Genomic DNA, 47,753 nt, shown 5'->3' on the forward strand with positions numbered 1-47,753 from the left:
GCCGATCTTCTGCGTCCCCGTGGGCAGAATGAGGTTTTGCTGGTTGAGCTGATTGGTGACGTCCTGGGGCGAAAGCGCGTTCGCCTGCATCTCCTGCGGGTTGAGATCGGCGATCACCATGCGGTATTTGCCGCCATAGGGCGTCAGAATCGCGGTGCCTTGCACCGAGGAGAGCGCCGGGCGGATGACATTATTGGCATAGTCAAACAGGATCGTCTCCGGCACCGTCGTGCTGGAGGCGGTCATCGAGATGACCGGGATCGACGCGGCGTTGTAAAACAAGACGAAAGGCGGCACCGAGCCACGCGGGAAGAATTTCAATACCACCTGCGCCGTCGCCGTCACCTCCGACAACGCCGCCGAGATATTGACGTGGTTGTCGAAAAAGATCTTCACGATGCCGTAATCGATCATCGAATTGGATTCGATATGCTCGATATCGACCGTGGTCGCCATCACCGTGCGTTCGAAGAAGTAGACGAAGCGGCCGGAAATGTCGTTCGGCAGCATCCCGTTGTACTGGAACACGACCGCGACGACCGGAATGTCGATCGAGGGGAAGACGTCCTTCGGCGTGCGGATGGCCGAAAGGGTGCCGAATAACAGAATCAGAATCGCGAGAACGACGAAGGTATAGGGTCGTCGCAAAGCGACTTGAACAATCCACATCGACCGTGCTCGCCTTTATTTGCCTATCCGAAATCGTGCCGCCAGAGGGGTTAGCACAGCCGCTCCGGCCGCGCCAAACCCTCCGCCTCCGGAGGCTTGCCCGGACCGGTAGCGGACTTATAACGTGCCCCATTGATAGTCGAAATTATGTCCTTTTTTAAGATGCGCGCCAAAATGTGATCGGCGCTGGCCGAACAGGGCGGTGAGAGGGGAATTTTCCGCGCCGGGCCTTTCCCAAACGGCGTCGGTCAGCCATGATGGCGCGCATGGGGAAGGCGATGTCTCTCCTCCCGTAAGGAAACTGGTCCACGGCCTATCCTCTGTGACCCGATTTCCGGGCATGATCCGATTGCCGATATTCTGGAGTTGCGCATGACCAAGGCCACCCTCCTCGTCACCCGCCGCCTGCCCGCCGCCGTCGAAGACCGTGCCGCACGTCTGTTCGCGGCGCGGTTCAACCCGGAGGATCGGATCTATACGAGCGCCGAACTCGTGCGGCATGCCGAGGGCGCCGATGCCATCCTCACCGCGCCCGGTGATCGGCTGGATGCCGCGACCATTGCCGCCTTGCCGGCGAGCGTCAAAGCCATCGGCACGTTCAGCGTCGGCTTCGATCACATCGACATCACCGCCGCCCGCGCCCGCAGAATTTCGGTCTGCAACACCCCGGACGTTCTCTCGGTCGCGACCGCCGAGATCGCCATGCTGCTGATCCTCGCCTCCGCGCGCCGCGCCGGCGAGGGGGAGCGGATGCTGCGGGCCGGGAAGTGGCATGGCTGGGCGCCGACCCAGCTCCTCGGCACCCAGGTCTCGGGCCGGCGGCTCGGTATTTTCGGCATGGGCCGCATCGGCCGCGAGGTCGCCCGCATGGCGGCCGCGTTCGGCATGGAAATCCATTACCGCGACCAGGCGCGGCTGCCCCCGGATCTCGAAAAAGGCGCGATCTTTCATGACAATGACGCGACGTTTCTCGCCCAGTGCCAGGTTTTGTCGCTGAATGCGCCGGGCGGCGAAGGCACGCGCCATTGGCTGAACGCCGCACGCATCGCGCAATTGCCCCGCGGCGCGGTGGTGGTCAATGCCGCGCGTGGGACATTGATCGACGATGCCGCCCTCATCGCCGCGCTCAAAAGCGGCCACGTCGCCTTCGCCGGGCTCGATGTCTATAATAATGAACCGGCGCTCGATCCTGGCTATCTCGCCCTCGAAAATGTCGTCCTTTTGCCTCATCTCGGCAGCGCGACGGTTGAGACCCGCGATGCCATGGGGGCGCTTGCGCTCGATGGCATCGCCGCCATCCTCGCCGGCCAGCGGCCAAAGAATTTGGTAGAGTAAGGTTTAAGAAAGCGGTTCTTTTTTGCAAAAAAAGAACCAAAAAAACTTTATCCATTTCTTTATGTAGGCAGTGCCGCAGGCACTACCCAACAGGTAAAAGTCTTTTTGCTTCTTTTTCTTCAGAAAAAGAAGTTATTTTTCCGTGTTTACTTGACGGAACGACGCCAGCGATGGGTGCTGGCGCCAAAGGCGAGCAGCTCACCCGATTCCTCGTGTCGGACCTCGGAGCGGCTGAAATAGATGTTGCGCCCGGCGCTCACCACCTCGCCGGTTGCGATCATCACCCCGTTTGCTGCGCGGCCGGTGAACTGGCAATTGAGCGAGACCGTCACCGAATGGCGGCGCGCGGCGCGTTCGGCGGCATAGACGCCGGCGGCGGCGCCGGCCTCATCGAGGAGCGACATCAAAACGCCGCCATGGACGATATCAGCGCGGTTGAGGTGATGGGGGTGGATCGCGCAGCGCACGCGGGCGAAGCCTTCCCGCCATTCGAGCAGGGTGAAGCCAAGCAGGTCGCCGAGATGGGAGGCAAAGCCGCGCAATTCGTTCATATCTTCTCCTGCCGGGAAAACCGCGCCATGGTCAAGCCGCTTATGGACAAGCGGCTGTCGCGCGGATAGAGGCGCGCGACAGCGAGGGGCGCAGGAGATATGGATTTTTCCGGGGTTGCGGTGCTTTGCGTCGGCGATGTCATGCTCGACCGCTTCATCGAAGGCGATGTCGAGCGCATCTCGCCCGAGGCGCCGGTGCCGGTCATCCGCGTGCGGCGCAGCCGTGTTGCGCTGGGTGGCGCCGGCAATGTCGCCGCCAATATCGCCGCCCTCGGCGGCCGCGCCGTGCTGGTCGGCATGATCGGTGAGGACGAGGCCGGGCGGGCGCTGCGGAGCGAACTTGCGGCCCATCCCGGCATCGTCCCGGCCCTGGTCGTGAGCGCCTCGCGCCCCACCATCACCAAGACCCGCTTTGTTGCCTCCCGCCAGCAGATCGTGCGCACCGACGAGGAAAGCAGCCTTCCCCTGCAACCCGAGGAGGAAGCGGCGCTGATCGCCGCCATCACCGGCGCGATCGCGGATGCGCGCGCGGTGGTGCTTTCGGACTACGGCAAGGGGGTTTTGAGCCCGGCGGTCCTCGCGGGCGCGATCAAAGGCGCGCGGGGGCGCGGCGTCGCGGTCTTCGTCGATCCCAAGGGCGACGATTTTTCCCGCTACCGCGGCGCGACCGCCATCACCCCCAATCTGAAGGAACTCGCCGCCGCCGCGCGCCTGCCGGTTGGCGATGAGGCGGCGGCGGTGGCGGCAGCGCGGCACGTGATGGCAGCGGCCGGGGGCGCGGCGATCCTGGTCACCCGCTCGGAAAAAGGGATGATATTGGTCGAGCCCGCCGGCGCCATCCACAGCGTTCCCGCCCATGCCCGTGAGGTCTTCGATGTCTCCGGCGCCGGCGACACCGTGATCGCGACCTTGGCGCTCGCCGCGGGGGCGGGATTCGCTTTGCCGCAAGCCATGCGGATCGCGAACGCGGCGGCCGCCGTCGCGGTGAGCAAGGTCGGCACGGCGACGGTCTCGATTGCGGAATTGCGCCGCGAGATCGACGCGACCGAAGCCGAAGACATGGCGCCGGCAGTGGCGCCCCGCCCGCTGGCGGAGATGCTGGCGCTGGTTGCGCGCTGGAAGCGCCAGGGGCTCAGCGTCGGCTTCACCAATGGCTGCTTTGATATCTTGCATGCTGGCCATGTCGCGCTGCTCACCGCCGCCCGGGCGCAATGCGACCGGCTGATCGTCGCCCTGAACGATGATGCCAGCGTCAGACGGCTCAAGGGGGAGACGCGCCCGGTCAATCCGCTCGCGGCGCGGGCCACGGTCATCGCGGCGTTGCGCCCGGTGGATGGTGTGGTCGCCTTCGCCGAGGACACGCCCTTGGCGCTGATTCGCGAGATTCTGCCCGATATCCTGTTCAAGGGTGGGGATTATCGCGTCGAGACGGTGGTCGGCGCCGATCTGGTGATGGCCGCGGGCGGGCGGGTGGTGATTTGCGAGACGCTCCCCGGCCATTCGACGACGGCGACGATCGCGCGCTTGCGGGCGGGCGGCGGCGCCTGAGGCTCACTTCCCGGTGCCGCGCCGGCCCGCCAAGCGCGGGATCAGCATCGGTACCGCGGCGCGGTAGGCATCATAGGTGGCGCCATAGAGGCGCCGCAGCTTCCTCTCCTCGAAATGGATGCCGACCAAGACGTAGGCGGTCGCGAACAGAGCGGTCGCCAGGGTCAAGGGGGCGTGAACGTCGCCCCAGACGAGAAGAAGTAGCCCGAGATAGAGCGGGTGGCGGACACGGCCGTTGAGCCCGCCAGTGACCAGCGCCTCGGCCGGCAAAACCCGCTCGGGCGCCCCGGCGCGGAGCTGCGCGAGCCCGAAAAACCGCGCCGGATCATAGGATCGCCCGGCGATCAGCAGAATGGCAATCCCCGCGAGGATCGCCGCCGCGCGCAGGATGTTAAACGGCCAGGGAAACGCAAAGCCTGGCCGGCCGCCGAGTTCAATCCAGCCGCCGATGAGCACCAGCGCCAAGTGGAGGATGGCGATCACGTTATAAAGCAGCCGATCACCCCGCCCGGCGAGACGCTCCAGCACGCGCCGTCCACCGACCGAAGCGAAAGCGCTATGGCCGAGCGCAAAACTCAGCCACAACCCGGCATAGAGGAGGAGCCCATGATCCATCATCGCGATGGACTATGGGGCATGACGCGGCCAGGCGGAAAGGGATCAGCGGAACACAAAGCGGCGGGCGGAGAAAAAATTGAGCCCCATCCCGGCGATCGCCCCCGCCGCCACCGCCAGCACCGGATAGGCGTGAACGAGGGGGGAGAACGCGATCAACGCCGCATAGACCCCACGATTGACGACGAACCCGCCGGCGTTGGTCACGAGAAACCGTGCCCATTGCCACAAGGCGTGACCACGGCCGCGGCCGCGAAAGGTCCAGACGCGGTTTAGGGCCCAATTCGTGCTCGCCGCGACGAGATAGGCGATCACGCCGGCGCCATAGAGGCCGAGCGCGCCGGCGAGGGCATAGACCGTCGCGGTATCGACCAGAAACCCGAGCGCGCCGACAGAGCCGAAGCGAAAAAATTCGGCGATGACGGTCTGATGGCCGCGGTCATCGCGAGCGCGGAAGGGCGGCATGTCCATGCCTCTCCGCATAGCCGCCTTGCGCCGGGCTCGGCAACTCTGGTCCGCGTCTTGCAGAGCATCTTGCCGGGTGAGGCTTCGGCTGCCATCGTCCTGGTCAAGGCTACGGGACGGACCGGCGCGATGCTGCCGGTGGAGGCAGAAATAGGGGAATGACGATGAAACGACGGGCGTTTTTGCAAGCGACGACGGCCGCGGCGCTGATGCCGCTGGCGGCGCCGCGCCTTGGCGGCGCGGCCGAGGCGCGGCTGCTGAAATTCATCCCGCAAGCCGATCTCGCCATCCTCGACCCGATCTGGACCACCGCCTACGTCACCCGCAATCATGGTTTTTTGGTCTTCGACACGCTTTTTGGCATCGATGCCCAGTTCCGCCCGCAATTGCAGATGCTGGAGAGCGCCGGCACCGAGGCCGATGGCAAGATCTGGCGGTTGCGGCTTCGCGAAGGCCTGAAATTCCATGACGGCGAGCCGGTTCTCGCGCGCGATTGCGTCGCCTCGATCAAGCGCTGGGGGGCACGCGACGCCTTCGGCTCAGCACTGCTCACAGCGAGCGACGACATTGCCGCCGCCGATGACCGCACCATCGTCTTTCGTCTCAAACGCCCCTTCCCGCTGCTTCCCGATGCTCTCGGCAAAGCGGCGAGCAGCATGCCGGCGATGATGCCCGAGCGGCTGGCGAAAACCGACCCCTTCACCGCCATCACCGACATGGTCGGAAGCGGCCCCTACCGCTTCAAGACCAGCGAACGGGTGCCGGGATCGCTCGTCGTCTATGAGCGCTTCAACGACTATAAGCCGCGCGAAAGCGGCACGCCGGAATGGACCGCGGGGCCGAAAATTACCCATTTCGATCGCATCGAATGGCATGTCGTTCCCGACTCCGCGACCGCCGCCGGCGCCTTGCAAAGCGGCGAAGTCGATTGGTGGGAACAGCCGACCTTCGATCTGCTCTCTCTGCTCAAGAGCGATGACACTATCGTCGTCGAGCAGATCGACCCGACCGGATTTCCCTCGATGGCGCGCTTTAATCAGCTCTGGCCGCCGTTCGACAACCCCGCCATCCGCCAGGCACTCCTCGGCGCGGTCAGTGAAGCCGACGAAATGACCGCCGTCGCCGGCAACGACACCACGCTTTGGCGCGCCGATCTCGGCTATTTTCCCCCAGCATCGCCGATGGCGAGTGACGCGGGGATGGAAGTGCTCCGCGCACCGCGCGATTACGAGAAGGTCAAGCGCGATCTCGCCGCCGCCGGCTATAAAGGCGAACGCGTGGTCGCGATGATCGCAACCGATTTTCCCGTTCTCAACGCGATGGGGGTAGTCGGCGCCGATATGCTCAAGCGCGCCGGCATGAATGTCGATGTGCAGGCGACCGATTGGGGCACGGTGGTGCAGCGCCGCGCGAAAAAGGACTCGCCCGAAAAAGGCGGCTGGAGCGTGTTTTTTACCTCTTTTTCGGGCCTCGATCAGTTCACACCGGCGGGCTATATCGCGCTCCGCGGCAATGGCGAGAAAGCCTGGTTCGGCTGGCCGATGGCGCCAAAACTGGAGGCCCTGCGTGAGCAATGGTTCGCTGCCCCCGATTTGGCGGCGCAGAAAAAAATCTGCGAGGACATCCAACGCCAGGCCTTCATCGATGTCCCGTTCCTGCCGCTCGGGCTCTATTATCAGCCAACCGCGCATCGCCGCGACCTGACGGATCTTCTCAAAGGTCTGCCGCTCTTCTGGAATGTCAAAAAAGCATAGGGAAAACGCTGATGCACCGTCGTGATTTCCTGACAAGCTCGCTTGCCGCCGCAACATCGCTTGCCGCGCCCGCGATCGCACGCGGGGCGGAGGCGAGGGTGTTGCGCTTCGTCCCGCAAGCCAATCTCCCCAATCTCGATCCCGTCTGGGGCACGCAATACGTGGTACGCAATGCGAGCCTGCTGGTGTTCGACACGCTGTTCGGCCTCGATGCGTCGCTGACGCCGCGCCCGCAGATGTGCGAGAGTTTCGAGACCTCATCGGACGGCTTGACATGGCGCTTTCGCTTGCGCCCAGGCCTCACATTCCACGATGGCACGCGGGTATTGGCGCGCGATGCCACAGCAAGCCTCGGGCGCTGGATGGCGCGCGACACCATGGGGCAATTGATTCGCGTGCGCCTCGATGCGATGGCGGCAAGCGATGATCGCACCTTCGAAATCCGCCTTAAAACACCGTTCCCGAAGCTTCTCTTCGCACTGGCCAAGGGCAATCCTAATCTCCCGGCGATCATGCCAGAGCGCATCGCGCAAACCGATCCCTTCAAGCAGATTGGCGAATTTATTGGCTCCGGCCCGATGACATTCCAAAAAGACGAGTGGGTGCCGGGCTCGCGCGCGGTTTTCGCGCGTTTTGATGGCTATGCCGCGCGCGATGAACCGGGGAATTGGATGGCCGGCGGCAAGCGCATCTATTTCGACCGCGTGGAATGGCAGATCATTCCCGATGCCGCGACGGCGGCGGCGGCGCTGCAAAGCGGCGAGGTCGATTGGTGGGAGACGCCGCTCCCCGATCTCGTGCCCTTGCTTCGCCAGAATGAAGACGTGCGCGTCGATATCGCTGATCCGCTCGGCAATGTCGGCATTCTGCGCATGAACCATCTCTATCCGCCGTTCAATGATGTGCGGCTGCGCCGCGCCTTGCAGATGGTGGTCAACCAGCCCGATTACATGCGCGCGATCGTCGGCAATGACGATGCGCTGTGGAAACCGATGCCGAGTTTCATCACGCCGGGCACACCGCTTTATACCGAGGCCGGCGGCGAGGCGCTGAGCGGGCCGCGCGATTTCGCCGGGGCCAAGAAATTGCTCGCCGAGGCTGGTTACGGCGGCGAAAAAGTGGTGATGCTGGTGGCAACCGATCTCATCATCACCAAGGGTCAGGGCGACGTCTCAGCCGATGTCATGGCAAAAGCCGGCTTTAATGTCGATTACGTCGCAACCGATTGGGGCACGGTCGGCGCGCGACGGGCGAAAAAGGATCCGCCGAGCCAGGGCGGATGGAACATGTTCCACACCTGGCTCGCTGGCGTCGATTGCATCAATCCCGCGCCCAATATCGCGATCCACACCACCGGACCGAAAGCTTGGTTCGGCTGGCCGGATAACCCGGCGATCGAGGCGATGATCGGCGATTGGTACGCCGCCCCCGATCTCGCCTCCGAAAAACAGCAGATCGAAAAAATCAACCGTGCTTCCATGGAGTTCGTCACCTTCATTCCGACCGGCTTCTTCTATGGCTATCAGGCCTGGCGGCGCGGCGTCGAGGGCATCGTCAAGGCGCCGTTCCCGGTGTTCTGGGATGTGAAAAAAGCCTGATGGGGACTTATTTTCTACGTCGAGTGTTGGCGACGATTCCGGTGATGGCGATCGTCGCGTTGTTCGTGTTTTCGCTGCTCTATATCGCCCCCGGCGATCCGGCGGCGGTGATCGCGGGCGATCAGGCCTCGCCCGAGCAGATTGCCCATATCCGTGCCTCCCTCGGCCTTGATCGCCCCTTCATTGTCCGCTTTGGTGACTGGCTGTGGCATGTCGTGCATGGTGATCTCGGCACGTCGATTTTCACCAATCTGCCGGTTTCGCACATGATCGCCCAACGCATCGAGCCGACATTGAGCCTGATGATTGTGACCCTCATCCTCTCCTTGGTGATCGCCATTCCGATGGGGGTCATTGCCGCCTGGACGCAGGGAAAGTGGCAGGACCGGCTGATCATGGTGTTCGCGGTGCTCGGCTTCTCGACCCCGGTTTTTGTCATCGGCTATGTTCTCGCCTTCGTCTTCGCGCTCCAATTGCGATGGCTGCCGGTCCAGGGGTTCGTGCCGATCGAACAGGGATTTTGGCCCTTTCTTCGCACGCTCGTTCTGCCCGCGTTTACGCTGGGGGGGATCTATATCGCGCTGATCGCCCGCATCACCCGCGCGAGCATGCTCGATGTGCTGTCGCAGGATTATGTGCGCACCGCACGCGCCAAGGGGCTCGGCGAGCGCCCGGTGCTGTTCGTGCATGCGCTCAAAAACGCGGCGGTGCCGATCGTCACTGTGGTCGGGCTCGGGGTTGCGCTCTTGATCGGCGGCGCGGTGGTGACCGAGAGCGTCTTTGCCATTCCGGGCCTTGGTCGCCTCACCGTCGATGCGATTTTGCGCCGAGACTATCCGGTTATTCAGGGCGTCGTCTTGCTGTTCAGTTTCGTCTACGTCCTGGTCAATCTTGTGATCGACCTGCTTTACACCGTGTTCGACCCGAGGATTCGCTATTGACAGCACCTGTTTTCATCGCCGCACCTTCGCTCCCCGAGATCGTGCCGCAACGTCCCCGGCGCGGGAAATTCGCCCGCTTCGTTCTCCAGCACCCGACCATCTTCGCCGGCCTCGTGCTGATCGGGGTGATGCTGCTGATCGCGCTCTGCGCGCCATATCTCGGCACCACCGACCCGACTGCGCTCGCGCCGGCGCGGCGGCTTCGTCCGCCTTCCGCGGCCTATTGGTTTGGCACCGATATGCTGGGGCGGGATGTCTATTCCCGGGTGCTTTATGGCACGCGCGTTTCGCTCACCGTCGGCTTCGCGGTCGCGCTGCTCGCCTCGGCCGCGGGACTGGCGATCGGCCTCATCGCCGGTTTCGTGCGCTGGTCGGATGCGATCATCATGCGCTTCATGGATGGTCTGATGTCGATCCCATCCATTCTGCTCGCCATCGCGCTGATGGCGTTGACCCGTGGCTCGGTGCGCAATGTCGTGATCGCCATTACGATTTCGGAGATTCCGCGGGTTGCGCGGCTGATCCGCGGCGTCGTGCTTTCCTTGCGTGAACAACCCTATATCGAAGCGGCGATCGCCTGTGGTGCGCGCACGCCGCGGCTGATCCTTCGCCATATCCTGCCCAACACGCTCGCGCCGCTTTCGGTGCAGGCGACGTATATTTGCGCCTCGGCGATGATCACCGAGGCGATTCTTTCTTTCATCGGCGCCGGCACGCCGCCCACCGTGCCTTCCTGGGGCAATATCATGGCAGAGGGCCGAGCGCTTTGGCAGATCAAGCCATCGATCGTGTTTTTTCCGGCGATTTTCCTGCTGCTGACCGTGCTCGGCGTCAATCTCCTTGGCGATGGCTTGCGCGATGCGCTCGATCCGCGCCGCGCGCTGAGGCTCTAGGCGATGGCCTTGCTCGAAGTCGAGTCGCTGCGGACGCATTTCGCGACCCCGAACGGTGCCGCGCGCGCGGTGGATGGGGTTTCGTTCACCATCGATTCCGGTGAAACCGTGGCCCTGGTCGGTGAATCGGGGTGCGGAAAATCGGTGACCTCGATGTCGATTTTGCGTCTTCTGCCGTCACCCCCCGCCTATTTCGCCGGAAAAATCCGTTTCGACAGCCATGATCTTCTGACGCTGCCGGAGGCCGAGATGCGTGCCCTCCGCGGCAATGACGTAAGCATGATTTTTCAGGAACCGGCGACCTCGCTCAACCCGGTTCTGACGATTGGTTGGCAGATTGGCGAGAGCTTGCGTTTGCATCAGGGGCTTTCGAGACGCGAGGCTTGGCGGCGGGCGATCGAGATGCTGACGCTGGTTGGCATCAGCGACCCGGAGCGCCGGGTTTCCGAATATCCGCATCAGATCTCGGGCGGCATGCGCCAGCGGGTGATGATCGCAATGGCGCTCGCCTGTAACCCGAAGCTGCTGATTGCCGATGAACCGACGACCGCGCTCGACGTCACCATTCAGGCGCAGATCCTTGATCTGATGCGCGAGTTGCAGCGGCGCGTGGGGGCGGCGATTTTACTGATCACGCATGATCTCGGGGTGGTCGCCGAGATGGCCGAGCGGGTCATCGTCATGTATGCCGGGCGCAAGGTGGAAGAGGCGCCGCTCGCGCGCCTGTTTGCGCATCCGGCGCATCCCTATACGCGCGGCCTGCTTGGCTCGGTGCCGCGTCTCGGCGCCGGCGACCGCGCGCGTCTTGCCGAAATCCCTGGCCAGGTGCCCAGCCTTTTGCAATCGATCGAGGGGTGCGCTTTTGCCTCCCGCTGTCCCCTCGCCGGTGATCCCTGTCGCGCGATCACCCCGATGGTGCGGGAAATCGCACCCGGTCATTTCGCCGCCTGCCATTACGCGCCAGCGGAGACCGTCGCATGAACCCGCCGCCGCTTCTCGAAGTCAATGGTTTGGTCAAGCATTTTCTCATTCGCGGCGGCTTGTTGGGGGGGATTACCGGGCGTGTGCGCGCCGTCGATGATCTGAGCTTCATGCTCGCGCGGGGCGAGACGTTGGCGCTGGTCGGCGAGTCGGGTTCGGGAAAATCGACGGTCGGGCGCACAATTCTCGGCCTGACCCCGCTCAGCAGCGGGGAAATCTGGCTCGATGGCACGCGGATCGATCAGCTTTCGCGTGGCCGCATGCGCCAATTGCGCCAGCGTATGCAGATCGTTTTCCAGGATCCGTTCAGCAGCCTCAATCCACGGCTTTCGGTGCGTGCGTGCCTGGCCGAGCCACTCACGAATTTCGGACTGGCGCGGGGCAAGGCGGCGCGTGATGCGCGTATCTTCGAACTGCTCGATCAAGTCCAATTGCCGCGCGCAGCACTCGATCGTCGGCCGCATGAATTTTCCGGCGGCCAGCGCCAGCGCATCGCCATCGCCCGCGCGCTCGCCCCGCACCCCGATCTGATCATCTGCGATGAGGCGGTCTCGGCCCTCGATGTGTCGGTCAAGGCCCAGATCATCAATCTTCTGGTGGATCTGCAGAAGGAACTCGGCCTCGCCTTATTGTTCATCAGCCACGATCTCGCGATCGTCGAGCATCTCACGCATCGCGTCGCTGTCATGTATCTCGGCAAGATCGTCGAGATCGGCCCGCGGGACGAGGTATTTTCCCGCCCCCGGCACCCTTATACCGAGGCCCTGCTTTCGGCGGTGCCGCAGCCCGATCCGGCGGCGAAGCGGCGGCGGATCGTGCTCGCCGGCGACATCCCGAGCCCGCGCAACCCGCCGGCTGGCTGCCGGTTTCACACCCGCTGTCCTTATGCGTTTGATCGCTGTCGGGTCGAAGTGCCGGAGTTGCGTGGCGGCGCAAAGCATCGTTTCGCGTGCCATCTCGACGATTTGCCGAAACCTGCGTGATGGCGAAAGTGCGGCGTGAACGGGTAGGGGATTGAGGGGCGGGCCCGGGTCGGTCATAAAGCGGTGTCGCCGCATCGTGCGGGCAATGAAAATGGGAGGAAACATGCAACGCCGATCCTTATTGCAAGCCGCCGCTGGCGCTGTTGCGCTCGGCGCCCTGCCGCTCGCCGCGCGCGCCGGCGAAAAGACCATCGTCTATCTCACCCCCGGGCTCGATCTGCCGTTCTGGCGCTATCTCGCCAAGGGTATCGGCGACACTGCCAAGGCGCAGGGCTATGGCTTCACCGCGCTCGACAGCCACAACAACGCGGCGACGCAATTGAAGAACGCGCAAGACGTCATCGCCCGTGGCGTTGCCGGCATCTGCATCTCGCCGACCGACAGTTCGACCGCGCCGGCGGTGCTCGGGCTCGCGGAGAAGGCCAATATCCCGGTCGTCGTCTCCGATATCGGCACCAATTCCGGCGAGTACGTCTCCTTCGTGATTTCCGATAATTTCGACGGCGCCTATGGCATCGGCAAAGTACTGGCCGCGAAGATCAAGGCCAAGGGCTGGCAGGATGGCAGCTACGGCATGGTCACCATCAGCCAGGCGCGCAAGAACGGCCAGGCGCGCACCGCTGGTTTCCGCACCGCGATGCGCGAGGCCGGCATCGTCAAGGAAGTGCCGCTCCAGCAAATGCAGTCCTACACGACGGATGAGACCTTCCGCTTCGTCCAAGACATGCTGACCGCGCATCCCGATCTCCGTGGCCTCTTCATCCAGACCGACCAGCCGACCACCGGCGCCTTGCGCGCGATCAAGGCGGCGCGGCGCGAGGGGCAGATCCTCGTCGCCGCCTTCGACGGCACGCCTGAGCTGGTGCAACTGATCAAATCCGGCCAAGTGGTCGGCTCGGGAATGCAGCAGCCCTATGAAATGGGCGTGAAATCGGCGGAAGCCCTGCTCATGCATTTCCGCGGCGCGAGCGTGCCCAAACAGACCACGGTGCCGATCCTGGTGATCACCAGCGAGAATGTCGATCGCATGCTGCCGGTCATCAAACGCACGGTGTTCGCCGGCGAACTGCCCTGATGGTAGGCGCCGCGGCGGCGAAGGCGGCGGCGCTTTCGCCGTCGCCGCTTCTCGAGGCGCACGGGATCGAAAAGCGCTTCGGCCAGACCCGTGCCCTCGCCGGCGCGACCTTCGACCTGCGCGGCGGCGAGGTGCATGGGCTGCTCGGGGCCAACGGCGCCGGCAAATCCACCCTGTCGCGGGTGATCAGCGGCCATCTCCGGCGTGATGGCGGCACCTTGCTCTGGCGCGGCGCCGCTTTCGACCCGAGCGGCCCGCGTGAGGCGATCGCCGCCGGGATCGGCATGGTGTTGCAGGAGACCAGCCTCGCCCCTGATCTCTCGGTCCTCGAAAACATTTTTCTCCCCGACCTCGCGCGTCCGGGCTTGCTCCGCCGCCGCCCTTGGCGGGCGCGGGCAGAGGACATTCTCGCGATTCTCGGCCAGACCGATTCGCTCCCGCTCGCGGTCGAGGTCCGGCGGCTCTCGGCGGCGCAGCGGCAATTGGTCGAGATCGCCAAGGCGCTCGCCGTCGATGCCGCGGTGATCATTTTCGACGAGCCCACCGCCTCCTTGAGCCCGAGCGAGGTCGAGCGGCTGTTTGACGTCATGGCGCGGCTCCGCGCCGACGGGCGTGGCCTGGTTTTCGTTTCACACCGGCTCGAGGAAGTGCTCGCGATCACCGATCGCGTCACGGTGATGCGCGAGGGGCGAACGGTCGCCCAGGGGTTGGCGACGGCGCGCCTGAGCCAGGCCGATATCGTGCGACTAATGGTCGGGCAGGAACTCGGGCGCATCCATAACGCGCGCGCAGCCCAGGACACGGCCGCGCCCGTGCTCACGGTGCGCGGCCTTAGCGCGCCGCCGCTGGTGCGCGATGTCTCGTTCACGCTTCATCGGGGCGAAATCCTCGGCCTCGGCGGTCTCGTCGGGGCCGGGCGGTCGGAGACGCTGGAGACCCTGTTCGGCCTGCGCGCCAAGACCGCCGGCGACATTCATCTCCATGGCCGCCCGTTTGCCGCCCGCCATCCGGCGCAAGCGATCCGGGCCGGCATCGCCTTCGTGCCCGAGGATCGGCGCGGCCAGAGCATAATTCCTGATTTCTCGGTGCGCGAAAACCTCCTCCTCGGCCATCTCTCGGCCCATCGCGGCTTTGGCCTCGGCTATCGCGCCCGCGAGGCGCGGGTCAAGGCACTGCTCGAGACCCTCGAGCTGCCGCAAGAGCGGCTGCTCGACGCCACGATGCTGAATTTCTCGGGCGGCATGCAGCAGAAGATCATTCTCGCGCGCTGGCTTTTGCTCGACCCCAAGGTGTTGCTCCTCGACGAGCCGACCAAGGGCGTCGATATCGGCACCCGCGCGGCGATTTACGCCATGCTGCGTGACGCCGCCGACGCCGGCACCGCGATCCTCGTCGTTTCCTCGGATTTCGAGGAATTGCTCGGGCTGTGCTCGCGGATCGTCGTCATCAGCGACGGCACCACCAGCGCCGAGATGGCAAGCGCGGTGCTGGATGAAGCCAAGCTCACTCTGTTTGCGGCACCGCGCAGCTCGATGGCGGCAACCACACGGCTGCTCGGCGAACTGGCCGAGGAAACCGGCGGCGCCGCATTCTGGGCGCTGCGCGATGGCGGGCGGCTATTCTGCCTCGCGTGCGCCGGCGGCGCCGGCGAGGCCGATCCGGGGTTTGCCACCGGCGCGACGCCGCTGTTCAGCGAAACCCGGATCACTGCCGCGCTCGGCGCGGCAGCCGCGGAGGCGCAGGCGCGCTTCATCGCCGAGCCCGATGGCAGCCGCCATACCCTCCTGGTTCCGCTGCGCAGCCATCGCGGCCATGATTTCGGGGTGATCGGGGTCTCGGTCACCCGCCCGCCCTTGCCCGACGCCGCTGCCATCGCCCGGCGCGTCGGCGACCTTGTGACCCGTCAGATGTGAGAGCGAACCGGCATGTCAGAGACCATCAACCGGCGGGGCTCGCTCCGCCGCCTCGCCGCGAGGCTGGAAATCAGGATGCTCGGCCTCGCTCTGGCCGTCTTCCTCGCGCTGTCGCTGGCCTCGCCCTTTTTCCTGCAGACCAATAATCTCCTCAACCTCCTCGACCAGTCGGTGGTGACCGGGATCGTCTCTGCCGGGATGACCTTCGTGATCCTGACCGGCGGGATCGATCTCTCGGTGGGCTCGGTGCTCGGGGTGACCGCGGTCTTGATGGGGCTTGCGATGCCGCATGCCGGCATTCTCGGCGGGATCGTCGTTGCGGTGGCGGCGGGCGCCGGGATCGGGCTTTTCTCCGGCGTGTTGGTGGCCCGCTTTGGCCTCGCCTCATTCGTCGTAACCCTCGGCGTGATGGCGATCGGGCGCAGCCTCGCCTATATCTTCTCCGGCCAGAACTCGATCTCCGATCTGCCGCCGGGGTTCAACGATCTCGTCTACACGCCGATCCTCGGTATTCCCTCGAATGTCGCAACACTGCTCGCCCTTTATGTGCTGACTTGGCTCTATCTCACGTTCACCAAGGGCGGGCGGACGATCTATGCCATCGGCTCGAATCGTGAGGCGGCGCGGGCCGCCGGCCTCAACGTGCTCGCCTACAGCATCCTGCCCTATATCGTCTCGGGCGCGCTCGCCGCGGTCGCCGGCGTCCTGCTCTCAGCGCAGATCCTCTCGATCGACCCGCTCGCGGGGACGGCGCTGGAACTCGATGCCATCGCCGCCGTCGTCATCGGCGGGGCCAGCCTCGCCGGCGGGCGCGGCTCGATCATCGGCACGCTGATCGGCGTTCTGATCATGGTGATGATCCGAAACGGCCTCAACCTGCTCGGCGTCTCGCCATTCTGGCAGGGCTCGGCGATCGGCGCGATCATCATCGCCGCCGTCCTCGCCGAACGTCTGGTCAGCGCCCGCACCGGCGGTCAGTAAGAGATCCATAAATTTGTTCTTTTTTGAAAAAAAAGAACCAAAAAAATTTTCTCCCGTTGGCCAGTGCCTGCGGCACTGGCCGCTCCTACGCCTCAGGATGCCGGGCAGCGCACCAGCGGATTGGGAAAATCCTCGCAGCCGGGGAAGGTGATCTCGTTCTCGCCATGACGTTCGACATGGAGGAGATCGGCGCTTTCACAGCCGAACCCGACAGCACCCGGCTGGCCGCCACCTGAGAGCCCAAGCAGGCCGCCGCCACCGCCCTCCGCCGGCGCCGGCGCCGCGGGCTCGAAGCGGAACTCAAAGCCGGTCTCGGTCGCCCGCACGGTCGCGACCAGACGCTGCTCATAGGTGGCCTCGGTCAGCGTGCTGCGGAGCACGATATCGCGGGTGAAAATCACCGTCGGCTGCGCGAGGCAGGTCGCGGCGGTGATCTGCGACGGTGCCGGAAACGTGCCGCCGGTCCAAGCGCCGAACAGCCAGGCTTGCGGCGGCTCGCTATTCTGCGCCAGCGCCGGGGCGAACGGGACGAGGAGGCTTGCGGCGGCGAGGAAGGGAATAAGGGGGCGGCGCATCATGTCTCCTGGGCTCCTGATCACGACAACAGGGCGAGATTAACGGGCAAATCCGCCAAAACGCCAGCCCATTGCGGCGCGATCGAGAGTGTTTCAGCGCCGGGAGGATTCAGGAAACCGTCTCACCGATCGTGGTCGGCGCCTCGTTGTTGCCGAAACGGCGATAGACGAAATCCGGCGGCGTCTCGCCACGCTCGGCGACCGCTTCCGCCATGACCGCGTGATCGGGGGCGAGTTCGCAGGCCGGATCGGTGCGCGCGGCATCGCCCGTCAAGGCAAAAGCCTGGCAACGGCAGCCACCCCAATCGATCTCGCGCCGGTCACAGGATTGGCAGGGTTCAGGCATCCAATCGGTGCCGCGAAAGCGCAGAAACGAGGAATCGTACTGCCAGATCGCGGCAAGCGAGGTCTCCCGTACCGAGGGGAAGACGAAGCCGGGGAGCGTCTCGGCGGCGTGGCACGGCATCGCCTTGCCCGATGGCGAGATATTGATGAACCGCCGCGCCCAGCCGCCCATGCAGGATTTCGGGCGCCGCGCGTAATAATCGGGGATGACATAGTCGATCACCATCTGCCCCTTGAGGCGCGCGCGCGCCGCTTCCACCGTCGCCGTCGTCGCATCGAGCTCAGCCCGGCTCGGGAGCAGGGCCGCGCGGTTTTTGAAACCCCAGCCGTAATACTGCACCTGCGCGATTTCCGTCCGCGCCGCGCCCAGCCCCTCCGCGAGCGCGATCATACGCGGAACATTTGCGATGTTCTGGCGATGGACGACGAAATTGACGGTGAGCGGCAAGCCGGCGGCGCGGATGCGCGCGGCGGCGGCCAATTTGCGGGCATGCGCGCCGGGGTAGCCGGCGATGCGGTCGGCATTGTCGGGATCGACATCCTGGAAGCTCAACTGGATATGGTCGATCCCGGCCGCCATCAGCGCTTCCATCAGCCGGTCATCGAGCTGCACGCCGGAGGTGATGATATTGGTATAAAGCCCCGCTTTTGCCGCATGGCGGACGAGGTCAGGGAGATCGCGCCGCGCGGTTGGCTCACCGCCGGTAAAATGGAGCTGCAGAACGCCGATTTTCGCCGCCTCGTCGAACACGCTCTGCCATTCCGCGGTGGAAAGCTCGCCGGCGGCGCGCTCCAAGGCAAGCGGGTTCGAGCAATACGGGCATTGCAACGGACAGCGATGGGTGAGTTCGACGATGAGGCCCATCGGGGGTTCGAACCCGGTCATAGCGCGAGCGCTCCTTTTTCCGCGAGATCGCCGAGCATCGCGGCGACGTCGGTGGCGATGGTCTCGCGCGGGGCGGCATACCGCGCCGCGAGGTCGTCGGCGATGGCGCCGAGCGAACGCACGCCATCGATCAGCTTCAGAATCTCGACCGCCTGCTCGTCGGGGAGAAACAGCCGTTCGGGCGCGAGCACCACCCAGGCCGAGCGCACCGGATCGAAGCGGAATTTCACCCCGGGCCGGAAACGCGGCACACTGTCAAGGGTGACGGTCATGTGGCTTCCGGCACGAACGCCCCAGGCGGCACGAATCCGGGCGAGACATAGGCGAAATACAACGCATCGAGCTGCGCCCAGAGGACATCGCATTTGAAGCGGAGCGCCGCCAGCACCGCTTGCTGTTTCTCGACGCTGTCAGCGTGCGCCTTGACATAGCCGAGGGCGAATTCGACGTCTCGCGGCGCCTGCGTCAGCCGCGGCGTGAAATAGGCCAGCGTCGCCTCGGTGACGAACGGGTAATTGCGCAGCATGCCGGACACCCGCTCGGCGATGATGGTCGGCGAGAACATCTCGGTCAGCGAGGAGGCGATGGCTTCGAGGATCGTCCGGTCGCGGACGAAATCGACATAGGCATCAACGGCGAAGCGGGTCGCCGGCAGGATCCCGCGCGTCGATGCGACATAATCGGGATCGAGCCCAACGCCTTCGGCAAGCTTCATCCAGCGCGCGATGCCGCCGGTTCCCGGCCCGTCGCCGTCATGGTCGAGGATGCGCGAACGCCAGGCGCGGCGGAGGTCAGGGGTGGGGAGGCGGGCGAGCAGAAACGCGTCTTTGGCCGGGATGCGAGACTGATAATAAAAGCGATTGAGCGCCCAGGCCTGCACCTGGCCGCGGCTGAGCTGGCCGCCATGAAGCAGCTTATGGAAGGGGTGGAGATTGTGGTAGCGCTCGGCGCCGATCGCGCGCAGCGCTGCTTCCAGCCCGTCCGGGGTGAGGATATCGGTGGTCGTCACAGGGTAATCTCCATCCCGTCTTCGCCGACCCGCCAGCCGGCCGCAAGGACGGCCGCGTGTTCGGGGCTGTCGGCGAGCAGGATCGGGTTGGAATTATTGATATGGACCAGAATGCGGTGCGGGATCGGGCAGTCGCGAAAAGCGGCGAGGGTGCCATCTTCGCCGCCGACGCTGATATGGCCCATGCGGCGGCCGGTCTTGCTGCCGATCCCAGCGCGGATCATTTCATCGTCGCGCCACAGCGTGCCGTCGAAGAAAAGGGCATCGGCGCCGCCAGGCGTGCTGGGATCGAGGCGGGCGAGCAGCGCAGGGGTAACGCGGGCGCAGCCGGGGATGAAAAAAAGTCGTTTCGCGCCATCGCTGATCATGGCGCCGACGGTTTCCTCGCCCTCGATGATCGCCGGTGCCTCGCCGGGACGTTCGAGATAGAGCGGCACCTTGCCCGGGACCGCAAACAGGGTCAGCGCAAGCCCGCTCGGCTGGCCATCCACGAGCCGGAGCGGCCGCGCCACATCGAGGGTGACCGCCTCGCGTGCGACGACATCGCGCGCCAGAACCTCGAAAATCGGGTTTTCATCGAGCACGCCGAGAACGCTCCCGGTGGCATAGATGGTGAACGCCTCACGCTCGCGAAGGTTGAGCAGGCCGGCGATGGCGTCGACATTGCCGTCGGTCAGCACGATCCCGGCGATCGGGGTCGAGCGGAGCCCGTGCCGTGGGTGCAGAAACGGCGCCCGTTCGATTTGGGCGCGAAGATCAGGGGTGGCATTGAGAATGAACCAATGATCGCCGTCGGCGGAGACGGCGAGCGACGCCTGATGGCGGGGTTTCGCCGCCGGATCACCTGCCCGAGCCCGCCGGCACCCTTCAGCGTTGGAGTTCCATTGCGGGAACCCACCTCCCGCCGCGGCCCCAAGAATAACGGCCCGCATGATGTTCTCGATTGCTTGGACAAATAAAAAACGCCGCCGGAGGCGACGCCTCGCGGCGGCGTTTTTGCGAAATTACTTCGCTTCGGCGCAGGCGTAGCTATTGATTTCCGCGCCGAGCGCGATTTCGACGATCTTCGGGGATTTCCAGGCCATGGTGTTGCCTCCTAATGACAAAGAACCTTCTGGGTTTCGTTCTGTGGCGGCCAGTATTCAGCTCAACAACGCGATCAGACTTAACCTTACGACAGGCTTAACCTGACGACTGAACCACCAGATCGGAAAGATGCTCGAACCCGAACAGCCCCACCGACCTAAAGAGCTATCTAAACGACTTCCCGCCACCCCGCAAACTGATTTTCTCGATCAGCCTCATTGAAAAGCCCATCGAAAAGCCGCCGTGACGGGGCATATGTGGCCGCCTCGCTATATTAAAATAAATATTCCGATATTCCAAACGCTTGCCAGAAATTGAGCCTGCGTCTAAGTGGCGGGTGAAAGGTTCGTGTTACGTGATCGAGAAATTGGAATATCTCCTGGCTCTGGCGCGTGAGCGGCATTTCGGTCACGCCGCCGAAATTTGCGGTGTCACGCAGCCGACCTTGTCGGCCGGGATTAAGCAGTTGGAGGAAACGCTCGGGGTGCTTTTGGTCCAGCGTGGCTCGCGCTTTCTCGGCTTCACTCCGGAAGGCGAGCGCACGCTGGATTGGGCGCGGCGCATCGTCGCCGATACCCGCGCCATGCGCCAGGAAATCCGCGCGCTCAAACAGGGACTCGCCGGCAATCTCAAAATCGCCGTCATCCCGACGGCGCTCGCCATGGTCGCGCAACTCACCACGCCGTATCGCGAGCGCCATCCCGGCGTCACCTTCACCATCCTCTCCTCGACTTCGATCGCGACGCTGGCGCTCCTCGAAAATCTCGAGGTCGATGCCGGTATCACCTATCTCGATAATGAACCGCTCGGGCGGGTGCGCACGGTGCCGCTTTATCACGAACGCTACTGTTTGATCACCGCGCCGCAGGCGCCGCTCGGCGATCGCGCGAAAGTGACCTGGGAGGATGTGGCGCAGATTCCGCTCTGCCTCCTCACGCCTGACATGCAGAACCGCCGCATTCTCGACCGCATGCTGCGCTTGACCGGGCGGCCGGCGATGCCGACGCTGGAATCGAACTCGATGGTGGTGCTGTGGTCGCATGTCCGCACCGGCCATTGGGCGAGCGTGATGCCGATCAAGCTCGCCGCCATGCTCGGGCTCAGCGACGCGGTGCGGGCGATCCCGATCGAAGGCGGGCCACCGAGCCCGATGGTCGGCCTCGTCGTGCCCTATCGCGAACCGATGACGCCGCTGACCGCAGCCCTGGTCACCCAAGCGCAGATCATCGCGCCCCATCTCGAGACCTGACCGCCGCGCGGCGTCGCGGTCTTGGGCAGCGATCCCACCCCGGCGGCGCCAGAAAGATCGTCAGTCAAAACCAATTCTTAATCGTGATGTTCTATTGCGTCACGGCAAGCCTGCCTTGATCACGCCGCCTCTTATGCGCATCTGATCCCTGAGCGATCGGCTTACGAGGGATCGTCGACGATCCGAGGATGATGAGTTTCATGGATATTGCGATGACCGATGGCCATCGGCGCGACACGCATCCCCACCCAGATTGGGACGCGGCGCAGGCGAGCGCTTTGATTGCCGCCGAGGCTAGCCGCGAAGGCGGTCTGTTGCCGGCGCTGCATGCCTTGATGGCGGCGTTCGGCTGCGTGCCCGAGGCGGCAGAGCCGCTGCTCGCCGACGCGTTCAATTTTTCGCGCGCCGAGATCAAGGGTGTGATTGGCTTCTATCACGATTTCCGGCGCGCGCCCGCCGGTCGGCATGTGCTGAAGCTCTGCCGCGCCGAGGCGTGCCAGTCGATGAATGGTGCTGCGCTTGCCGCCGATCTTCTGGCGCGGCTCGGCCTTGCCTGGGGCGAAACCACCAGCGATGGCGCGCTCACCATCGAGCCGGTTTATTGTCTCGGTCTCTGCGCCATGCCGCCGGCGGCACTTTTCGACGGCGCCCCGATCGGCAGGCTGGACGCCAAGCGCCTCGCAGCCCTGGTCGCTGCGGCGCGCGGCGTGGAGCAGCCGGCGTGAGCGCCCGGATCTTCCTGCCACGCGATGCCGGCGCGCTGGCACTCGGCGCCGACGCCGTCGCGGCTGCGCTTGCGCGCGAGGCGCAAGCGCGCGGGATCGCGCTCGAAATCGTGCGCACCGGCTCACGCGGGCTTTACTGGCTGGAGCCGATGCTCGAGGTTGCGACCCCTTCCGGCCGCATCGCCTATGGCCCGATCGCGGCCGACGAGGTCGCATCGCTCTTCGCGGCAGAGTTTCTCGCCGGGGCTGCGCATCCGAAGCGCCTTGGCCGGCCGGAGGAGATTCCCTATCTCAAGCGCCAGACCCGGCTCACCTTCGCGCGCACCGGCATCGTCGATCCCGCTTCGGCCGAGGATTATGCCGCGCATGGCGGCTGGCTCGGGCTTGCGCGGGCGTTTGCGCTCGGCCCCGCCGCGACCATCGAGGAGGTCGTCGCTTCTGGCCTGCGTGGGCGCGGCGGCGCCGGTTTTCCGACCGGGATCAAATGGCGCACCGCGGCGGGCGCCAAAGCCGCGCGCAAATACATCGTCTGCAACGCCGATGAAGGCGATTCCGGCACGTTCGCTGACCGCATGATCATGGAAGGCGATCCTTTCGTGCTGATCGAGGGGATGCTAATCGCGGGCTACGCGGTTGGCGCGAGCAAGGCCTATCTCTATACGCGTTCGGAATATCCGCACGCGATCGCCGCCATGGAGCGCGCGCTGGCGGCGGCAAAGCGCGGCGGCTTTCTCGGCGACAACATCCAGGGGACGGGATTTTCCTTCGATCTCGAAGTCAGGGTCGGCGCCGGCGCCTATGTCTGCGGCGAGGAGACGGCGCTGCTCGACAGTCTCGAGGGCAAGCGCGGGATGGTGCGCGCCAAACCGCCGCTGCCGGCGCTCGAAGGGCTTTTCGGCCAACCGACGGTGATCAACAACGTGATCTCGCTCGCCTCGGTGCCGATCATCCTCGCCGAAGGCGCGAAAGCCTATCAGGAACTCGGCATCGGCCGCTCGCGCGGCACCATGCCGATCCAATTGGCCGGCAATATCCGCTATCCGGGTTTGTTCGAGGCGGCGTTCGGCGTCACCCTCGGCGAACTGGTCGAAGAGATCGGCGGCGGCACGGCAAGCGGGCGCCCGGCGCGGGCGGTGCAGGTCGGCGGCCCGCTCGGCGCCTATTTCCCGCGCGCTTTGTTCGACACGCCGTTCGATTACGAGGCTTTCGCCGCGCGCGACGGGCTGATCGGCCATGGCGGCGTCGTGGTGTTTGACGACAGCGTCGACATGGCGGCGCAGGCACGCTTCGCGATGGAATTCTGCGCGATCGAATCCTGCGGCAAATGCACGCCCTGCCGGCTCGGCTCGACCCGCGGCGTCGAGGTCATGGATCGCATCCGTGCGGGGCGGGATGTCGAAAAAAATCTCGCTCTGATTGCCGATCTTTGCGAGACGATGAAATTCGGCTCACTCTGCGCGCTCGGCGGCTTCACGCCGTATCCGGTGATGAGCGCGCTCACCCATTTCCGGGACGATTTCACCCGCGCCGCCGCACACGCCGCCGCATAGGAGGTCGCCATGTCGCTGATCAAGGAAACCGATTACGGCACGCCACAACCGAGCAGCGGAAAAACCGTCTCGCTCACCATTGATGGTCACCAAGTGACCGTGCCCGAAGGCACCTCGATCATGCGGGCGGCGATGATGGCCGGCATCGCGGTGCCGAAACTCTGCGCGACCGACAGCCTCAATGCGTTCGGCTCATGCCGGCTTTGCCTCGTCGAGATCGAGGGCCGCGCTGGCACCCCGGCCTCCTGCACGACGCCGGTCGCAGCCGGCATGGCGGTTGCGACGCAGACCGAGCGGCTGGCGAAAATCCGCCGTGGCGTCATGGAACTCTATATTTCCGACCATCCCCTCGATTGTCTCACCTGTGCTGCCAACGGCGATTGCGAATTGCAGGACATGGCCGGCGCCGTCGGTCTACGCGAAGTGCGTTACGGCTATGACGGCGCCAATCATTTCGCGGCGAGCAAAGACCTCTCCAATCCGTATTTCGCCTTCGATCCGGCCAAGTGCATCGTCTGCTCGCGTTGTGTGCGCGCCTGCGAGGAAGTGCAGGGCACGTTCGCGCTGACCATCGCCGGGCGCGGCTTCGCGTCCAAGGTCGCGACCGGCGGGGCCGATTTCCTCTCCTCCGAGTGCGTCTCCTGCGGCGCCTGCGTGCAGGCCTGCCCGACCGCGACGCTGATCGAGAAATCGGTGATCGAGATCGGCCAGCCGGAGCATTCCGTCGTCACCACCTGCGCCTATTGCGGCGTTGGCTGTAACTTCAAGGCCGAGATGCGCGGCGAAGAGGTGGTGCGCATGGTGCCATACAAAGACGGCAAGGCCAATCACGGGCATTCCTGCGTCAAGGGGCGCTTTGCCTTCGGCTATGCGACCCATCGCGAGCGCATTCTCAGGCCGATGATCCGCGAAAAAATCACCGATCCCTGGCGCGAGGTGAGCTGGGAGGAAGCGATCGCCCACAGCGCCGCCGAATTCAAGCGGATTCAGGCGCGCTACGGTAAGGATGCGGTTGGCGGCATCACCTCATCGCGTTGCACCAACGAGGAGACCTATCTCGTCCAGCAATTGGTCCGCGCCGGTTTCGGCAACAACAATGTCGATACTTGCGCCCGCGTCTGTCATTCCCCGACCGGCTATGGCTTGAAAGCGACCTTCGGCACCTCGGCGGGGACGCAGGATTTCGACTCGGTCGATGACAGCGACGTCATTCTGGTGATTGGCGCCAACCCGACGGACGCGCACCCGGTCTTCGCCTCGCGCATGAAGCGGCGTTTGCGCGCCGGCGCCAAGCTGATCGTCATCGATCCGCGCCGCATCGATCTCGTCCGCTCTCCGCATATTGCAGCAACCCATCATCTGCCGCTCCGCCCCGGCACCAATGTCGCGATGGTCAACGCGCTCGCCCATGTCGTCGTCACCGAGGGGTTGGTGAACGAAGCGTTCGTGCGCGCGTATTGCGAGTGGGATGCATTCCAGGACTGGGCGGACTTCATTGCCCGCCCGGAGAACAGCCCCGAGGCGGTGGCGCAAGTATCTGGCGTGCCCGCCGATCAGATCCGCGCCGCGGCACGGCTTTATGCGACCGGCGGCAATGCCGCGATCTATTACGGCCTTGGCGTCACCGAACACAGCCAGGGTACGACGACGGTGATCGCGATCGCCAATCTCGCGATGGCGACGGGCAATATCGGCCGCCGGGGCGTCGGCGTGAACCCGCTGCGTGGCCAGAACAATGTCCAGGGCTCGTGCGACATGGGGAGTTTTCCGCACGAACTGCCCGGCTATCGCCACATTTCCGAACCCGCGACGCGCGCGATCTATGAGAAGGTCTGGAATGTTGCGCTTGACGCCGAGCCCGGCTTGCGCATTCCCAACATGATCGACGCGGCAATGGATGGCTCGTTCAAGGGGCTCTATATTCAGGGCGAAGACATCGTCCAGTCCGATCCCGACACGCATCACATGATCGCCGGGCTCTCGGCGATGGAATGTGTCGTGGTGCAGGATCTCTTCCTCAACGAGACCGCGAATTACGCCCATGTTTTCCTGCCGGGGTCGAGCTTCCTCGAAAAAGACGGCACCTTCACCAATGCCGAGCGCCGCATCAATCGCGTCCGCCGCGTGATGCGGCCGAAAAACGGCTATGCCGACTGGGAAATCACCCAGATGCTGGCGAACGCGCTCGGCTATCCGATGAAATATCGCGATCCTGCCGAAATCATGGACGAGATCGCCCGCACCACGCCGAGCTTCGCCGGCGTCTCCTTCGACCTGCTCGATCGCGTCGGCTCGGTGCAGTGGCCGTGCAACGAGGCGGCGCCGGAGGGCACACCGACCATGCATATCGGCGGCTTCGTGCGCGGCCAAGGCCATTTCATGATCACCGAATATGTCGCGACCGAGGAGAAAAGCGGGCCGCGCTTTCCGCTGCTCCTCACCACCGGACGCATTCTTTCGCAATACAATGTCGGCGCGCAGACACGGCGCACCGCCAATGTCGCCTGGCATGAGGAGGATCGGCTGGAAATCCACCCGCACGACGCCGAACAACGCGGCATCCGCGACGGCGATTGGGTGAAGCTCGAAAGCCGCGCCGGCGCGACGGCACTCCGCGCCCTGATCACCGACCGCGTCGCTCCGGGTGTCGTCTACACCACCTTCCACCACCCCGATACGCAAGCCAATGTGGTAACAACGGAGTTTTCCGACTGGGCGACCAACTGCCCGGAATACAAGGTCACGGCAGTGCAGGTCGCGCGCGCCAACGGGCCGACGGAATGGCAGGAAACCTATCGCCAGCACGCCGAACAGAGCCGGCGTATCCTGGCCGCGGAATGACGCTGCCGGCGCCGATCCTGACGGACACGCCACTCGTTTGGCGAGAGCATGGTGCGGCGCGCGGCCTGCGCCAGATTCCGGAGGAAACCGCGGTCGCGCTCACCTATGGCCGCGCGACCTACGCGGTGATGATGGCAACCCCGGCTGATCTCGAAGATTTCGCTTGGGGGTTTACCCGCAATGAAGGGCTGATCACCGCGGCGGACGAAATCACTGCTTGCGACATCGTCGCCCGTGAGATCGATGGCGAGGCCGCGATCGAGCTGCGCCTCGATCTTACGGGGGTACGCGAGGCGGCGCTCTGGCGGCGCCAGCGGCGGCTTCTCGGGGCAACCGGCTGCGGCCTCTGTGGCATGGAAAGCTTGGAAGCGGCGCTAGCACCTCTGCCGGCGATCGTAAGCAACCTCAAGTTCGACGCCGGGACGCTGGCCGCCGCGATGGCGGGGCTCGGCGCCCGTCAGACGCTGAACCAGCAAACGCACGCGCTCCACGCCGCGGCATTTTTCGCCCCTGGCCGCGGCATCGTCGCGGTGCGCGAGGATGTCGGGCGGCACAACGCGCTCGACAAGCTCGCCGGTGCCCTGCTCCGCGCCGGTATCGCGCCGGCGCCTGGCGCCGTCTTGCTGACCTCGCGGGTCTCGGTCGAGATGGTGCAGAAAGTGGCGCGGATGGGATGCGCCATCGTACTCGCGGTTTCCGCCCCGACCGGGCTTGCCATCCGTCGCGCCGAGCGCTGTGGCATCACCCTCGCCGCCATCGCCCGCGCCGACGGGTTCGAGATTTTCACCCATCCCGCGCGCATCGTCATCGAGAGAGAGGCCCATGTCGCCTGAAAACCATGTCGCCTGAAAAACTAACCATGATGGCGAATCAGATCAGCCGCTTTTTTGCCCATCTCGGCCCCGAGCGCGCGCCGCCGGAAATCGCCGACCATTTGCGCAAATTCTGGGATCCACGCATGCGGCGCGAAATCGTCGCCCATGTCGCGGCGGGCGGCGGCGGGCTCGATCCGCTGGCCGCGGCGGCGGTTGGACTGCTGGCGGAAGACGCCAAGGTTTCTTGAGTCTGCGTTTCATATCAGCGTAATATCGTTGCGCACGTCGAGACTGACATCGTCCTGGGAAACGGCCAAAGGAAGAAAAAACCATGTCGCGAGCAGACACCGCGCCCACTGGGGCAATGCCAGCGTCGGCTGGACTCCTTGATCGCGCGCGCATCGTTGCGCGCCCCGGCTTCAACCGCTGGCTGGTTCCTCCGGCCGCCGTTGCCATCCATCTCTGCATCGGCATGGCCTATGGTTTCAGCGTCTATTGGCTGCCGCTGTCGCGCGCTCTCGGCGGCGCCAAACCGATCGCTTGCACCGCCGGAACCGGACTCTTCTCGGTGCTCTTGGCTAGCAACTGCGACTGGGCAGTATCCGATCTGGTTCTGACTTTTACCATCGCGATCGTCCTTCTCGGCGCCTCCGCGGCGATCTGGGGCGGCTGGCTGGAGCGCGCCGGGCCGCGCAAGGCCGGGTTCGTTGCCGCGCTCTGCTGGGGCGGCGGCTATCTCATCGCCGCGGCGGGGGTTTTCGTGCATCAACTCTGGCTGATCTGGCTTGGCCTTGGGCTGATCGGCGGTGTTGGTCTCGGGCTTGGCTATATCTCCCCGGTCTCGACGCTGATCAAATGGTTCCCCGATCGCCGCGGCATGGCGACCGGCATGGCGATCATGGGATTTGGCGGCGGCGCGATGATCGGCGCCCCGCTCGCCAATAGCCTGATCGCGAGTTTTCCCGCAACCGCCGGGCAAAACGTTGCGCTCACCTTCGCGGTGACAGGGGTGATTTACTTCGTGGTGATGACGATCGGCGCCTTCGGCTATCGCGTGCCGCCCGAGAACTGGCAGCCGGAGGGCTGGACGCCGCCGACGGAGAGCGGCCGGCCGATGATCACCACCCGCCACGTCCATCTCCACATGGCGCCGCGCACGCCGCAATTCTGGCTGATCTGGGCGGTGCTCTGTCTCAATGTCAGTGCCGGCATCGGCATCCTCGCCATGGCCTCGCCGATGCTGCAGGAAATCTTCGCCGGAAAACTGATCGGCGCCCCGGATGTCGGCTTCACCGCGCTCGACGCCCACCAGCGCGCGGCGGTTGCCGCGATCGCCGCCGGTTTTGCCGGGCTGCTTTCGCTGTTCAACATCGCCGGGCGGTTTTTCTGGGCCTCGCTCTCCGATCGGCTGGGGCGGAAGAATACCTACACCACCTTCTTCATTCTCGGCATGATCGTCTATGCGAGCGCGCCTTCCGCCGCGCATATGGGCAGTAAGGCGCTTTTCGTCGCTTGCCTCTGCATCGCGCTCTCGATGTATGGCGGCGGTTTCGCGACCGTGCCTGCCTATCTCGCCGATATTTTTGGCACCAAATTCGTCGGCGCCATCCACGGCTTGATCCTCACCGCCTGGTCCACCGCCGGCGTCATCGGCCCGGTGCTGGTGAGCTATCTCCGCGACACCCAGATCAGCGCCGGCGTCGCGCGTTCGGCTGTCTATGACCGCACGCTCTATATCCTTGCCGGGCTGCTGTTTCTCGGCTTCATCGCCAACCTGCTGATCCGCCCGCTGGACGAAAAATGGTTCATGAAGGAAGAAGACGAAGCGCGCCGTGACCTCGCCGCCCATCCGGTGGCGAAGGTGGTCTCCGGCTCATACGGGATCGGGCGCGGCGGCTTCACCCCCGGCGCGCTGCTCGCCTGGCTCGCGATCGGCATCCCCCTCGCCTGGGGCATTTTCATCACCTTGAGCCACACCCTAGTGATGTTTCGGTGAGGGAGTAGAGAAAAGAAAAAGTTCTTTTTTGAAAAAAAGAACCAAAAAACTTTTGTCCTGAACGGGGGGGCGCGGGCGATTAGCTGCGATAGCTGCCGTTGATGTCGATATAGCCGTGGGTGAGGTCACAGGTCCACATCGTAGCCTTGCCCCGGCCGAGGCCGAGATCGACGGCGATCGCGATTTCCCGCCCGCGCATATGGGCGACAACCGGGGCTTCGTCGTAGCCGGGAACAATGGCGCCGTCGCGCGCCATCCAAACGCCGCCAACGGCAATCGAAAGACGGTCTCGGTCTGCCGGTTCCCCGGCTTTGCCGACCGCCATGACGATCCGCCCCCAATTCGCGTCCTCGCCGGCAACCGCGGTCTTGACCAGGGGCGAATCGGCGATCGCGCGGGCAATGCGCTTAGCGGAGCGCGCAGACACCGCGCCGGTGACATCGATGCGGATCAGTTTCTGCGCCCCTTCGCCATCGCGCACCACCTGAAGCGCGAGATCGTGCAACAGCTCGGCGAGGGCCGCCGAGAAATCGCGCAGCGCTACCCCACCGGTGGCGGGAACCGGGGCATGGCGGGCTTGGCCGGTCGCGAACAGCAAGACGGTATCCGAGGTCGAGGTGTCGGAATCGACGGTGATCGCATTGAAACTCCCGCTGATCCCGCGCGTGAGACATTTTTGCAGCGCCGGCGCCGGGATCTTGGCATCGGTAAACACGAAACAGAGCATCGTCGCCATGTCCGGCGCGATCATACCGCTGCCTTTGGCGATCCCGGTGATCCGCACCTCCGTCTCCCCGATCCGCGCGAGCCGCGTCGCCGCCTTGGGGAAAGTGTCGGTGGTCATGATGGCGCGAGCCGCGTCCGCCAGACAATCTTCGTGAAGATTGGCATACAGCGAGGGCAGCGCCGCTGTCAGACGCGCGACCGGCAGCACTTCGCCGATCACCCCGGTGGAGGCGAGAAACACGTGTCGGGCCGGACAGCCGATCAGCTTCGCCGCCGCCTCCGCGGTCGCGCGGGCAGCATCGCTCCCGGCGCGGCCGGTGAAAACATTGGCGTTGCCAGCATTGACGACGAGGCCGCGCGCCCGCCCCGCCGGTAGCAGCTTGCGGCACCACTCGACCGGCGCCCCAGGGCAGCGATTGCGGGTGAAAACGCCGGCAACCGTGGTCCCTGGCGCGAATTCCGCGACCAAAAGGTCATTGCGTCCCTGATAGCGGATGCCGGCCGCCGCGACGCCGAGCTTGACGCCGGCCAGCGGCGGCAAATCCGGCAGCGCCACCGCGAGCGGCGAAACCGGCGCGGAGCCCGCCATGCGCGCCGGCTACTGCGCCTTGCCGTCCGCGGCCGGCGGCGAGCCGGGCGGCTCCGCCTGGTCGGTCGCGCGCACCGGCGAGCCGTCGAGATTGAAACGCTCGATCTCAGCGCCTTTACGGGCTTCCTCGATCTCTTTCTGCACCGCATCCTGGATCGCCTTCTGGCGCAATTGGTCGCGCGCCTCGGCAAAGGTCGGCGGCGGCGCGGTGCGGCGCTCAATCACCTGGATCACGTGCCAGCCATAACGGGTATGAACGGGCTTCGTGGTGAACTGGCCGGGTTTGAGGGCAAAGGCGGCGTCGCTGAATTCGGGCAGCATATCGCTCTTTTTGAACCAGCCGAGATCGCCGCCATTGGCGCCAGCGGGGTCAGTGCTGTCCTTCTTGGCCAGTGCCGCGAAATCGGCGCCACCTTGCAATTCCTTGATCACATTGTCGGCCGCGGCCTCGGTCGGGACCAGGATGTGGCGCGCATGCACCTCCTCCTCGCCCGGCTTGCCGGCGATCTCCTTCTGATAGGCGGCCTGCAGCGCCTGGTCGGTGATCGCCGGCGCAACCGCGCGGTTAATCAACGCGTTCTGCAGCGCCATGTCGGCGGCATCATCCATCTCGCGCTTGACGATGGGATCGTTTTGCAGCTTCTCCTTGCGGGCGCGCTGTACCAGGAGATCGCGGTCGATGATCTGATCGATCAGGATCGGATAGAGCATGTTGGGCGGCATGTTGCGCAACTGCTCGGGAAGATTCTGGGCGAGGTTTTCGAGATCGCTCAGATGCTCCTCGCGCCCGTTCACCCGCGCGACCACCGGGTCTGGCTTGGCGGCGGGAACTGTGACGCCCGGCGGCACCGTCCCCGGTGGCGGCGTGGTCGCTTGCGCAAGAGCGAGGGAGAGAGGCAGGGCAACGCCGAGCGCGCTGCCCAGCATCAGAGTAGAAAACCGCGAAATCCGCATGGAAGTTCCCGTGACAAGGCGCCGGGCGTTGCCCGCCCGGCGGGTGTTGTTCAGCTCAGCGCCGCCTGGACCTTCCGCACGATTTCGGCGAAGGCGGGCGCGTCATCATAGGCGATCGCCGCCAGCACCTTGCGATCCATCTCGATGCCGGCGCGCTTCAGGCCGGCGATGAACTTCGAGTAGGTGAGACCATGTTCACGTACCGCGGCATTGATGCGCTGGATCCAGAGCGCGCGGAAGTCGCGCTTTTTAACCCGGCGGTCGCGATACGCATAGCGCAGAGCTTTCTCTAGCCGCTCCAGCGCGATGCGATAATTGGTCGAAGAGCGGCCGACATAGCCCTTCGCCTGATCGAGAACTTTCTTGTGCCGAGCGTGAGAGGTCACGCCGCGTTTCACACGTGCCATGGGTTATGTCTCCTCAGCCGAGCCCGTACGGCGCCCATTGCTTGACGGTCAACCCGTCCGCATGGGTAAGCACCTGGCTGCCACGGTTGCTGCGCTTGGCTTTCTGGCTGCGTGCCGAAAGATTATGTCGCTTCTTGCCCGGACCGGCGAGAACCTTGCCCGTCGCGGTGATCTTGAATCGTTTCTTGACCGAGGATTTGGTCTTCATCTTGGGCATTTCGCTCTCCTTTCCGAAAGGGGCACGCCGAGAAGGCGCGCAATCGCGGCCGGGCATGCCCTACTTCGCCCGGGCGCGCGAGATCAAGGGGCGCAGCTCTAGCAGCCGCTAGCACCTCTGGCAAGCCGCCCGCGGCCTGGTCTCTGAACAAAACGGCGGTCGCGCGCGGCGGCATGGCGGGCAAGCCGCGCGCGCCGACGTCAGGCGAGTTTGTGAGGGGCGGGCGTTTGCTGGGTCTTGCCGCTGGTAATGGCATGCCAGCGCACGAGGCGGATGCGGCCGGCCTGCAGCAGCCGCACCCGGAGCAGCCAGCGTTCCGCCTCGGCGACCAGGAGCTTGGCCCGGGCCAGCGACGGCCGCGCGCTGGCCATCGGGCGCACCAGGGCCCGCCATGCCTCGATGATCGTCTCGACATGCCGTTCGGAGACGTCCTCGGCCACCCGCACGTCGCAGCCCAACGTGCCGAGTATCTGCGTGATCTCGGCCTCGGTCGGAAGCGGCAAGGAGCGCGCCTCGAGCCGCGCCCAATCGGTGAAGCTGGCATCCGGCTGGTGATCGGGGGCGGTGACGAGATCGAGCAAAACGAGCTGACCACGCGGGCGGAGCGCCTGCGCCAACGCCGCCAGCACCGGCTTCGGCGCCACATCGGCGAGCGCGAACAGCGAGAGCGCATGATGGAACTGCGCCCGCGGTAAGTCGGGCTTGTCGGGCTGCCAGGGCGCTATCGAGACGCGCTTGCCGTGGCCGCTATGGCGGCAATGCTCGGTGGCGACCGTGACCAGAGCGGGATCAGCCTCGAAACCGCTGACCCAGGCGCCGAAGGCAGCGGTGACGGCGGTGACCGGGCCGCCGCTCCCGGCGCCGAGCAGCGCGACGCTGGAGGCTTCCGAGAGCCCGAGCGGGCGTGCAAGCCGCACCACCTCCTCGGCGCCGTCGGGAAACAGAAATCCCTCGCCGCAAAGGTCATGGCGCAGCGCGAGAAGCGGCGTCAGCCCGGGTTTGAGCGGCGGATCGGGCAAGCGATTGGGCTCATGCCGCGCCGACTCCTCGGCGGCGGGCGGCGGCGCGGAGAGCGCCGGTGGCACTGCCGCACGCCGGGCGCGGCCCAGCCAATGCCGCAGCGCCATGAAACTCATGATCCCAGTATTCCCCTCATTCTAGCGTCACAGAATGGCGCGATTTCGTGAATAAAGTCTTGCCGCCGCGCGGCCTCGACAGGTATCGGAGGATCGGGCAGATTTATCGCTCCACTCGCCAGTCCTGCCGCCGGGGACTGAAACAAACCGGGCACTCGCCCTATAATGAGGAAATTGTCATGTCCGCTCTCCACCGCCGCGCTCTGTTGCGCACCGGTCTTGCCCTCGCCGCAGCGCCGGCCCTGCTGCCCCGCCGGGCGCGGGCTGCGCGAAAATTCAAGATCGCCCTCTCGAACTCCTATATCGGCAACAAATGGCGCATCGAGATGGAGAATCTGTTCAAATCGGCGCTGCTGATGGAGCCCTTCGCCAGCGAGATCGAAGGGAGCTGGTTTAATTCCGGCAATGACGTCTCCAAGCAGTCGCAGCAATTCTCCAACCTGATCGCCGAGCGGGTGGACGCCATCGTGCTCAACGCCGCCTCCCCGACCGGGCTCAACGGCATCATCAAGCAGGCCACCGATCGCGGCATTCTCGTCGTATCCTTCGATAACGTCGTCACCGCGCCGAGCGCGCTGAAAGTGAATACCGACCAATTCGCGTTCGGCCGCATGGGGGCCGAGTTCGTGGCCAAGAAAATCGGCGGCAAGGGCAATGTGATCATGGTCACCGGCGTTGCCGGCACCCATGTCGACCTCGACCGCAACAAGGGCGCCGAAAGTGTTTGGGCGGAGCATCCCGATATCAAGGTGGTGAGCCGCTACACGGGCATGTGGGACAGCGCGACCGCCGAACGCAACACCGCCGCCGCGCTCCCCTCGCTGCCGCCGATCGACGGCATCTGGTGCCAGGGCGGAACGGACGGCGTCTTGAAGGCGTTCATCGCCGCCGGGCGCAAGCTGCCGCCGACCGCGGGCGAGGCGGAAAATGGCTTCCGCAAATTTCTCTCAGGCTATATGGGCCACCAAGTCGATGGCATTTCGATCGGCCAGCCGCCGTTTCTCTCGGTGATTTCGCTCGAACTCGCGCGCCGGGTGCTCAAGGGCGATTACCCGAAGAAGGACATCACCATCCCCTTCCCCTATGTCACCAGCGAGACGGTGAAAACCGGCGAGACGGTGTTCCCCGATCTTCCCGACAGTTTCTTCGCCGATTTCACCGATGCCGGCCCGCACGCGACCGTGAAGATCTGCGTCGATGCCGCGCTCGACGGCAAGGCCTGCGCAGGCCGCCTCGCGGTTGACCTCCCGGCGGCATGAACGACGCGAGCGCGCGCGACGACGCGGCCAGTCTGGAGGCGGTTTCGGTCAGCAAGAGCTTCGGCGGCGTGCAAGCGCTGAGCGAAGCCTCGCTCCGTGCCTTTCCCGGCGAGGTGCATGCGCTGGTCGGCGAAAACGGCGCCGGCAAATCGACGCTGATCAAGCTCCTCGGCGGGCGGCTGCGCGCCGATAGTGGCATCGTTCGCCTGCGCGGCGCAGCGGTTGCCCTGAAAACCCCTGACGCCGCGCATCGGCTTGGCTGCTGGACGGTATTTCAGGAGCTGACGCTGCTGCCCGCGATGAGTGTCGCCGAAAATCTGCTGCTGCGGCGCGAACCCCGCGGCGCCTTTGGCCTTACCAGCCAGCGCCGCCTGATGGCCGCGGCGGAGGCTTTGTTCGCGCGCTTTGGCATCCGCCAGATCGATCCCGGCGCGCTGGTCGAGGATCTGCCGCTCGCCGATCGCCAGGTGATCGAGATCGTCCGCGCGCTCTCGCACGATCCCGACATCCTACTGCTTGATGAGCCGACCTCGGCGCTGATGGAGCGTGAGACGGCGTGGCTGTTCGGCGAAGTGCGCCGGCTGCGTGACGCCGGGCGGACGATCCTCTTCACCTCCCATCGCTGGCACGAGATCGCCGCCATCGCCGACCGCATCACCGTTTTTCGCGGCGGCCGCGATGTCGGGAGCTTCACGACGCTTGACGAGGACGAGGCGGTGACGCTGATGACCGGCCAGCGTGTCGAAACGCTCTATCCGCCGCGCCCGACGGCGCCCGCCTCGGCGCCGGCGCTCACCGTCGAGGGGCTTGCCGGCGGGCGGCTTGTGTCCGCCTCTCTCAGCCTCCGACGCGGCGAAATTCTCGGGATCGGCGGGCTCGCAGGGCACGGGCATCGGGAATTGTTCCTGATGCTGTTTGGCGCGATGGCGCGCAAAGCGGGGCGGATCCTGCGCGAAGGGCAAGAGATTCGCCCGCGCTCGCCGCGCCAGGCGATCCGGGCCGGGATCGCGCTGGTGCCCGAGGACCGCAAGACCGAGGGGCTTTTGCTGCCACTGTCGGTGGACGACAATCTGATGCTCGCGGTGCTTGGGCGCGAAAGCCGCCTGGGTGTTCTGCGCCGACGGCGGCTGCGATCGCTGGCGGCGGCGATGGTGGCGCGGCTCAAGGTGCGTATGCCCGCGATCACGAGCCCGGTCGCCGCACTCTCGGGCGGCAATCAGCAGAAAATCCTGCTCGGGCGCTGGCTGCTCGCCGATTGCGCCGTCCTTTTGTTCTATGATGTCACGCGCGGCGTCGATGTTGCGACCAAGCATGAAATCTATGAGCTGATGACGGCGCTGGCCGGTGCTGGCCGCGCCATTCTCTATTATTCCTCGGATGCGGAAGAGCTGGCTCATCTTGCCCATCGCGTCCTGGTGCTGCGCGAAGGGCTTATCGCCGCTGAGCTTCCCGCAGAGAGCCTGACCGCCGAACGCATCGTCGCCGCGGCGATGCGCGAGCCGGCCGCCGCGTGATGGCGTCGCCGCGCCGCGCGCCGCTCTCGCAAGCCCTCGCCCGCCATCTCGGGCTGGCGCTGGTCGCGACCCTCCTCGTCATCGCGGTGATCGTCTATGCCGCGCTCTATCTCGCAACCCAAGGCCGCCTTCCCGGTGGGTTCGAACTCACCGCCAGTGTCAACAACACTATGCCGCTGGCGCTTGCCGCCCTGGCCCAGACCATGGTCGTTCTCACCCGCGGGCTCGATCTTTCGATCGGCGGGATCATCGATCTCAGCAATGCGTTGGCCGCGCTCTATCTCGGGACTACGGCGACGTCGATGATTGTGGCGTCGGCGCTGATCCTTCTCGCCGGCGCCGGGCTCGGCCTCATCAACGGCGCTCTCGTCGCTTATGGCCGCCTGCAGCCGATTCTGGTGACGCTGGCGACGCTCGCGATTTTTCAGGGGCTTGCGATCCGCGTCCTGCCGCAGCCGGGCGGCAGCGTGCCCGAGAGCTACACCGCGCTCCTCGTCAATACCGGCGCGCCCTATGCGCTGCTCTATGTGCTGGCGCTGATGCTGCTCTGGACCGTATTGCGCCGGAGCCAGGCCGGTATCGCGCTTCTCGCCATCGGCAATGACGAAGCGGCGGCGGCGGCGAACGGCATCGATCCGGTGGCAACCAAGCTCGTCGCCTACGCGCTGAGTGGCCTGATCGCCGCTGGCGCCGGGCTGTTTCTCGCCGCTTCGGCGACCGCCGGCGACGCCACCACCGGCAACGGCTACACCCTGACCTCGATCGTCGCGGTGGTGCTCGGCGGCGTTAGCCTGTTCGGCGGGCGGGGCAGCGGGATCGGCGCCATTCTCGGCGCCTTCGTCACCACGATGATCGTCAATATCCTGTTTTTCGCGCATATCGATCCGCTCTACCAATCCTTCTACGAGGGCGCGTTCCTGGTGATCGCGGTGGTGCTCGCCGAAGGCATTGGGCGGCTGGTGCGAAGGCGGCGGGTACAAACATGAGCGGCAGGGAAAGACGGCGGAGGGTGCCCATGCTTTCGCCGACGGGACGGCGGGTATTTTACGCCTATGCGGCGGCGGTGCTGCTGTTTCTGCTCGGCGGGCTGGTGCGGCCGGGCTTTATTCAGACGACGAACGTGCTCACCATCCTCACCGTCGCGATGTTCGTCGGCCTCGTCGCCGCTGGTCAGAGCTTCGTGATCCTCATCGGTGGCATCGATCTCTCCGTGCCCTGGGTCTTGAATGCCGCTGCGATCCTGCTGGCGACGAGTTCGGGCGGCGAAAACGCCCATGCAGCCACCGCCCTGGCCTTGACGCTTGGGATGGGAGCGCTGGTCGGGGTCGCGAACGGGATCGGGGTTGCCGTGCTCGGGGTGCCGGCGGTGGTGATGACGCTTGCGATGAACGGCATCATGGAGGGCCTGACGCTGGGTTTGAGCGGCGGCATGACCTGCGCCTCCTGCGCCGCCTACGCGCCGCCCTGGGTACAGGGGCTCGCGCATGGCAGCCTGCTCGGTGTGCCGGCGCCGCTCTGGCTCTGGCTTGCGGTGATCGGGCTGGTCTCGTTTCTGCTGCAAGCGACCGTGTTCGGCCGCGCGACCTATGCCATCGGCACCAATCTCCGCGCGAGCACGCTTGCCGGGCTCCGCGTCCGCGCAACCATCATCGGGCTCTACGGGCTTTCCGGGCTCACCGCCGCGCTCGCCGGGATCATGCTGGTCGGTTTCGGCGGCCAGGCCTCGCTCGGCATGGGCGAACCCTATCTTTTTCAGTCGATCGCGGCGGTGGTGATCGGCGGCGCCTCAATCCTCGGCGGGCGCGGGCATTATCTCGGCGCCGTCGCCGGCGCGATCTGTCTCGTCACCCTGGTCAGCGTGCTGCTCGCGATGAATATGGCCGAATATGGCCGGAGCATCATCTACGGCGTCATCATCCTCGTCCTCCTGCTCCTCTACGGCCGCGAGACGCGCGAGAGTTAAGGGCCAGCCCATCCCCCCTTTGCGATTTTTCGGGAACGACATGATGCAGCTCGGTTTCTTCACCATGCCCATCCATCCTCTGGACAAGGATTGGCGCCTGGCCCTCGCCGAGGATCGCGCGGCCTTCATGCTCGCCGACGAACTCGGGTTCCAGGAGGCCTATGTCGGCGAGCACGTAAGCGATCAGGCGGAGAATATCACGTCATCGACCTTGTTTCTCGCCTCCCTCGCCGGGGTGACGCGGCGGATCCGCCTCGGCACCGGGACGGTCAATCTCCCCAACCGCCATCCCGCCGCGGTCGCCGCCGAGATCGCGATGCTCGACCATCTGCTCGACGGGCGGCTCAATTTCGGCATCAGCCCGGGCGGGCTGCCGTCCGACTGGGAGGTGTTCGGGACGTTGACGGCCGACCGTAACGCGATGTTCCTCGAAGCGATCAACCACGTGCTCGCGATCTGGGAGCGCGACCCGCCCTATGAGATTGCCGGGACATACTGGACGATCTCGACCGCGCGCACGCTGATCGCCGAGATCGGCCAGGGCGTCATGCCGCGGCCGCTGCAACGCCCGCACCCGCCGATCATCGTCACCGCCGTCGCACCCCACTCAAAGGGCGTGACCGAGGCGGCGGCGCGCGGCTGGGATATGATTTCGGCGAATTTCCTGCTGCCGTGCTGGGTCGCGACGCACTGGCCACGCTTTGCCGAGGGCTGCGCCCGCATCGGCCGCACCGCCGATCCGGCCTCCTGGCGGGTCGCGAAAAGCGTCTTCGTCGCCGATGAGGCCGCAACCGCCCGCGCCTACGCAACCGAGGCCGCCAGCCCCTATCGTTTTTATTACGCGCAGATGCTGACCAAGATGCGGAGCGCTGGGCGGCTCAATCTGTTCAAGCCGGACCCGGCGATGGCGGATGACGCGGTAACACTTGATGACGTCTGCCGCCAACTCGTGATCCATGGCACGCCGGACCAGGTCGCCGATGAAATCCTCGTCTTTCGCGAGGAAACCGGCGATTTCGGCACCCTGCTCTATGCCGGGCATGACTGGCGGGATCCAGCGCTGGCGCGGCGCTCGATGGTGCTGATGGCGGAAAAAGTATTGCCGAAGATCAATGCCGCCAGCTCTTTGGGGGCAATCGGGGGATGAGTTTTTAGGGTTGGGCAATATTGAAATTTGCAAGGCATGGGCGGCCTGAGCGGGAAACCCTGGCAAAACCGTTGGCGCGTTGCACGTTCGTCGCGATCGTCGGTCTCGCCCTTTCGTGCCGGCGATCATGCGTCTGAGGTCGAGGAGAGAATGCCGCCGAAGCGGGATGCCGCTCGGCACGCCTCGTCGTTTTGTCCGGGGATCCTGGCACAGACCCCGCTTGACCGGCCAAGCATCGTTCTTTAGGCACTCTCTCGCTGTCCCGTTCGTCTAGAGGCCTAGGACACCAGCCTTTCACGTTGGTAACACGGGTTCGAATCCCGTACGGGACGCCAACTCGGCACATTATTAACCGGTTATTATACGCCGCCTGCGGCGGCTTGTCAATGGCGGAGCAAAACCCAAGATCCGCGGTCGGGTTTTAGATTGCGTTGGCGCGTTGGTCTGACGGGCGTTTTTCGGCTCGTTTTGGACAGCCCCGGCGCTGCCGGTCCCGCCGGCGGGGCGTTGCGACTGGTTTTGGTCGCCGACGCCGCTATTTTCGCGCATTTCGGACGCCGCTCTGCCGTCGATACGGCTGATGTCCGCTCGGTCGAACGCGCTGCCGTCATGAGGTTTCGGGGACGGCGCCTCCTTCGGCCAGGATCCGCGCTCAACGCTCGCGGATCGTCACAAAGATTGCCAACGCCTCGCCGCTGATCTTCGAGAACACGTGCCGGCCATGGCGGATGATCTTGCCCGCCGTCTGAAACAAACGCCACCGCACGGTCTCTCCCTGCGCGCGCTCCCAGCCATCGCCGAGCGCGCTGGCGCGAAAGCCAAGATAAAGATTATAGGTCAGCACACCGATGGAAAAAACACGGCGTTGGCTTCGCATGTCCCACACGGCATGGAGTCCATGCCGAAGCCGATCTTCAGCGCCTTGATGCGGTTCTCGCTGGCCTCGCCACGCTGGTTATACCATGCCAGCGTCGCTTGCGCGTCTTCATCGGCGCGGGTTACTGGCGATGGCGTGATAGCGCCAGGGCGAGCGGTCCGCGAACAGGTCCGGCGTCTGCGCGCCGCGTGACGATCAGGCGGAATGCCGTCTTCGTCTTGTTCATGCCATGGACGGTCTCGGCGATCTCGCCGTCGCGACACGCCTTCCACGCATGCACGGGAATGGCGGTCATCGCCGCTTTCACCGCAGCGTCCTGATCGGCGCCGATCGCGAACTGTTTGCCGCTCGCGTCGCACCAGTTGAAAATCTCCGCCTGATAGGCCGCGCTGTCGGCGCGCTCCGCGACGATCTACATCGCGTCGATGTCAAGCATATACCCGGTGCGATCGTCCTGGTGCAGCAAGCGACGAGAAAGGCTTCGGTTCATCCGTTGCAGACCAGCCCGCCACTGCCTTGCCCGCCCTGGTGACGCAGCCAGTCGCCGGTCGCGTCACCGCTCGGCATTTGCACAAGCTGCAGCAAAGCGCGCAGGCCCTTGTCCTTGCGCAGGACACGCAAATCCTCCAGCCTCCGCCCGCCGCCGGCAAGCATCAGGATCAGCGGCAAGCCATGAACCGAAGGCGCGTATCCCGCCGCGCTGCCGGGGGCTGGCAACTCATGGTCAATCAGCGCGGCAGCCCGCTTCGTCCGCAGAGACTCGCCAAACACCGCCAATCCGCCCCGCGCCGTCAACGTCTCGTCCGTCGCCGCCAATTTGAACGGCAACACTGTCTGAAATGCCCCATCGCACCCACCAGATGAACGATCCTCAAACGTCAATCGCGCCGTTCTCCATAAAAAACAATGGCTTTTTCAAGCCGTAGATCGCTTTATCGCGGAATTCGGGTTCCGCTTCCATGTTGCAACCAATTCTGGAATACGTTAGCATCGCAAGGGCCTAAGAAAAATCAGCGGCTCAAATAAGACCTCGCGGGTGAGGCAAAACGGGGAAACGTGGTGACCGAAGCTGAGAGAATCCCCCGCGGGAAAAGCGGGCACCGCCAACGCGCAGCCGCCGGACAGCGCGCGGCGGGGGGCTTGTTTCGTCCTAGCCAGCAGACGATCGTCTTCGCTCTTTTCTTGGTTTTATTCCTTATCTTCTCGCTATTGCTGCACGGCTTCCTCACCCCCGACAATATGCTGACGCTTTTGCAAAACGTCGCGGTGCTCGGCATTCTTGGGCTTGGGATGGCGGTGGTTGTGATCGGCCGCGGCATCGATTTGTCGCTCATCGCCGCGCTCGCGGTCCCGCCCGGTCTCGTTTTACAGATGGTGCAGAATGGGCATACGCTCTCTCTCGCCCTGATCGCTGCTTTCGCGCTTGGCCTTGCGCTCGGTCTTGTCAACGGATGGCTGATCGCATACGCAGAAGTGCCGTCGCTGTTTGCGACATTGGCGAGCGGATTGTTTCTCGCGGGTCTCGGACAAGCGGCTCTCTTCAAGCTCGATGTCGTGCAATGGAGCCCCGGGATGAACGCCTTGACCACCCTCGGCCAGGGAAGGGTCGCGGGCGTGCCAGTGCCGATCGTCATGTTCGGCCTCGCGGCGATCGTGCTTGCGCTGTTTCTCCGACAAACCCGATTGGGCACCTTTGTCTATGCCATCGGCGACAACCCGAATGCCGCGCGTATCGCCGGGCTTCCCTCGCGGCCAGTCGTCGTTTTGCAATATGTCATGGCATCACTCGTCGGTGTGTTCGCCGGCATTGTTCTCGCCGCATCCGTCAACAGCATGCCAACGAGGATCTATAACTCGACCCTAATCTATGACGTCATCCTAGTCGTCGTTCTCGGCGGCATTGGTCTTTCCGGTGGGCGCGGCGGGATCGTAAACGTGATCATCGGAACATTGCTGATCGGCACCATGTTGAACGCGATGACGATCATGGATCTCTCTTATTCCGCACAGAACTTGATCAAGGGTCTCGTGCTTCTGATCGCCATCATGACCGACTCCTTGCTCAACCCCCGCAACGAGGAGACGGCGCAGCAAGGCGATATCTGAGAAAGCGAAAATTCGACATTGGCACACCAAGGGAGGACGCCATGACTGGGCTTATGAAAAAAATAGTGCCGGCGATCGCCGGTTTCGGCATGCTGGCGTCGGTGGGAAACTTGCCGGCAAACGCGCAACAAGGGTTGGATGAACCATTCCAGGCGCAGTTCACCAAGGCGTTGGCGGGCAAAGTCGTCGCCTATGTGCCAGTTGCGATGAATTTCGATCTCACCGAGGGATGGTTCGCTGGCGTAAAGCAGCAACTGGCGCCCTATGGCGTGAAGGTCGAGGTGCGCGACCCCAACTGGAGCACCAATGCCGGTGCACAGGCCGTCACCACCCTGATTTCCGAAAAGCCCGCGGTGATGATCATTCATAATCCTGACGTGCAGACTTATGCGAAATTGCTGCAAAGGGCGGAGAAAGAAGGGATCTACGTCATCCAGATCAACATGGGATCCGCCTATCGCAGCACCGCTTTCGTGGGCGCCAACTGGATCGAGATCGGTGAGCGTGACACAGAAGCGGTTGTCGAGGCTTGCCACGGAAAATCGAATAAGATCGCGATCGTCCAGGGCGCGCTCTCGGCGGCGGCCAGCGCTTATACGCTGAAGGGCGTCGAAAATATCCTCGCCAAGCATCCTGAAATTCAGGTTGTCTCCAGCCAGGCCGCCGATTGGGACGCGGCCAAAGCCAAGGCGATCACGCAAACCGTTCTCAAGCAGCACCCAGATATCTGTGGCATCGTCGGTTTCTGGGATGGGATGGATATCGGCACCGCAGCGGCGGTGAAAGAAGCTGGGCTGACGGGAAAGCTCTATCTCGCGACATCGGGCGGCGGCGAGACGCGCGGCGCCTGTGATCAGGTCAAGTCTGGCGCTTTCGATCTCGATATGAGCTATGACGTTCCGACGCAAGCATCCGATATGGCGGCGATGATCAAATGGCTACTCGATTCGGGAATGAAACCGGGCGAAGTCAAAAGCTCGATCTATACAACGCTGATCCCGATCACGAAAGCCAATGCCGACGCGCCTGGGACATGCTGGAGCCTCAGTGCAATGCAAAATAGATCGTGAGATGGGGCGCCGGTGATCGCCGCCGGCGCAGCCTATTTCTCATTTTCCTCCGCAGTGTACGGAAAATATCATGAGCGAAAGCCTTATTCGTCTGCGCTATCGTCTTTGGCCAGATCATTTGGTAGGCGAAATTCTTTCCAAACGATGGACCGAAACCGCCATTCCCGCCCTCGTGCTGATCATCGTCGCGGTCGCGCTCAGCAGAGCCATACCGGGCTTTCTCTCCGCGGCAGGCCTCGCCGACACAGCGCGCCAGGCTTGCGAGATCGGGTTTTGCGTTCTAGGCATGTCTCTGGTGATCATCGTTGGCGGCATCGATCTTTCGATCGGTTCTATGTTTGCACTTACTGATTTTTGTGCGCTTTACTGTCTCGACGTTCTCAACTGGCCGGTTTGGGGCGTGATTCCGGCAACACTGGTTGCGGGTGCGCTGCTCGGCGCAGTCAATGGCGTGTTGATCGGATATTTTCGTCTTCGCGCTTTCATCACGACGTTGATTACACTGATCGTCTATCGCGCTGCCTATGATCTTTTGATATTCGGACATTCCAATCAGATCGCAGCAGCGTTTCCCGATATTCCGAGCTGGAACTTCCTTGGCGGTGGCGGGATTTTCGGCATCCCGAGCATCGTTTTGGTCTACGCCGCGATCGCGCTATTCGGCCATGTGTTTCTGACCCGACTTCGGCCAGGATGGCACATCGTTGCCATCGGCGGGTCTCGGCGTTCGGCGTTCAACTCCGGCATCCCTGTCCGCCGCACGATCGCGTTATGCTATATTGCCAGTGGGCTCCTCACCGCGCTCGGAGCTCTATTTTTCGCCGCGCGTCTTGGCACCGTGGGAGGCGATATCGGCGTCGGTCTGGAGGTCACGGTGCTTACCGCGGCGATCCTCGGCGGTATCAGCCTCGGTGGCGGCAAGGGTTCGGTGGCCAAGGCTATGATCGGCACCTTGATCGTGCTCCTGATCACGAACGGCCTTACCACACTTTCGGCGCCGGGCGGAGTCAACCGCATGGTATTGGCGGCGATCCTCCTGATCGCCGCAATGATCGATATCCGTTGGGTAAAAAACCGCACGCGCATCATTAGCAAGGTTTACGTGAGCCCAACCTATCATGCGATGCCGCCGATCCCGTCGACCACAGCAGACAACGGCACGCCACTCGCGTTGAATGACCGGTTGCGTGATGTGAGCGAGATCGCTGTCGGCCGCATCGAGGCGCCAGAAGACATCATTCTCGACGGAGAGGATAATCTTTACGCGGGATCACGGCACGGCGACATTATTCGGTTTTTCCCGCCCGATTACGAGCGTATGGAAGTTTACGCGCATATCGGCGGCCAGCCGCTCGGCATGGCGTTCGATCGCGCAGGCGCGCTCTATGCGTGTATCGGTGGCATGGGACTTTATCGCGTCACACGAAGCCACCGAGTGGAAAAAGCAACAGACGAGACCAATCGCAGCCTGCGATCGGTCAATGACGATAGCCGGCTTCGTCTCGCCGATGATCTCGATATTGCAGATGACGGGCGGGTGTTTTTCTCCGAGGCGACCGTGCGTTATGAAATGGATGAATGGCCGGTGGATGGTTTGGAAGCACGTGGCAACGGCCGTATCATTTGTTACGATCCTCGCAATGGCACGACACGCACCGTTCTGCGCGGGCTGAAATTTCCGAACGGCGTTTCCATCGCCAACAATCGACAATCCATTCTATTTGCGGAAACTTGGGGCTGTACGGTAAAGCGCTATTGGTTCGCGGGACCAAAGGCAGGGCGGGTAGAAACCGTCCTTGAGAATCTCCCGGGCTATCCCGACAACATAAATCCGGCGTCAGATGGAAATTATTGGCTTGCGTTGGTTGGCATGCGCTGCCCGGCTCTCGATCTTGCCTGGCGCATGCCTGGCTTTCGACGCCGCATGGCCAAGCGCCTGCCTATCGATGAATGGCTCTTTCCTAATATCAACACGGGCTGTGTTATCAAATTTGATGAACAGGGCCGGATTCTTGAGTCGCTCTGGGATCTTGGCGGCGTCAACCACCCCATGATCACCTCGATGCGAGAGCATCGCGGGTATTTATATCTCGGGGGTATCATGAATAACCGAATCGGGCGCTATCGCTTGCCGAATGCGGATCCCGATTTCGTCCAATATGATCGACGATGGAGAACGGCGGCATGATCCGCACGCTGCGACATCTGAGCGATCAACTATTTGGGCGCGGCGATGCGGCAACCACGATCCCACCCTTCGATGGTCCGCTGAAACCAAACCAGATTCTAGAGGCCGCGCCGATTGTGCTGTCTCTTGAGGGCGCAGAGGATCTCGCAAGCGACGGCGAAGAACTTTACGTCGCCGCTGGATCGCGCGTTTTTCGCCTTGCGGTCAACGAGTTTCTTGAAATAGCCCATTTCGAGGCGCCCATTACCGCGCTTTGCTGTGTTGCGGAAAAATCACTGGCGGTCGCGATCGCGGGCAGGGAAATCAGAATCCTGGGCGGGATACATGATGGCAAATCCTGGAGAGAGGCTGCTGGTCGCCCGTTCATGTCGGTTAATGCCATTGCTCGGGACGCCGATGGTCGCGGCGTGTTAGTGACCGAGGGTTCGCGCTCGCATCGCTATGAGGATTGGTGTCATGATTTGATGGCGCGTGGAACGAGCGGGCGCGCGTTTTCAATCGATTTCAAAACCGGCGATACGCGCGGGATCACGGAGGGCCTTTCTTATGCGTTTGGCATTTGCACGTCAAACAGTGCGATTTGGGTGAGCGAGAGTTGGGCGCATCGCCTGATGGCTTATAAAGTTGCGGGGGATGCCACTCCGATCTTGGAAAATCTGCCGGTTTACCCATCGCGTCTAAGTCCGGCTGCGGGCGGCGGGTTTTGGCTAACCGCGTTCCTTGCGCGAACGCAGCTCGTCGAATTCGTGCTCCGTGAGCCTCGCTATCGCGAACGCATGATGCGTGAGATCGAGCCGCAATTTTGGATCGCGCCAAGGCTAACTTCAGGCCACTCTTATCTTGAGCCGATGCAGGGCGCGCATATCAAGACTATGGGAATCCTGAAACCATGGGCACCGCCGAGGTCTTACGGTCTCATTATCCGCTTGACGGAGGATGGATTGCCTATCTATTCATTGCACAGCCGTGCTGGTGGCACCCACCACGGCGTCACCAGCGTCGTAGAATGTGGAGAATTTCTCTATGTCTTAGCAAAAGGCGACAGTAAGATCCTCGCGCTGTCGCTCGCTTCGATCGAGCAGGAGTTTCCAAGATGAAGGCACCGATCGTGGAGTTGCGGCGTGCCACGGTTAAATATGGCGGTGTTCCCGCTATCGATGAGGTGGATTTTTTGCTCTCGGAGGGGGAGATTCATGCGCTCGTTGGGGAAAATGGTGCGGGCAAATCGACAATGACGAAGGTGATGGCGGGCGTCGTCAGCCTCACCTCGGGGGAAATGCTGATCGAGGGCCGGCCAGCGTCGCCACGTTCGCCACTCGAGGCACGTCATCTTGGCGTCGCCATGGTGTTTCAAGAAAATAGCCTGGTCCCGACGATGACGGTCGCGCAAAACCTGTTTCTTGGCCAGGAGAAATTTTATAATCGCCAGCGTGGCATCTATATTGCAGCTCAGCAATTCCTGCAGTCGCTCAACTTCGATGTGGCGCCGACGACTACGGTTGGTTTGCTTGGGGCGGCCAAAAAACAAATGGTGGAGATTGCGCGTGCCGTCCTACATAAGGCAAAAATAATCATCTTTGATGAGCCGACGGCGACGCTCACGCCGGAGGAAAAAAAATATTTCTTTGATTTGGTTCTAGAACTAAAACGCCGAGCGGTTTCAGTAATCTTTATCTCTCATGCGCTTGAAGAGGCGCTTACAATTTCCGATCGCATTACGATTTTGCGGGACGGGCGACACGTGATAACCGACGAGACGCATCATTTCGACCGCGCGCGTATCGTCCAGGCGATGGTGGGACGAGATTTGTCGCAGACTCTCTATGGCATGCGCAAGCAAACGGCGCGGCGCAGCGGGCGCCGGGTTGTCTCGGTTCAAAATCTGCGCATGGCGCCAATGGTAAAAAACACGTCACTTTCGATTTTTGCCGGGCAAATCACGGGCGTTTTCGGTCTGGTGGGGGCTGGGCGCACGGAGATCTTCAAGATCGTGGCCGGCGTACTCAAGCGCGATTTGTTCCATGGTGGGGACGTCTTGCTGCAGGGGCGGCGTGTGCGTTACCGCGTGCCGGCCCCGGCGGTGCGCGATGGCATCGTCTATGTCACGGAAGATCGCAAAGTCGAAGGTTTTTTCGAGACGATGTCGATTGCACGCAATATTTATATCGGCTGGCTCGCGCGCCTGGGGCGGCGGAGATGGCGGGTTTCGCGACGTGAGGCG

Annotated in this window: 43 protein-coding genes, 1 tRNA gene and 1 pseudogene; 29 read left to right on the forward strand and 16 right to left on the reverse strand. The window is 64.0% G+C overall.

The features are described 5' to 3' along the window. Positions 1–669 (reverse strand): efflux RND transporter permease subunit (locus ACP5M5_RS07900; protein ID WP_427936586.1); only part of this gene is annotated, 669 nt, incomplete at its 3' end. Between the two features lie 372 nt (positions 670–1,041). On the opposite strand from ACP5M5_RS07900, the gene ACP5M5_RS07905 reads away from it, so the two are divergent. Beyond that, entirely contained in the window at positions 1,042–2,004 is a 963-nt protein-coding gene (locus ACP5M5_RS07905; RefSeq protein WP_427936587.1) for a 2-hydroxyacid dehydrogenase, read from the forward strand. Between the two features lie 146 nt (positions 2,005–2,150). On the opposite strand, the gene ACP5M5_RS07910 is transcribed toward ACP5M5_RS07905, so the two are convergent. Further along, entirely contained in the window at positions 2,151–2,555 is a 405-nt protein-coding gene (locus tag ACP5M5_RS07910) for a PaaI family thioesterase (protein ID WP_427936588.1), read from the reverse strand. Between the two features lie 99 nt (positions 2,556–2,654). Here ACP5M5_RS07910 and rfaE1 point away from each other — a divergent pair, with 99 nt between their 5' ends. Continuing rightward, positions 2,655–4,103 (forward strand): D-glycero-beta-D-manno-heptose-7-phosphate kinase, encoded by a 1,449-nt coding sequence (gene rfaE1 / locus ACP5M5_RS07915; RefSeq protein WP_427936589.1) that lies wholly within the window; start codon positions 2,655–2,657, stop codon positions 4,101–4,103. A 3-nt stretch (positions 4,104–4,106) separates the two neighbouring features. On the opposite strand, the gene ACP5M5_RS07920 is transcribed toward rfaE1, so the two are convergent. Together ACP5M5_RS07920 and ACP5M5_RS07925 are read right to left on the reverse strand one after the other, a co-directional pair. Continuing rightward, positions 4,107–4,721, reverse strand: a complete 615-nt coding sequence (locus ACP5M5_RS07920; RefSeq protein ID WP_427936590.1) for a methyltransferase family protein — start codon at positions 4,719–4,721, stop codon at positions 4,107–4,109. Positions 4,722–4,763: 42 nt separating this feature from the next. Beyond that, positions 4,764–5,189, reverse strand: a complete 426-nt coding sequence (locus tag ACP5M5_RS07925; RefSeq protein WP_427936591.1) for a GtrA family protein — start codon at positions 5,187–5,189, stop codon at positions 4,764–4,766. A gap of 158 nt (positions 5,190–5,347) precedes the next feature. On the opposite strand from ACP5M5_RS07925, the gene ACP5M5_RS07930 reads away from it, so the two are divergent. From ACP5M5_RS07930 to ACP5M5_RS07970, 9 genes are all read left to right on the forward strand, one after another. Then, the gene (locus tag ACP5M5_RS07930) at positions 5,348–6,937 is read left to right on the forward strand and encodes an ABC transporter substrate-binding protein (protein WP_427936592.1); all 1,590 of its coding nucleotides are present in this window, start codon (positions 5,348–5,350) and stop codon (positions 6,935–6,937) included. A gap of 11 nt (positions 6,938–6,948) precedes the next feature. Then, positions 6,949–8,535, forward strand: coding sequence for an ABC transporter substrate-binding protein (locus ACP5M5_RS07935; RefSeq protein WP_427936593.1), 1,587 nt, complete (start codon positions 6,949–6,951; stop codon positions 8,533–8,535). Beyond that, positions 8,535–9,476, forward strand: coding sequence for an ABC transporter permease (locus ACP5M5_RS07940; RefSeq protein WP_114911518.1), 942 nt, complete (start codon positions 8,535–8,537; stop codon positions 9,474–9,476). Before ACP5M5_RS07935 ends, ACP5M5_RS07940 begins: the two co-directional genes overlap by 1 nt. Continuing rightward, on the forward strand, positions 9,473–10,369 hold the full coding sequence (locus tag ACP5M5_RS07945; protein WP_427936594.1) for an ABC transporter permease: 897 nt from the start codon (positions 9,473–9,475) through the stop codon (positions 10,367–10,369). Before ACP5M5_RS07940 ends, ACP5M5_RS07945 begins: the two co-directional genes overlap by 4 nt. Positions 10,370–10,372: 3 nt before the next feature. After that, positions 10,373–11,350 (forward strand): ABC transporter ATP-binding protein, encoded by a 978-nt coding sequence (locus ACP5M5_RS07950; RefSeq protein ID WP_427936595.1) that lies wholly within the window; start codon positions 10,373–10,375, stop codon positions 11,348–11,350. After that, a complete protein-coding gene (locus ACP5M5_RS07955) occupies positions 11,347–12,333 on the forward strand; it encodes an ABC transporter ATP-binding protein (protein ID WP_427936596.1) in 987 nt (328 codons plus the stop codon). The genes ACP5M5_RS07950 and ACP5M5_RS07955 overlap by 4 nt, the downstream gene beginning before the upstream one ends. Positions 12,334–12,436: 103 nt before the next feature. Continuing rightward, complete coding sequence (locus tag ACP5M5_RS07960; protein WP_114911514.1) at positions 12,437–13,408, forward strand: substrate-binding domain-containing protein; 972 nt, start codon at positions 12,437–12,439, stop codon at positions 13,406–13,408. Further along, positions 13,408–15,321: a sugar ABC transporter ATP-binding protein gene (locus ACP5M5_RS07965; protein WP_427936597.1), complete on the forward strand. Its 1,914-nt coding sequence runs from the start codon at positions 13,408–13,410 to the stop codon at positions 15,319–15,321. Before ACP5M5_RS07960 ends, ACP5M5_RS07965 begins: the two co-directional genes overlap by 1 nt. Positions 15,322–15,333: 12 nt before the next feature. Beyond that, complete coding sequence (locus ACP5M5_RS07970) at positions 15,334–16,302, forward strand: ABC transporter permease (protein WP_114911512.1); 969 nt, start codon at positions 15,334–15,336, stop codon at positions 16,300–16,302. A 92-nt stretch (positions 16,303–16,394) separates the two neighbouring features. Here ACP5M5_RS07970 and ACP5M5_RS07975 read toward each other — a convergent pair whose 3' ends face one another. The 6 genes from ACP5M5_RS07975 to pqqA all read right to left on the reverse strand — a co-directional run bounded on the left by ACP5M5_RS07975 (position 16,395) and on the right by pqqA (position 20,202). After that, entirely contained in the window at positions 16,395–16,880 is a 486-nt protein-coding gene (locus tag ACP5M5_RS07975) for a hypothetical protein (protein ID WP_427936598.1), read from the reverse strand. Positions 16,881–16,986: 106 nt separating this feature from the next. After that, positions 16,987–18,108 (reverse strand): pyrroloquinoline quinone biosynthesis protein PqqE, encoded by a 1,122-nt coding sequence (pqqE, locus tag ACP5M5_RS07980; protein WP_427936599.1) that lies wholly within the window; start codon positions 18,106–18,108, stop codon positions 16,987–16,989. Next, positions 18,105–18,380 carry a pyrroloquinoline quinone biosynthesis peptide chaperone PqqD gene (gene pqqD, locus ACP5M5_RS07985; protein WP_427936600.1) on the reverse strand — a complete coding sequence of 92 codons (276 nt, stop codon included), beginning with the start codon at positions 18,378–18,380 and terminating at the stop codon, positions 18,105–18,107. The genes pqqE and pqqD overlap by 4 nt, the downstream gene beginning before the upstream one ends. Next, positions 18,377–19,117 (reverse strand): pyrroloquinoline-quinone synthase PqqC, encoded by a 741-nt coding sequence (gene pqqC, locus ACP5M5_RS07990; protein ID WP_114911508.1) that lies wholly within the window; start codon positions 19,115–19,117, stop codon positions 18,377–18,379. Before pqqC ends, pqqD begins: the two co-directional genes overlap by 4 nt. Beyond that, on the reverse strand, positions 19,114–20,052 hold the full coding sequence (gene pqqB / locus ACP5M5_RS07995; RefSeq protein WP_427936618.1) for a pyrroloquinoline quinone biosynthesis protein PqqB: 939 nt from the start codon (positions 20,050–20,052) through the stop codon (positions 19,114–19,116). The genes pqqC and pqqB overlap by 4 nt, the downstream gene beginning before the upstream one ends. A 69-nt stretch (positions 20,053–20,121) precedes the next feature. Continuing rightward, on the reverse strand, positions 20,122–20,202 hold the full coding sequence (gene pqqA, locus ACP5M5_RS08000) for a pyrroloquinoline quinone precursor peptide PqqA (protein WP_114911506.1): 81 nt from the start codon (positions 20,200–20,202) through the stop codon (positions 20,122–20,124). 356 nt (positions 20,203–20,558) lie between these two features. Between pqqA and ACP5M5_RS08005 the strand changes: the two genes are divergently transcribed. From ACP5M5_RS08005 to ACP5M5_RS08035, 7 genes are all read left to right on the forward strand, one after another. Beyond that, positions 20,559–21,452: a LysR family transcriptional regulator gene (locus tag ACP5M5_RS08005; RefSeq protein WP_114911505.1), complete on the forward strand. Its 894-nt coding sequence runs from the start codon at positions 20,559–20,561 to the stop codon at positions 21,450–21,452. Between the two features lie 200 nt (positions 21,453–21,652). Next, entirely contained in the window at positions 21,653–22,177 is a 525-nt protein-coding gene (locus ACP5M5_RS08010; RefSeq protein ID WP_427936601.1) for a formate dehydrogenase subunit gamma, read from the forward strand. Then, positions 22,174–23,727 carry an NADH-ubiquinone oxidoreductase-F iron-sulfur binding region domain-containing protein gene (locus tag ACP5M5_RS08015; RefSeq protein WP_427936602.1) on the forward strand — a complete coding sequence of 518 codons (1,554 nt, stop codon included), beginning with the start codon at positions 22,174–22,176 and terminating at the stop codon, positions 23,725–23,727. The genes ACP5M5_RS08010 and ACP5M5_RS08015 overlap by 4 nt, the downstream gene beginning before the upstream one ends. 9 nt (positions 23,728–23,736) lie before the next feature. Beyond that, a complete protein-coding gene (gene fdhF / locus ACP5M5_RS08020; RefSeq protein ID WP_427936603.1) occupies positions 23,737–26,568 on the forward strand; it encodes a formate dehydrogenase subunit alpha in 2,832 nt (943 codons plus the stop codon). Further along, positions 26,565–27,401 (forward strand): formate dehydrogenase accessory sulfurtransferase FdhD, encoded by an 837-nt coding sequence (gene fdhD / locus ACP5M5_RS08025; RefSeq protein WP_427936604.1) that lies wholly within the window; start codon positions 26,565–26,567, stop codon positions 27,399–27,401. The genes fdhF and fdhD overlap by 4 nt, the downstream gene beginning before the upstream one ends. Before the next feature lie 26 nt (positions 27,402–27,427). Next, positions 27,428–27,631 (forward strand): formate dehydrogenase subunit delta, encoded by a 204-nt coding sequence (locus ACP5M5_RS08030; protein WP_274964977.1) that lies wholly within the window; start codon positions 27,428–27,430, stop codon positions 27,629–27,631. A gap of 83 nt (positions 27,632–27,714) precedes the next feature. Continuing rightward, the gene (locus tag ACP5M5_RS08035) at positions 27,715–29,379 is read left to right on the forward strand and encodes an OFA family MFS transporter (RefSeq protein WP_427936605.1); all 1,665 of its coding nucleotides are present in this window, start codon (positions 27,715–27,717) and stop codon (positions 29,377–29,379) included. A gap of 79 nt (positions 29,380–29,458) precedes the next feature. Here ACP5M5_RS08035 and argJ read toward each other — a convergent pair whose 3' ends face one another. The 5 genes from argJ to ACP5M5_RS08060 all read right to left on the reverse strand — a co-directional run bounded on the left by argJ (position 29,459) and on the right by ACP5M5_RS08060 (position 33,408). Next, a complete protein-coding gene (gene argJ, locus ACP5M5_RS08040; protein ID WP_427936606.1) occupies positions 29,459–30,694 on the reverse strand; it encodes a bifunctional glutamate N-acetyltransferase/amino-acid acetyltransferase ArgJ in 1,236 nt (411 codons plus the stop codon). A gap of 9 nt (positions 30,695–30,703) precedes the next feature. Next, a complete protein-coding gene (locus ACP5M5_RS08045; RefSeq protein WP_427936607.1) occupies positions 30,704–31,621 on the reverse strand; it encodes a peptidylprolyl isomerase in 918 nt (305 codons plus the stop codon). 77 nt (positions 31,622–31,698) lie between these two features. After that, positions 31,699–32,055 (reverse strand): 50S ribosomal protein L20, encoded by a 357-nt coding sequence (rplT, locus tag ACP5M5_RS08050; RefSeq protein WP_274964973.1) that lies wholly within the window; start codon positions 32,053–32,055, stop codon positions 31,699–31,701. Between the two features lie 13 nt (positions 32,056–32,068). Next, the gene (rpmI, locus tag ACP5M5_RS08055) at positions 32,069–32,272 is read right to left on the reverse strand and encodes a 50S ribosomal protein L35 (RefSeq protein ID WP_114913697.1); all 204 of its coding nucleotides are present in this window, start codon (positions 32,270–32,272) and stop codon (positions 32,069–32,071) included. Positions 32,273–32,472: 200 nt separating this feature from the next. After that, positions 32,473–33,408, reverse strand: a complete 936-nt coding sequence (locus tag ACP5M5_RS08060) for a class I SAM-dependent methyltransferase (protein WP_427936608.1) — start codon at positions 33,406–33,408, stop codon at positions 32,473–32,475. A 179-nt stretch (positions 33,409–33,587) separates the two neighbouring features. On the opposite strand from ACP5M5_RS08060, the gene ACP5M5_RS08065 reads away from it, so the two are divergent. The 6 genes from ACP5M5_RS08065 to ACP5M5_RS08090 all read left to right on the forward strand — a co-directional run bounded on the left by ACP5M5_RS08065 (position 33,588) and on the right by ACP5M5_RS08090 (position 39,626). Further along, a complete protein-coding gene (locus ACP5M5_RS08065) occupies positions 33,588–34,667 on the forward strand; it encodes a sugar ABC transporter substrate-binding protein (protein WP_114911495.1) in 1,080 nt (359 codons plus the stop codon). Further along, the gene (locus tag ACP5M5_RS08070; RefSeq protein WP_427936609.1) at positions 34,664–36,181 is read left to right on the forward strand and encodes a sugar ABC transporter ATP-binding protein; all 1,518 of its coding nucleotides are present in this window, start codon (positions 34,664–34,666) and stop codon (positions 36,179–36,181) included. The genes ACP5M5_RS08065 and ACP5M5_RS08070 overlap by 4 nt, the downstream gene beginning before the upstream one ends. Then, complete coding sequence (locus tag ACP5M5_RS08075) at positions 36,181–37,167, forward strand: ABC transporter permease (RefSeq protein WP_427936610.1); 987 nt, start codon at positions 36,181–36,183, stop codon at positions 37,165–37,167. Before ACP5M5_RS08070 ends, ACP5M5_RS08075 begins: the two co-directional genes overlap by 1 nt. A 29-nt stretch (positions 37,168–37,196) precedes the next feature. After that, positions 37,197–38,144, forward strand: coding sequence for an ABC transporter permease (locus ACP5M5_RS08080; protein ID WP_427936611.1), 948 nt, complete (start codon positions 37,197–37,199; stop codon positions 38,142–38,144). A gap of 40 nt (positions 38,145–38,184) precedes the next feature. Next, positions 38,185–39,291 carry an LLM class flavin-dependent oxidoreductase gene (locus ACP5M5_RS08085; protein WP_427936612.1) on the forward strand — a complete coding sequence of 369 codons (1,107 nt, stop codon included), beginning with the start codon at positions 38,185–38,187 and terminating at the stop codon, positions 39,289–39,291. Positions 39,292–39,550: 259 nt separating this feature from the next. After that, positions 39,551–39,626, forward strand: a tRNA-Glu gene (locus ACP5M5_RS08090). A gap of 317 nt (positions 39,627–39,943) precedes the next feature. On the opposite strand, the pseudogene ACP5M5_RS08095 reads toward ACP5M5_RS08090, so the two are convergent. Beyond that, positions 39,944–41,050: pseudogene (locus ACP5M5_RS08095) on the reverse strand (transposase). A 258-nt stretch (positions 41,051–41,308) separates the two neighbouring features. Here ACP5M5_RS08095 and ACP5M5_RS08100 point away from each other — a divergent pair. From ACP5M5_RS08100 to ACP5M5_RS08120, 5 genes are all read left to right on the forward strand, one after another. Continuing rightward, entirely contained in the window at positions 41,309–42,274 is a 966-nt protein-coding gene (locus ACP5M5_RS08100; protein ID WP_427936613.1) for an ABC transporter permease, read from the forward strand. A gap of 41 nt (positions 42,275–42,315) precedes the next feature. Beyond that, positions 42,316–43,344, forward strand: coding sequence for a sugar ABC transporter substrate-binding protein (locus tag ACP5M5_RS08105; protein WP_427936614.1), 1,029 nt, complete (start codon positions 42,316–42,318; stop codon positions 43,342–43,344). Between the two features lie 70 nt (positions 43,345–43,414). Then, positions 43,415–45,532: an ABC transporter permease gene (locus ACP5M5_RS08110; protein ID WP_427936615.1), complete on the forward strand. Its 2,118-nt coding sequence runs from the start codon at positions 43,415–43,417 to the stop codon at positions 45,530–45,532. Further along, positions 45,529–46,629, forward strand: coding sequence for a hypothetical protein (locus ACP5M5_RS08115; RefSeq protein ID WP_427936616.1), 1,101 nt, complete (start codon positions 45,529–45,531; stop codon positions 46,627–46,629). Before ACP5M5_RS08110 ends, ACP5M5_RS08115 begins: the two co-directional genes overlap by 4 nt. Then, positions 46,626–47,753: sugar ABC transporter ATP-binding protein (locus ACP5M5_RS08120; protein WP_427936617.1), on the forward strand; the 1,128-nt coding region annotated here is incomplete at its 3' end. The genes ACP5M5_RS08115 and ACP5M5_RS08120, both read left to right, overlap by 4 nt.

Source organism: Acidibrevibacterium sp. (genome assembly GCF_049965395.1).
Taxonomy (GTDB): domain Bacteria; phylum Pseudomonadota; class Alphaproteobacteria; order Acetobacterales; family Acetobacteraceae; genus Acidibrevibacterium; species Acidibrevibacterium fodinaquatile.

Excerpts from the sequence above, each read along its gene's own strand:
- fdhF (WP_427936603.1), top strand. The coding sequence starts at position 23,737 with ATGTCGCTGATCAAGGAAACCGATTACGGCACGCCACAACCGAGCAGC.
- ACP5M5_RS08010 (WP_427936601.1), top strand. The coding sequence starts at position 21,653 with ATGGATATTGCGATGACCGATGGCCATCGGCGCGACACGCATCCCCAC.
- ACP5M5_RS07970 (WP_114911512.1), top strand. The coding sequence starts at position 15,334 with ATGTCAGAGACCATCAACCGGCGGGGCTCGCTCCGCCGCCTCGCCGCG.
- pqqD (WP_427936600.1), bottom strand. The coding sequence starts at position 18,380 with ATGACCGTCACCCTTGACAGTGTGCCGCGTTTCCGGCCCGGGGTGAAA.
- ACP5M5_RS08080 (WP_427936611.1), top strand. The coding sequence starts at position 37,197 with ATGCTTTCGCCGACGGGACGGCGGGTATTTTACGCCTATGCGGCGGCG.
- ACP5M5_RS07960 (WP_114911514.1), top strand. The coding sequence starts at position 12,437 with ATGCAACGCCGATCCTTATTGCAAGCCGCCGCTGGCGCTGTTGCGCTC.
- ACP5M5_RS07975 (WP_427936598.1), bottom strand. The coding sequence starts at position 16,880 with ATGATGCGCCGCCCCCTTATTCCCTTCCTCGCCGCCGCAAGCCTCCTC.
- ACP5M5_RS07920 (WP_427936590.1), bottom strand. The coding sequence starts at position 4,721 with ATGATGGATCATGGGCTCCTCCTCTATGCCGGGTTGTGGCTGAGTTTT.
- ACP5M5_RS08085 (WP_427936612.1), top strand. The coding sequence starts at position 38,185 with ATGATGCAGCTCGGTTTCTTCACCATGCCCATCCATCCTCTGGACAAG.
- ACP5M5_RS08110 (WP_427936615.1), top strand. The coding sequence starts at position 43,415 with ATGAGCGAAAGCCTTATTCGTCTGCGCTATCGTCTTTGGCCAGATCAT.
- ACP5M5_RS07930 (WP_427936592.1), top strand. The coding sequence starts at position 5,348 with ATGAAACGACGGGCGTTTTTGCAAGCGACGACGGCCGCGGCGCTGATG.
- ACP5M5_RS07925 (WP_427936591.1), bottom strand. The coding sequence starts at position 5,189 with ATGGACATGCCGCCCTTCCGCGCTCGCGATGACCGCGGCCATCAGACC.
- ACP5M5_RS07955 (WP_427936596.1), top strand. The coding sequence starts at position 11,347 with ATGAACCCGCCGCCGCTTCTCGAAGTCAATGGTTTGGTCAAGCATTTT.
- ACP5M5_RS08030 (WP_274964977.1), top strand. The coding sequence starts at position 27,428 with ATGATGGCGAATCAGATCAGCCGCTTTTTTGCCCATCTCGGCCCCGAG.
- pqqA (WP_114911506.1), bottom strand. The coding sequence starts at position 20,202 with ATGGCCTGGAAATCCCCGAAGATCGTCGAAATCGCGCTCGGCGCGGAA.
- rplT (WP_274964973.1), bottom strand. The coding sequence starts at position 32,055 with ATGGCACGTGTGAAACGCGGCGTGACCTCTCACGCTCGGCACAAGAAA.
- ACP5M5_RS08045 (WP_427936607.1), bottom strand. The coding sequence starts at position 31,621 with ATGCTGGGCAGCGCGCTCGGCGTTGCCCTGCCTCTCTCCCTCGCTCTT.
- ACP5M5_RS07935 (WP_427936593.1), top strand. The coding sequence starts at position 6,949 with ATGCACCGTCGTGATTTCCTGACAAGCTCGCTTGCCGCCGCAACATCG.
- ACP5M5_RS08070 (WP_427936609.1), top strand. The coding sequence starts at position 34,664 with ATGAACGACGCGAGCGCGCGCGACGACGCGGCCAGTCTGGAGGCGGTT.
- ACP5M5_RS08035 (WP_427936605.1), top strand. The coding sequence starts at position 27,715 with ATGTCGCGAGCAGACACCGCGCCCACTGGGGCAATGCCAGCGTCGGCT.
- ACP5M5_RS07950 (WP_427936595.1), top strand. The coding sequence starts at position 10,373 with ATGGCCTTGCTCGAAGTCGAGTCGCTGCGGACGCATTTCGCGACCCCG.
- rpmI (WP_114913697.1), bottom strand. The coding sequence starts at position 32,272 with ATGCCCAAGATGAAGACCAAATCCTCGGTCAAGAAACGATTCAAGATC.
- ACP5M5_RS08065 (WP_114911495.1), top strand. The coding sequence starts at position 33,588 with ATGTCCGCTCTCCACCGCCGCGCTCTGTTGCGCACCGGTCTTGCCCTC.
- ACP5M5_RS07910 (WP_427936588.1), bottom strand. The coding sequence starts at position 2,555 with ATGAACGAATTGCGCGGCTTTGCCTCCCATCTCGGCGACCTGCTTGGC.
- argJ (WP_427936606.1), bottom strand. The coding sequence starts at position 30,694 with ATGGCGGGCTCCGCGCCGGTTTCGCCGCTCGCGGTGGCGCTGCCGGAT.
- ACP5M5_RS08060 (WP_427936608.1), bottom strand. The coding sequence starts at position 33,408 with ATGAGTTTCATGGCGCTGCGGCATTGGCTGGGCCGCGCCCGGCGTGCG.
- ACP5M5_RS07940 (WP_114911518.1), top strand. The coding sequence starts at position 8,535 with ATGGGGACTTATTTTCTACGTCGAGTGTTGGCGACGATTCCGGTGATG.
- ACP5M5_RS08075 (WP_427936610.1), top strand. The coding sequence starts at position 36,181 with ATGGCGTCGCCGCGCCGCGCGCCGCTCTCGCAAGCCCTCGCCCGCCAT.
- ACP5M5_RS07905 (WP_427936587.1), top strand. The coding sequence starts at position 1,042 with ATGACCAAGGCCACCCTCCTCGTCACCCGCCGCCTGCCCGCCGCCGTC.
- ACP5M5_RS08115 (WP_427936616.1), top strand. The coding sequence starts at position 45,529 with ATGATCCGCACGCTGCGACATCTGAGCGATCAACTATTTGGGCGCGGC.
- fdhD (WP_427936604.1), top strand. The coding sequence starts at position 26,565 with ATGACGCTGCCGGCGCCGATCCTGACGGACACGCCACTCGTTTGGCGA.
- ACP5M5_RS07965 (WP_427936597.1), top strand. The coding sequence starts at position 13,408 with ATGGTAGGCGCCGCGGCGGCGAAGGCGGCGGCGCTTTCGCCGTCGCCG.
- rfaE1 (WP_427936589.1), top strand. The coding sequence starts at position 2,655 with ATGGATTTTTCCGGGGTTGCGGTGCTTTGCGTCGGCGATGTCATGCTC.
- ACP5M5_RS08105 (WP_427936614.1), top strand. The coding sequence starts at position 42,316 with ATGACTGGGCTTATGAAAAAAATAGTGCCGGCGATCGCCGGTTTCGGC.
- pqqE (WP_427936599.1), bottom strand. The coding sequence starts at position 18,108 with ATGACCGGGTTCGAACCCCCGATGGGCCTCATCGTCGAACTCACCCAT.